This window comes from Pseudomonas sp. CGJS7 (assembly GCF_036961695.1).
This window is the reverse complement of record NZ_JBAMDI010000085.1, coordinates 1-48,758: the sequence shown is the minus strand read 5'-3', so window position 1 is coordinate 48,758 and position 48,758 is coordinate 1. Positions and strand designations below refer to the sequence as shown.

The 48,758-nt window shown below is 63.3% G+C and carries 50 protein-coding genes; 28 read left to right on the top strand and 22 right to left on the bottom strand.

Annotated elements, in window-relative coordinates; translation table 11 throughout:
• Positions 1-44 precede the first annotated feature (44 nt).
• A complete protein-coding gene (locus V7787_RS35745) occupies positions 45-953 on the top strand; it encodes an alpha/beta hydrolase family protein (RefSeq protein WP_104887061.1) in 909 nt (302 codons plus the stop codon).
• A gap of 44 nt (positions 954-997) precedes the next feature.
• On the opposite strand, the gene V7787_RS35740 is transcribed toward V7787_RS35745, so the two are convergent.
• From V7787_RS35740 to V7787_RS35725, 4 genes are read right to left on the bottom strand one after another with little or no spacing between them, the layout of a single operon-like run.
• A complete protein-coding gene (locus tag V7787_RS35740) occupies positions 998-1,339 on the bottom strand; it encodes a HopJ type III effector protein (protein WP_014592347.1) in 342 nt (113 codons plus the stop codon).
• Positions 1,332-1,628, bottom strand: a complete 297-nt coding sequence (locus V7787_RS35735) for a DUF1244 domain-containing protein (protein WP_158666133.1) — start codon at positions 1,626-1,628, stop codon at positions 1,332-1,334. The genes V7787_RS35740 and V7787_RS35735 overlap by 8 nt, the downstream gene beginning before the upstream one ends.
• A gap of 9 nt (positions 1,629-1,637) precedes the next feature.
• A complete protein-coding gene (folM, locus tag V7787_RS35730) occupies positions 1,638-2,375 on the bottom strand; it encodes a dihydromonapterin reductase (RefSeq protein ID WP_010955293.1) in 738 nt (245 codons plus the stop codon).
• A 33-nt stretch (positions 2,376-2,408) separates the two neighbouring features.
• Positions 2,409-2,969, bottom strand: a complete 561-nt coding sequence (locus V7787_RS35725; protein WP_336092116.1) for an antibiotic biosynthesis monooxygenase — start codon at positions 2,967-2,969, stop codon at positions 2,409-2,411.
• 219 nt (positions 2,970-3,188) lie between these two features.
• Between V7787_RS35725 and V7787_RS35720 the strand changes: the two genes are divergently transcribed.
• The gene (locus V7787_RS35720; protein WP_041167076.1) at positions 3,189-4,124 is read left to right on the top strand and encodes a MerR family transcriptional regulator; all 936 of its coding nucleotides are present in this window, start codon (positions 3,189-3,191) and stop codon (positions 4,122-4,124) included.
• Here the strand turns inward: V7787_RS35720 and V7787_RS35715 are convergent.
• Together V7787_RS35715 and V7787_RS35710 are read right to left on the bottom strand one after the other, a co-directional pair.
• Positions 4,109-4,726 carry a hypothetical protein gene (locus V7787_RS35715; RefSeq protein WP_064491632.1) on the bottom strand — a complete coding sequence of 206 codons (618 nt, stop codon included), beginning with the start codon at positions 4,724-4,726 and terminating at the stop codon, positions 4,109-4,111. The genes V7787_RS35720 and V7787_RS35715 overlap by 16 nt on opposite strands.
• Positions 4,727-4,785: 59 nt before the next feature.
• Entirely contained in the window at positions 4,786-5,214 is a 429-nt protein-coding gene (locus tag V7787_RS35710; protein ID WP_014592344.1) for a PAS sensor domain-containing protein, read from the bottom strand.
• Between the two features lie 115 nt (positions 5,215-5,329).
• On the opposite strand from V7787_RS35710, the gene V7787_RS35705 reads away from it, so the two are divergent.
• On the top strand, positions 5,330-5,785 hold the full coding sequence (locus V7787_RS35705) for a flavodoxin (protein ID WP_064491630.1): 456 nt from the start codon (positions 5,330-5,332) through the stop codon (positions 5,783-5,785).
• A 21-nt stretch (positions 5,786-5,806) separates the two neighbouring features.
• Here V7787_RS35705 and V7787_RS35700 read toward each other — a convergent pair whose 3' ends face one another.
• The gene (locus V7787_RS35700) at positions 5,807-6,688 is read right to left on the bottom strand and encodes a LysR family transcriptional regulator (protein WP_336092114.1); all 882 of its coding nucleotides are present in this window, start codon (positions 6,686-6,688) and stop codon (positions 5,807-5,809) included.
• 97 nt (positions 6,689-6,785) lie between these two features.
• On the opposite strand from V7787_RS35700, the gene V7787_RS35695 reads away from it, so the two are divergent.
• From V7787_RS35695 to V7787_RS35680, 4 genes are all read left to right on the top strand, one after another.
• Positions 6,786-7,172, top strand: coding sequence for a CidA/LrgA family protein (locus V7787_RS35695; protein WP_020192814.1), 387 nt, complete (start codon positions 6,786-6,788; stop codon positions 7,170-7,172).
• Entirely contained in the window at positions 7,162-7,848 is a 687-nt protein-coding gene (locus V7787_RS35690) for an LrgB family protein (protein ID WP_010955287.1), read from the top strand. Before V7787_RS35695 ends, V7787_RS35690 begins: the two co-directional genes overlap by 11 nt.
• Positions 7,849-8,024: 176 nt before the next feature.
• Positions 8,025-8,930, top strand: a complete 906-nt coding sequence (locus V7787_RS35685; RefSeq protein WP_020192813.1) for an alpha/beta fold hydrolase — start codon at positions 8,025-8,027, stop codon at positions 8,928-8,930.
• Between the two features lie 333 nt (positions 8,931-9,263).
• Positions 9,264-12,488: a hypothetical protein gene (locus tag V7787_RS35680; RefSeq protein ID WP_336092112.1), complete on the top strand. Its 3,225-nt coding sequence runs from the start codon at positions 9,264-9,266 to the stop codon at positions 12,486-12,488.
• Here V7787_RS35680 and V7787_RS35675 read toward each other — a convergent pair.
• On the bottom strand, positions 12,419-13,252 hold the full coding sequence (locus V7787_RS35675) for an IclR family transcriptional regulator (RefSeq protein WP_336092109.1): 834 nt from the start codon (positions 13,250-13,252) through the stop codon (positions 12,419-12,421). The genes V7787_RS35680 and V7787_RS35675 overlap by 70 nt on opposite strands.
• A 112-nt stretch (positions 13,253-13,364) precedes the next feature.
• Here V7787_RS35675 and hmgA point away from each other — a divergent pair, with 112 nt between their 5' ends.
• The 3 genes from hmgA to maiA are packed head-to-tail and all read left to right on the top strand — an operon-like array spanning position 13,365 to position 16,607.
• Positions 13,365-14,666 carry a homogentisate 1,2-dioxygenase gene (gene hmgA, locus V7787_RS35670; RefSeq protein ID WP_019436969.1) on the top strand — a complete coding sequence of 434 codons (1,302 nt, stop codon included), beginning with the start codon at positions 13,365-13,367 and terminating at the stop codon, positions 14,664-14,666.
• Between the two features lie 3 nt (positions 14,667-14,669).
• Positions 14,670-15,962, top strand: a complete 1,293-nt coding sequence (gene fahA, locus V7787_RS35665) for a fumarylacetoacetase (protein ID WP_336092106.1) — start codon at positions 14,670-14,672, stop codon at positions 15,960-15,962.
• Positions 15,963-15,974: 12 nt separating this feature from the next.
• Complete coding sequence (maiA, locus tag V7787_RS35660; RefSeq protein ID WP_019436967.1) at positions 15,975-16,607, top strand: maleylacetoacetate isomerase; 633 nt, start codon at positions 15,975-15,977, stop codon at positions 16,605-16,607.
• Here the strand turns inward: maiA and V7787_RS35655 are convergent.
• Positions 16,601-17,407 (bottom strand): SirB1 family protein, encoded by an 807-nt coding sequence (locus V7787_RS35655; protein WP_064491624.1) that lies wholly within the window; start codon positions 17,405-17,407, stop codon positions 16,601-16,603. The two genes, maiA and V7787_RS35655, sit on opposite strands and share 7 nt — an antisense overlap.
• 124 nt (positions 17,408-17,531) lie before the next feature.
• Between V7787_RS35655 and V7787_RS35650 the strand changes: the two genes are divergently transcribed.
• Positions 17,532-18,551 (top strand): Leu/Phe/Val dehydrogenase, encoded by a 1,020-nt coding sequence (locus V7787_RS35650; protein ID WP_020191462.1) that lies wholly within the window; start codon positions 17,532-17,534, stop codon positions 18,549-18,551.
• Between the two features lie 58 nt (positions 18,552-18,609).
• On the opposite strand, the gene V7787_RS35645 is transcribed toward V7787_RS35650, so the two are convergent.
• The 3 genes from V7787_RS35645 to V7787_RS35635 all read right to left on the bottom strand — a co-directional run bounded on the left by V7787_RS35645 (position 18,610) and on the right by V7787_RS35635 (position 19,830).
• Complete coding sequence (locus V7787_RS35645) at positions 18,610-18,873, bottom strand: YebG family protein (protein ID WP_003251679.1); 264 nt, start codon at positions 18,871-18,873, stop codon at positions 18,610-18,612.
• Between the two features lie 296 nt (positions 18,874-19,169).
• Positions 19,170-19,433 (bottom strand): DUF3077 domain-containing protein, encoded by a 264-nt coding sequence (locus tag V7787_RS35640; RefSeq protein ID WP_003251681.1) that lies wholly within the window; start codon positions 19,431-19,433, stop codon positions 19,170-19,172.
• A 154-nt stretch (positions 19,434-19,587) separates the two neighbouring features.
• Positions 19,588-19,830: a hypothetical protein gene (locus V7787_RS35635; RefSeq protein ID WP_064491623.1), complete on the bottom strand. Its 243-nt coding sequence runs from the start codon at positions 19,828-19,830 to the stop codon at positions 19,588-19,590.
• 448 nt (positions 19,831-20,278) lie between these two features.
• Here V7787_RS35635 and V7787_RS35630 point away from each other — a divergent pair, with 448 nt between their 5' ends.
• Complete coding sequence (locus tag V7787_RS35630; RefSeq protein WP_003251685.1) at positions 20,279-20,749, top strand: phosphate-starvation-inducible protein PsiE; 471 nt, start codon at positions 20,279-20,281, stop codon at positions 20,747-20,749.
• Positions 20,750-20,863: 114 nt separating this feature from the next.
• Entirely contained in the window at positions 20,864-21,160 is a 297-nt protein-coding gene (locus tag V7787_RS35625) for a hypothetical protein (RefSeq protein ID WP_064491622.1), read from the top strand.
• 1 nt (position 21,161) lies between these two features.
• On the opposite strand, the gene V7787_RS35620 is transcribed toward V7787_RS35625, so the two are convergent.
• The 5 genes from V7787_RS35620 to V7787_RS35600 all read right to left on the bottom strand — a co-directional run bounded on the left by V7787_RS35620 (position 21,162) and on the right by V7787_RS35600 (position 25,964).
• Positions 21,162-21,464, bottom strand: a complete 303-nt coding sequence (locus V7787_RS35620) for a DUF3509 domain-containing protein (protein WP_198748424.1) — start codon at positions 21,462-21,464, stop codon at positions 21,162-21,164.
• Positions 21,465-21,584: 120 nt separating this feature from the next.
• A complete protein-coding gene (locus tag V7787_RS35615; protein ID WP_014592331.1) occupies positions 21,585-21,932 on the bottom strand; it encodes an HPF/RaiA family ribosome-associated protein in 348 nt (115 codons plus the stop codon).
• Between the two features lie 177 nt (positions 21,933-22,109).
• Positions 22,110-24,434 (bottom strand): TonB-dependent Fe(3+) dicitrate receptor FecA, encoded by a 2,325-nt coding sequence (gene fecA, locus V7787_RS35610; RefSeq protein WP_064491621.1) that lies wholly within the window; start codon positions 24,432-24,434, stop codon positions 22,110-22,112.
• Positions 24,435-24,528: 94 nt separating this feature from the next.
• Positions 24,529-25,455 carry a FecR domain-containing protein gene (locus V7787_RS35605; RefSeq protein ID WP_064491620.1) on the bottom strand — a complete coding sequence of 309 codons (927 nt, stop codon included), beginning with the start codon at positions 25,453-25,455 and terminating at the stop codon, positions 24,529-24,531.
• Positions 25,452-25,964 (bottom strand): sigma-70 family RNA polymerase sigma factor, encoded by a 513-nt coding sequence (locus V7787_RS35600; protein WP_064491619.1) that lies wholly within the window; start codon positions 25,962-25,964, stop codon positions 25,452-25,454. The genes V7787_RS35605 and V7787_RS35600 overlap by 4 nt, the downstream gene beginning before the upstream one ends.
• A gap of 139 nt (positions 25,965-26,103) precedes the next feature.
• Between V7787_RS35600 and V7787_RS35595 the strand changes: the two genes are divergently transcribed.
• From V7787_RS35595 to V7787_RS35570, 6 genes are all read left to right on the top strand, one after another.
• A complete protein-coding gene (locus tag V7787_RS35595) occupies positions 26,104-26,409 on the top strand; it encodes a DUF3649 domain-containing protein (RefSeq protein WP_020191458.1) in 306 nt (101 codons plus the stop codon).
• Complete coding sequence (locus tag V7787_RS35590; protein WP_064491617.1) at positions 26,406-27,983, top strand: PepSY-associated TM helix domain-containing protein; 1,578 nt, start codon at positions 26,406-26,408, stop codon at positions 27,981-27,983. The genes V7787_RS35595 and V7787_RS35590 overlap by 4 nt, the downstream gene beginning before the upstream one ends.
• Entirely contained in the window at positions 27,983-28,309 is a 327-nt protein-coding gene (locus V7787_RS35585; RefSeq protein WP_104887064.1) for a DUF3325 domain-containing protein, read from the top strand. Before V7787_RS35590 ends, V7787_RS35585 begins: the two co-directional genes overlap by 1 nt.
• Positions 28,310-28,314: 5 nt before the next feature.
• Positions 28,315-28,890 carry an RNA polymerase sigma factor gene (locus V7787_RS35580; RefSeq protein ID WP_104887864.1) on the top strand — a complete coding sequence of 192 codons (576 nt, stop codon included), beginning with the start codon at positions 28,315-28,317 and terminating at the stop codon, positions 28,888-28,890.
• On the top strand, positions 28,887-29,867 hold the full coding sequence (locus tag V7787_RS35575) for a FecR family protein (RefSeq protein WP_104887065.1): 981 nt from the start codon (positions 28,887-28,889) through the stop codon (positions 29,865-29,867). Before V7787_RS35580 ends, V7787_RS35575 begins: the two co-directional genes overlap by 4 nt.
• 199 nt (positions 29,868-30,066) lie before the next feature.
• Complete coding sequence (locus V7787_RS35570) at positions 30,067-32,457, top strand: TonB-dependent siderophore receptor (RefSeq protein WP_336092089.1); 2,391 nt, start codon at positions 30,067-30,069, stop codon at positions 32,455-32,457.
• A 29-nt stretch (positions 32,458-32,486) separates the two neighbouring features.
• On the opposite strand, the gene V7787_RS35565 is transcribed toward V7787_RS35570, so the two are convergent.
• Entirely contained in the window at positions 32,487-33,362 is an 876-nt protein-coding gene (locus V7787_RS35565) for a helix-turn-helix domain-containing protein (RefSeq protein WP_104887067.1), read from the bottom strand.
• A gap of 185 nt (positions 33,363-33,547) precedes the next feature.
• On the opposite strand from V7787_RS35565, the gene V7787_RS35560 reads away from it, so the two are divergent.
• On the top strand, positions 33,548-34,450 hold the full coding sequence (locus V7787_RS35560; RefSeq protein ID WP_064491613.1) for a DMT family transporter: 903 nt from the start codon (positions 33,548-33,550) through the stop codon (positions 34,448-34,450).
• Between the two features lie 309 nt (positions 34,451-34,759).
• On the opposite strand, the gene V7787_RS35555 is transcribed toward V7787_RS35560, so the two are convergent.
• Both V7787_RS35555 and V7787_RS35550 read right to left on the bottom strand, forming a co-directional pair.
• Positions 34,760-35,734, bottom strand: coding sequence for a 2-hydroxyacid dehydrogenase (locus V7787_RS35555; protein WP_003251708.1), 975 nt, complete (start codon positions 35,732-35,734; stop codon positions 34,760-34,762).
• Between the two features lie 173 nt (positions 35,735-35,907).
• Complete coding sequence (locus V7787_RS35550) at positions 35,908-36,855, bottom strand: LysR family transcriptional regulator (protein WP_003251712.1); 948 nt, start codon at positions 36,853-36,855, stop codon at positions 35,908-35,910.
• Between the two features lie 191 nt (positions 36,856-37,046).
• Here V7787_RS35550 and V7787_RS35545 point away from each other — a divergent pair, with 191 nt between their 5' ends.
• Genes V7787_RS35545 through V7787_RS35530 form a run of 4 tightly spaced genes read left to right on the top strand, consistent with a single transcriptional unit; the run spans position 37,047 to position 41,811 of the window.
• Positions 37,047-38,576 (top strand): efflux transporter outer membrane subunit, encoded by a 1,530-nt coding sequence (locus tag V7787_RS35545; RefSeq protein ID WP_143999636.1) that lies wholly within the window; start codon positions 37,047-37,049, stop codon positions 38,574-38,576.
• Positions 38,573-40,750 carry an FUSC family protein gene (locus V7787_RS35540; RefSeq protein ID WP_003251716.1) on the top strand — a complete coding sequence of 726 codons (2,178 nt, stop codon included), beginning with the start codon at positions 38,573-38,575 and terminating at the stop codon, positions 40,748-40,750. Before V7787_RS35545 ends, V7787_RS35540 begins: the two co-directional genes overlap by 4 nt.
• A complete protein-coding gene (locus tag V7787_RS35535) occupies positions 40,740-40,940 on the top strand; it encodes a DUF1656 domain-containing protein (RefSeq protein ID WP_003251718.1) in 201 nt (66 codons plus the stop codon). Before V7787_RS35540 ends, V7787_RS35535 begins: the two co-directional genes overlap by 11 nt.
• A 10-nt stretch (positions 40,941-40,950) precedes the next feature.
• Complete coding sequence (locus V7787_RS35530) at positions 40,951-41,811, top strand: efflux RND transporter periplasmic adaptor subunit (protein ID WP_004575355.1); 861 nt, start codon at positions 40,951-40,953, stop codon at positions 41,809-41,811.
• Between the two features lie 71 nt (positions 41,812-41,882).
• On the opposite strand, the gene V7787_RS35525 is transcribed toward V7787_RS35530, so the two are convergent.
• Complete coding sequence (locus V7787_RS35525; protein ID WP_336092082.1) at positions 41,883-42,335, bottom strand: universal stress protein; 453 nt, start codon at positions 42,333-42,335, stop codon at positions 41,883-41,885.
• A 218-nt stretch (positions 42,336-42,553) separates the two neighbouring features.
• On the opposite strand from V7787_RS35525, the gene V7787_RS35520 reads away from it, so the two are divergent.
• The 4 genes from V7787_RS35520 (at position 42,554) to V7787_RS35505 (ending at position 47,678) form a co-directional block, all read left to right on the top strand.
• Complete coding sequence (locus tag V7787_RS35520; protein WP_019752517.1) at positions 42,554-43,459, top strand: LysR family transcriptional regulator; 906 nt, start codon at positions 42,554-42,556, stop codon at positions 43,457-43,459.
• A 136-nt stretch (positions 43,460-43,595) separates the two neighbouring features.
• Positions 43,596-45,137 carry an MFS transporter gene (locus V7787_RS35515; RefSeq protein WP_336092080.1) on the top strand — a complete coding sequence of 514 codons (1,542 nt, stop codon included), beginning with the start codon at positions 43,596-43,598 and terminating at the stop codon, positions 45,135-45,137.
• 28 nt (positions 45,138-45,165) lie between these two features.
• A complete protein-coding gene (locus V7787_RS35510) occupies positions 45,166-46,227 on the top strand; it encodes an HlyD family secretion protein (RefSeq protein WP_049587435.1) in 1,062 nt (353 codons plus the stop codon).
• Positions 46,224-47,678 carry an efflux transporter outer membrane subunit gene (locus V7787_RS35505; protein WP_336092078.1) on the top strand — a complete coding sequence of 485 codons (1,455 nt, stop codon included), beginning with the start codon at positions 46,224-46,226 and terminating at the stop codon, positions 47,676-47,678. The genes V7787_RS35510 and V7787_RS35505 overlap by 4 nt, the downstream gene beginning before the upstream one ends.
• 234 nt (positions 47,679-47,912) lie before the next feature.
• Here the strand turns inward: V7787_RS35505 and V7787_RS35500 are convergent, their stop codons facing one another.
• Entirely contained in the window at positions 47,913-48,725 is an 813-nt protein-coding gene (locus tag V7787_RS35500) for an SDR family oxidoreductase (RefSeq protein WP_064490712.1), read from the bottom strand.
• Positions 48,726-48,758: the final 33 nt, after the last annotated feature.

The window sequence follows — 48,758 nt, the reverse complement described above, 5'->3', positions numbered from 1 at the left end:
CAAAATATTTGCTAGTTTTGGCGCACAACGACAGGGAATGCGCCATGAGTAGCCTCACCCAACCTGCTACCCCGTTTCGCCACCCCGCGGCCGACGGCTACCGCCTCGGCGGCTTCTGCTGGCGCCACGCCCAACCTGACCCCCAGCGCCCGCTGGTGATCATCAACGCTGCCACTTCGGTACGCTGCCGCTATTACGCCCGCTTTGCCGACTACCTGTTCGCCCACGGCTGCGATGTGCTGACCTACGACTACCGTGGCATCGGCGAATCCCGGCCGGCGTCGCTGCGTGGTTTCCAGGCCTCCTGGAGCGACTGGGGCCGGCTGGATTTCGAAGCCATGCTGGCGCATGCGGCAGCGCATTTTCCAGGTCAGCCGGTGGACGTGGTGGGGCACAGTTTCGGCGGTTGTGCAGTAGGCCTGGCACCGTCGGCTGGCCAGATCCGTCGGGTCGTGATGGTTGGCGCGCAGTTCGCCTACTGGCGCGACTACGCGGCCAACCAGCGCTGGCAGCTGTTCGGCAAGTGGCATGTGGTCATGCCGCTGCTGACCCGGGTATTCGGCTATTTTCCCGGCAAGCGCCTGGGTTGGCTGGAAGACACGCCGTCCGGCGTGGTGCACGACTGGAGCACGCGTACCCCACGTTATGAGCACCGCCCCAGCGGGCGGGCGTTGGCGGCGCTACCGTTCGCCCAGGTGCGTGCGACGACGCTGGCCATCAGTCTGACGGACGACCCTTTCGGGACCGTGGCGGCGACCGAGCGTTTGTTGGGTTATCTACAGGGGGCCGAGCGAAAGCACCTGCGCATTGCACCTGTGGATATCTCGGCCGAGGAAATTGGCCATTTCGCGTTTTTCCATGACCGGTTTCGCGAAAGCCTGTGGCCGGTGGCCTTGCAGTGGTTGCGGCAGGGGAGGCTGGAAGGCGGGGGGCCTGGCACCATCATGGATTGAGGGTGGGCGCGGGATCGTGGGGCCGCAAAGCGGCCCCGGCAATCTCAAGCCTTGCGCGCAAGCGGTTGCGCAGCAAACTTCACACCCGCCAGACCGTGTTTGATCAGTGCACGGATGTTGCCATGGTCGCTGCCCTCAGGCGTGGCCAGCACATCACGGTAGTGTTCGCCGAAGGCCAGCAGTGCTTCCTGGTCGCTCAGCCCTTCAAGCAAGGCCAGGCCCAGGGTTTTGCACGAACCTTCGTTCTGCCCTGCCGCATTCTCTACGCCGCCGTTGTTGAAGGCCTGCGGCTGGTAGCTGTAGTTGTCGGCAATGAACGCCAAGGTATCGGCAAATACATGTTGGCCGCTGGCCAGGCTTGCGCGCAGGGTATTCAGGTCAGTCACGAGGTTTTCCTTTTTCGAACGCCGCTTGTTGTTCGGCGCTGGCTTCTTTCTGGTATTGGGCTTTCCACTCGGCGTAGGGCATGCCGTACACCGCTTCGCGGGCATCATCCAGGCTCAGGTCCAGCTGACGCTCGTCAGCGGCGGCCTTGTACCACTTGGACAGGCAGTTGCGGCAGAAACCGGACAGGTTCATCAGGTCGATGTTCTGTACATCGGTGCGCTTTTGCAGGTGTTCGATCAGGCGCCGGAACGCGGCGGCCTCGAGCTCGAGCTGTTGCTGTGGGGTCATGGTCTTCTCTCAAGTCATGCGGTTCTTCAGGTGGCGGCCACCGTTGATGACCACCTGGCTGCCGGTGCTGTACTGGCTGGCGAGCAGATACTTGACGGTCTCGATCAGCGGGCCGGCGCCGGGTTCGAACTCCAGCAGGGCCTTTTTCAGGGTTTGCTGGCGGTAGGCGTCGTCACCCCCTTCCTTGAGGATCAGCAGCCCGGGCAGGATACCGTTCACACGCACCTTGGGCGCATATTTTTCGGCGAATGACAGCACCATGTTCTGCAGCGCGGCCTTGGTGGCGGCGTAGCCGATGTGGCTTTTACTGCCGCGCGAGGAGGTTTCGTCGCAGATGTGGATGATGTCGGCCTTTTCCACCTTGGCCAGCAGGTCGCCCAGGGCCAGGTTGAGGTGGTAGGGCGCTTCGACGTGCAGGCGGAACATGGTCTCGAGGTTGTCGAGGCCGTCGTCGAGCCATAGCGAGGCGTTGTGGATGATGGCGCGCAGTCCGTCGTAACGATCGTGCAGGTGATCGATCAGCGCCTGGCGGTCGCCCGCCTGGCACAGGTCGGCCTGAAACTGCACGATGTTGGGGTGGGCTGCCTGCGGCTGGATGCTGCGGCTGGCACTGACCACCGTATGGCCGGCCTGTGCCAGTTCGAGGGCCAGGGCCAGCCCGACGCGCTGGCTGGCTCCGGTAACGAGAATGGGGCTGTTCATGTTCGGGGTGGTCAACTTGTCTGTCCTTTGGTTGCCACCCAGCATACCCGAACTGTTTCCCTGTTGTATGGCCTGGCCTCAGCGGCTGCGCAAGGCGCCGGCAGTGGCCGGGGAGGCATGCAGCCAACTGGCTAGCAGGCAGGTGGTCAGCGGGATGAACAGGTACACCATGACCGGCGTCAGGGCCAGGGTGCTGAGCAGTACCCGGGGCACGAGGTCGAGTGCCGTCAACCAATGGCCGAACAGCAGGTTGAAGGCCAGCGAAACTGGGAAAAACGCCAGCCAGATGGCCACGGCCTGCTTCCAGCGTGGCGGTTTCCGCACCGTGTTGGTGCCGAACCAGTCGTCGATACCGCTAACGCGCGCCTCTTTGGGGCGTTCGAACAGACCGTTGCCGCGTTGTAACCATGCGCGGCGAGAGGCGGAGTGCTCCCAGGCATGCAGCGTCGGCTCGTCGCTGAAGCGGAAGATGATCTGAAATTCGTCGCCATCCCGGGGCGGGGCAAGGATGCCCGAGCCGAGGTAGCCAGGGAAGTCGGTGGCCAGCTGTTCGCCTTCGTGCAGCCAGGCCAGCAGGTCCTGGTAGCGGCCATGGGCGGCGCGGCGCGACACCATGAGGGTGACGGGTGGGGTAGACATTGTGTATCTCCTGGCAACGGGGCTGGCGGGTAGCTGGCCCTTTGGCTGTGTGGCCCGGGGTGGTGGGCGACGCAGTCGTGCATGCAAGAATCGGGCACGCATTATCGCGAAGTTGCGTTCCTCGGCAACTATCAGCTGGCAAACGGTGGGTCCAACAGACCGACACGGTCGTAGTAAGCTATGTGCACAGTTTTTACGCACTCAGGGTACTTCGTGCAGATGAACGAGCAGGGACGTAAACCGGTGATCGATGCGAGTTTCGAGCAGCAGGAGCTGTTTCCGATTCGTGAAGTGTCACGCTTGACCGGTGTCAACGCCGTGACCCTTCGCGCCTGGGAACGCCGTTATGGGCTGATCCAGCCCATCCGTACCGACAGTGGCCACCGCCTGTATTCCCTGGCTGATATCGATGAAATCCGCCGTATCCTCGGTTGGCTGGAGCGCGGCGTGGCGGTCAGCAAGGTGGGCAGCATTCTCGCTCGCGACAATGCGCTCTCCGGGCAGGCTGGCGGCGCGGTGGACGCCTGCCTGCGCTGGCAAAACCAGATTCGCCTGGCGGTACAACACTTCGATGTGGCGAGCCTGAATCGCCTCTATGACGAGGTGTTCGCGGCCAGCACCCTGGACCAGGTTTTCGCCGATGTGTTCATGCCGGTTTGGCATGACATGGTCGTTCGGCAAGGCGGCTATGGGCAGGCCAGCGAATGGCTGTTCTATGACCAGTTCCTGCGCGGTCGGGTTTTCGCCCGCTTGCAGCTGGCCCGTGTGCCGTGTAGCCGCACCGTGCTCTTGGCGCCATTGCCGGGGCAGTGCCATGAGCTTGAGTTGCTGGTAACCAGCCTGATACTGGGCAGCGACGAAACACGCGTGATCCCACTGGCTAACGGGCAGCCGCTGCAAGAGCTTGCGCTGGTCTGCGAACGGCTGAAGCCGGACGCCCTGGTGCTGTTTTCCCATCAGTCCCCCACAGCAGAACTCGCCCGGCACTTCAAGCGCCTGGCATCGATGCTGGAATGCCCATTGTTACTGGCCGGTGAAGCGGCGGAAGCGGTACAGGACAGCCTGGCTGGCAGCCCTGTAGCCTGCCTGGGCGCGCAGGGCAGTGTGATGCGTCAGCGCTTGCGGCAGTTTCTGGCCCGTCAGCTCGATACTTGAGTGTGCAGTTCGGGGTGGGCGTGGCGGTGGGCCTGGAGGATGTAGTCGCGCAGGCGTTCGATTTCTTCGGCTGGGCTTTGGCCGAGGTCGTAGGCAGCCAGGTCCGTGCCGATGCGCCGGCCCAACACACCATGCAGTTCGATCGGGGTGATGCCGCCCGGGGCGAAGCGCAGCTCGAAGCGGGCGGGGGCTGTTGGCAAATCACGGACTTCCAGCAGCACGCCTTTGAAGGAAATCTCGCGCACCCACAGGCCACTTGCCTCGTCATGGGCATCGAGCAGTGCGCTCGGCTGGTCCAGCGACAAGCGCCATGGGCGCAGCATGGGGCCGTCTTCGTAGATTTCCGGTGATCCCAGCTGCAGGTGCAGGGCGTGGAACTCGTCCTCTACCAGCTGCAGGGGAAAACTGATCTGCTGGTTGTTGAACTGGGCCTGCAAGGTCACCTGCTCGTTAGCCACCAACCGGGTGAGCAAGCTTTGTATGCGGCGGTCGCCATTGACCAGCAGGCTCGACATGGTGTCAGCCAGGTTAAGTTGCGGCGAATGCTGCATGTTCTGTATGAAATCCAGCTCGTCCTGGGTCAGGAGCGCGTCTGCTTGCATGATCGAACTCGGTGGTGGCGATTTCTTCAACGGAATTGACCGTGCGTGGCGGACTTGGTTCAGGCGCGTTCGTCGGGTTTCGGACGAGCGCGCAGTTCTGCCAGCTCCCGTTCCAGTTCGACCTGGCGGCTGACGTCCTTCTGGATGCCGATGAAGTAGGTGCGCTGGTCGAAGTCGCTCTTTACCGGCGTGATCGACAGCTCGTTCCAGAAGGCGCTGCCATCCTTGCGATAGTTGCGCAGTACCTCGCGGCATGGGCGGCCTTCGGCCATGGCCTTGCGGATGCGTGCGCGGCCAAGCTGGTCACGGTCGTCACCCTGCAGGAACCGGCAATCCTGGTAGAGAATCTCGTCACGGCTGTAGCCAGTGAGGCATTCGAAAGCGGCGTTCACGTAAATCAGGATGGTGTCGTCGCCTTCCTTTTCGGCAACCACGATGCCGTCATTGGACGCATCGACCATCGATTGCAGCAATTGCGCGTTGATCATGTCCGGGCCATTGGTAAAGAAAAACGGAAGATGGCGACGTGGGTAACGGCGGCCTTTTGCCAGCGTTGAATGCTAGTATCCTACGTTTTCACTCAGTTTCGGAATCCTCTACCCGATGAAAGTCGCCATTATTTCCGGCTCGGTCTATGGCACCGCCGAAGAAGTCGCCCGTCATGCTGAATCGCTGCTCAAGGCGGCGGGGTTCGAGGCCTGGCATGCTGCGCGTGCCACCCTTCAGGATCTTCAGGGCTTTGCCCCCGACGCCTTGCTGGCCGTGACCTCTACCACCGGCATGGGTGAGCTGCCGGACAACCTCATGCCGCTGTACAGCACCCTTCGCGACACACTGCCCGCGGCCTGGCGCGGCCTGCCTGGCGCGGTGATCGCCTTGGGCGACTCCAGTTACGGCGATACCTATTGCGGGGGTGGCGAGCAGATGCGTGAGCTGTTCGCCGAACTGGGCGTGCGCGAAGTGCAGCCAATGCTGCGCCTGGATGCGAGCGAGACGGTGACCCCGGAAGCGGATGCCGAGCCTTGGCTGGCTGAGTTGGTGAGCGCACTGAACGCCTGACCCGGCACCTGTGCAGGCGTGTTAGCCGTGGGGCTCGCGCAACAAGGCCAACCACGCCTGCGCCGCCCGTGACAGGTAGGCGCCGCGCCGCCAGATAAACGCGATATCCCAACGCAAATCCTCCTGCGCATGCAACGGCACACGCACCACCCCGGGGCGCTCCAGCGCTTTTGCCACCACCCGGGGCAGCATCACCACGCCCTGGCCCGCCGCCACCAGCGCCGCCAAAAAATCCGCCTGGCCGCTGCGCCCGCCTTCCTTGGGGGTGAAGCCCTGCTGCTGGCACGCCTTCAGCAGCCGGTCGTTGAGCACGAAACTGCGCTGGTACAGCAGGAACGGTGTATCGGCCAGTTGCCCCAGGCCCACGGCGTCCAGGCCCGCCAGGGCATGGCCAGCCGGCAGCAAGGCATCCAGCGGTTCGTTGCAGAAGGGCTGGTAGTCGAATGCCTCGTCGGTGGGCGTCAAACAGCCGCCCAGTTCCAGTTCGCCACTTCTGACGGCCTGTTCGACGCTGCGGCTGCCGCCTTCGAGCAGCTGGATGGCGATGTTCGGATGGCGTCGCCGGTACTCGGCGAACAAGCCGGCGAACAACGTGTCGCTGCCAAGCATCGGCAAGCCCAGGCGTAGTTCGCCACGCTCCATCTGGCTGAGATCGTCCAGCTCGTTGAGCAGCGCCTGGCGCTGGCGCAGCAGGGCTTCGCCACGCTCCAGCACGATGCGCCCGGCAGCTGTCAGGTGCAGGTGCGACGCCTGGCGCTCCAGCAGCGGCTGGCCCACATCTTGCTCAAGCTGGGCCACCTGCTTGCTCACGGCCGACTGGCTGATGTGCAGGGTCTGTGCCGCCTGGGTAAAACCGCCACGGTACACCACTTCGATGAAGCTGCGCAGTTGTTTGAATTCCATGCTTCGAATTCCATTTTGGAATGGCGAGCAGTCTAACAATTCGCTTCTGGCCTAGGCAGCCAAATCCTAAAATGAGGGCCTGTCGAGGAACCCCGCCATGAAACCTGCATTATTGAAAAAAGCCCTGCGCCTGCTTGTCGAGCTGGCGGTTCTCTGTGCGCTGTTCCTGCTTGGTGGTCAGATTGCCAGTTGGCTGGGCTGGCCGATCCCCGGTGGTGTGATGGGCCTGGCACTGCTGTTGATACTGTTCGCTTCGGGTGTGCTCAAACCGGCCATGCTGCAATTGGGGGCCGGCTGGCTGATGGCTGAGATGCTGCTGTTCTTCATCCCGGCGCTGATGAGCCTGCTCGACTATGGCGCATTGATCCGTGAAGAGGGCTGGCGCATCTTGCTGGTGATCGCCGTGAGCACGCTGATGGTGATGATAGTGACCGCCATGACTGTTGAGATGGTGTGCCGCTGGAGGCTGCGCCGTGAGCCTTGAACCCATGCCGCTGTTCTGGTTGGCCTTGACCTTGCTGGCTTACCTGGGCAGCCGTTGGTTGTATCGGCGTAGCCAGCGCTACCTGCTGTCGCCGTTGATCCTGGTGCCGGTGTTGCTGCTGGCTGTGGCCGTGCCGCTGCATACGGCCTATGCCGAGTATGCGCGCAACACCCACTGGTTGATGGGCGTGCTCGGCCCGGTGACTGTCGCCTTCGCGGTGCCGATCTGGCAGCAGCGGGCCATGCTGGCGCGCCATTGGCCGGCCCTGATGGTGGGCATGGTAGCCGGCAGCAGTGCCTCGATCGCCAGCTCCTGGGGGCTGGCGCACCTGTTGGCGCTGGACAGCGCAACCAGCCTGTCGCTGGTGCCGCGCTCGATCACCACGCCATTTGCCATGCCCCTGGCCCATGACCTGGGTGGGGTGCCAGAACTGACCGCGGTGTTCGTGATGTTCACCGGCGTGCTCGGTGCCATGTTCGGCGGTGTGCTGTTGCGTTGGCTGCCGCTGCGTACGCCGTTGGCACGGGGGGCGCTGTTCGGTGTTGGCGCGCATGGTGCCGGGGTCAGCCGGGCGCAGGAAGTGGGCCGTGAGGAAGGCTCGGTGGCCGGCCTGGTGATGGTCCTGACCGGGCTGCTCAACCTGTTCGCGGCGCCGTTGTTGGCCTTGCTGCTCTGACCGTTCGTGCCACTGACTCGCTCAGTCATCAAGCTGGCTGGCAACGCAAGTTCCAGCCAATGGGCTGCTGGCTAGACTTTGCCTCGACATAGAGAGCACATGTAAGTGCCGAGGTGACATGCAATGACCGCAGCCTTGCCCTATTCCGCCAATACCACTACACCGGGACCCAACTGATGCCTATGGCCGAGATTCCATTGTGCGTCTGGCGTACCCGGGCACAGAGTTTCATGTTCCGGGGCCAGAGCATCCGCTACTGGACCGCAGGGCAAGGAGAGCCTCTGCTTCTGTTACACGGTTTCCCCACCGCCAGTTGGGACTGGCACTACCTGTGGGGCCCTCTGAGCCAACGTTTCCGGGTGATCGCTTGCGACATGCTCGGCTTTGGTGATTCGGACAAGCCTGTCGATCACACTTACAGCCTGATGGAGCAGGCAGACTTGCAGCAGGCATTGCTTGCCCATCTGCAGGTCGCGCAGCCCGTGCACCTGCTGGCCCACGACTACGGCGGCAGCGTGGCTCAGGAACTGCTGGCGCGACACCATGAGCAGCGTGCCGACATCGCCAGTTGCGTGTTTCTCAACAGCGGGCTGTTCCCCGAAAGCTGCCGCATGCTACTGATCCAGAAGCTGCTGCTCAGCCGGTTTGGCTGGCTGGTCGGGCGCTCGTTCGGGCGTGACGACCTGGTGCGTAATGTGATGCAGGTGTATGGCCCTTGCACCCATCCCAGTGAAAGCGCGCTGGATGATTTCTGGAGCCTGATCGCTGCCAACCGGGGCACGCGCATCCTGCATAAGCTGGTGGGCTACATGCCGGAGCGCAGGTTGCACCGCGAACGCTGGGTCGGGGCGATGCAACGTAAAGGCGTGCCGCTGCGCTTGATCAATGGCGTGGTCGACCCGCTTTCCGGCGCGCACATGCTTGAGCGCTACCGGCAACTGGTGCCGGAGCCGGACACCGTGCAGTTACTGGGCATTGGCCATTACCCGCATACTGAAGCGCCGGTGCAGGTGCTGCGCCACTACCTGGCCTTTCGTGAGCAGCCGCTGAGCTTCTACCCGCCAAAAGTGGCGTGGTCATGACGAGGCTTCAGCGCCGGCCACCTGGCAGCCAGGGTGCATGTTCAGACGCCAAAAAAAAGGCCGCTGCAAGCCGCAGCGGCCAATCGAGACGTCAGATCAAGGAGCTTCAAAATCTACGTCGGTGAACCTGGCAGGCTTGAAAGGCGGGGGGGAGAGCCCTTCAAGCCGGCCAGTGAGTCAAGAATAAGCGCTTGATCCGTCAGGAAAAATAGCTTCTGTCGACATTCACCGTTACGTATCAGGCAACAGTGCCAAGTGCGGGGTAAGCTTCCCAGCGCTATTGCCTTTATCATCCGTTCACTCTGCTGCTTCGGTAATTTTGGAGCACAGTTCATGTCTTTCGATTTCAATCTCGGCAGCCCTGATTTCGGTGAAGGGTGCACAGGTGCACGCTCTGTGAAAGAACAGGTGAAGGCCATGATGGCTCACGCCCAGGAGCTGCAACAACTGATGGCTACGGTTGCGCAACTGGCCAGCCTGATCCCGGAGGCTCATCGGCAACAGTTCACCGAGCAGAAGCGTTTACCGTTGGCGGTTGTCGAGTCGCTCGTGCCGCAAAGGCAGGCGGTGCTTGACCAGTGGTGGGAGCAACAGTCCAGATTAAGTTTGAAACCACTTACCCTGGCGTCCCGTTTGATCCAGCTGATGTTTGCCGAAACGCGCCTCAAGGCCCTTACGTTCAAGGCCTGGGAAGCCGGTATCGAGGCCCTCGAACAGGACGGGGACGCAAACAAGCATGAGGTGTACCTGGTTGCCGGAGATTTGCGTTTTCGTTTGCCGGGTGTCGTCGCCAGCCGTCATGACCTCGAACAGAACCCGGACGCACCTGCGGATTTTCTGATTTACAGCCTGGCCAGCGGTTGCTGGTTCGACACTGAACGCGCGCGCGCAGCCAGCGCACTCGCCCCTGCCTTTGCTGAAGGCAGCCCGTTGCGTTGGCTGTTGTCTTCGCAAGAGCGAGCGGCGTTGTCTACGGAGGGTTTGACACTCGATTTCGTGCCGCTGCAGGTGCCACTTCACAGGTATTTCATCCGTGATCTGCAGGCTATCCAGCTTAAGGCCACCCAGCGCAGCCTGAGGATCAAGGTCGATGACGCCCGGCGTCTGGCCCAGCTCGACAGTGCGGCTCGGCTTGAGCCTCTGGTGGCTGCGCTGCAGAAACGTGCGACGCGGCATGTGCGAGCGTACCGCACCAGCCTGCTGCCCGAATGGCGGCGGTTCATGCAGGGCGAGGAACTGCAAGCCTATCGACAACTGGAAGATGACCTGCAGGTGAAGGAGCAGCGTTGCACCGAGCGTCTGGCGCAATGGCGCGACCTGCGCAGCTTCGCCAAGAAACAGGTCAAGCAAGCCCTTGGCCTGGATATCGACCCCGAGCAGGTACGACTGCGTGTCAGTCACGTCGATGACCCTGAGCAGGCGATGAAACACACCCTGCTCGATTGGGCGCTGAGTGGTGGCTACAGCGGGGGCCAGCTCAAGGTCGAAGTCCTGGGTGAGCGGCACCGTTCATTGTTGGGGAGTACCTCTATCCAGAGCATGATCGAAAAACTGGATTTGCGCGTGAACTACGTCAAGCAGATCCGTACGCTCTATGACGACACTCTGACCATGGCCGCACTGTGTGAGGTGCTTGATGCACGCCTGGCGCTGGCCAATCAGGCCGCTCGTCATCAGGGTTTTCACCCGGCGGCGTTCGATCTGTTGCACCACGCACGCCTGGGGAAAATGCAGGCCAATGTCATCAGCGCCGGTCTGGTTTGCCTCGATGGTGCGCAAACGCCCTTGAAGGACCTGCTGTGCCTGGTGCAGGGCGATCAGTACTTGCTCTACGCCCCTGGTGCACCAGGAGGCGATTTTCATCTTTTCGACTCACTCGAAAAAATGGCGCTCGAAATCGGTAGCTGGACCTTGTGGCCGGTAGGCAGTGAGTACCTGCTGGGGCAATGCTCGCGGGCCCAGCATGATTCGCTCAAACGCCATTTGCGCAAGGTCGAGATGCTGCCCACCGACTGGTCCATGCACAGCGTGACACTCGCGCCGATCACGTCGAAGCAGTGGCCGGATGTGCTCAAAGCTCTGGCCAAGCGCAAGATCCTTGCCCTGATCGAGGATCAACAGGCCACCACGCCAAGCTGGTTCATCAAGGCCAGTCGCACCGAGCAGCAGGCACTGGTTGATATCGACCAACTGCTCAAGCTGGCGCAGGCCAGGTATCAGTCGCTGATGAATATGCCGAGCTTTCGCACCTTCGCCCATCGACAGGTGACGGAAAAGATCAATTCATACCCGGGCAATCGCGGCGGCCCAATCAACCCGGATCAGGTATTGATAGCGCTGGAAGAGGATGCTTTTCGCACACTGACGCAGACCGTCATCAAAGGGTACCCCACGTATTACAATTTTTCCGGTTTTGCCCGCATCACCTCGGCTATCGGCCAGGATATCTCGCACCTGAGCCCGGCGCTGCTGGGGAGCTACATCCGTGCTGCCGACCTGGGCAACAAGTACATCGAAGAAGTGAAAGCCCAGTTACTTGACCGCTCCAGGCCGGAATATGAAAGGCTCAGGCAGTGTTATCGCACGCTCTTTGCTTTGAAGATCAGGCGTGCCGTGCTCAGCGAGAAACTTCAGGGCAGTTTGTCGCGCCGCCATGCGCAGTGGCTGGAGTCGGTGATCGACAGCTTTTCGGGGACCTCGATCGACGCGGCGTGCAACCTTTATCCGTTGTGGATGGACGATTGCCCTGTTCAAGGTGCCTACCTGCTGAAGCATGCTCGTGACCGCGAGCTTGAGCCCTTGGTCTATCTGCCAGAAATCGAGCAAGGCCCCACGCTGCGGACCCTCAGCGAGCTGGCAAGGACTTGGCGTGAGCACGACTTGGCAGGTTATTGCCAAGACCGCGTACCGTTATCGAGCCAGTCGCGCTTGAACGCATTGATCGAAGAGCAACTGCGCGCCGGCGATGGCATTGGGATGGTGCTGGAAGCCGTTGCCCGAGGCAGGGGCGTGCGGCCGCCGATAGGGGAGACCGGGCGTATCGGGGATCCTGTCCAGGACCTGGAGAAACGTATCAGGCGGATGATCAACGAAGCCGCTGAAGACAGCGCCGACGCTGCCGAGCGTATTTCGGCCGTGGTGGTGGAGTGGGGGATCGTACTGGCCGGCATCCTCACCGTGCCGTTTCCGCCGGCGGCTATGGCCGTTGGGCTGTTCTGTGCGGCCAGGTCCTTTGTCACCGGGGCCATCGCGTGGAGCGATGGCGACCGTTCCGCCGCCTTGCTGTCGTTCGCGGCGGGGGTTGCAGGAACGGTGGCTTCCACGGGGGTCTTGGTGCGGCTGTTCGGTGCCGCACAGAAATACATCACCGTGCTTTCCCGGGCAGAGGTGTCTCAGCCCACGGCATTCTCGCGTGTGATCGGGCGGCTATGCGATGACTACGGCGATCTGGTGAGTGAGGTGGCGCCCGCCCTTTATGACGGCTTCTCTCAGGAACTGCTCTGGCTCGTCGAGGAGGAAACGCTAGACGTCGAAGCGCAGTGTGGGTTGCCCGCGTAACCCATGCGCCAGCTCACGGTTCGTGCGGCCGTGAGCAGGCGCTGCGCCGCCGGCCCATGTTCATCGGCATGGAAGATCGACGTCGGCCCGACCACGGTCATCACCGCGGCGATCTGCCCCATGGCGTTGAATACCGGCGCCGACAGCGCATCCACCCCCGGCATCAGCAGGCCATGCACATGGTGCAGGCCCTGTTCGCGGATGCCGGCCAGCAGTGTGTGGTAGTCACTGGCGGTTTGTTGCAATGCGGCCAGTTCCCTGTCGCGCAGTTCCTGGGTTTCTCGCTCGGGCAGGTAGGCGGCGAATACCAGCCCGGTGGACGAGCTGAGCAACGGCAGCACCGAACCGATCTGGGTCACCACGGTGACCGCGCGCACGGCAGGTTCGATGCTTACCACCGTGGCCCCCTGGTTACCCCACACGGCGATGAAGCAGCTTTCGTTGAGTTCATCTCGCAACTGCGACAACGGCATTGCCGCCACCTTGAGCACATCGATGCTGCCCAACGCCGCCAGCCCCACCCGTAATGCCTCACGCCCCAGCCCGTAATGGTTGGTGGCCGCATCCTGTTCGGCAAAACCACTTGCGATCAGCGCCTGCAGGTAGCGATGCACTTTGCTCGCAGGCATCTGCACGTGCTCGGCCAGGCGTGATAGTGACGTCGAGGGTGAGAGTTCAGCGAGGGCCTTGAGGATATCGGTGCCGACTTCCGCCGAGCGGACCTTCTGCTTGCCGGTGTCGGTGGAGGCGTTGGCTTTGGCCATGGGAGGGGAGGTTCCGGGTTTATCGTGTCGCCTTTATAGCTTGACGCCTTGAACGGAGCAAATTACGTTATTCGTAATCTGATTACGATAAAAACAAAACCCGGAGGCATCGATGAACCGCGACACGTCGCCCGACCTTCACTACCTGAGCGGCTTCGGCAACGAATTCGCCAGCGAAGCATTGCCCGGGGCGCTGCCTGTCGGGCAGAACTCCCCGCAGAAGGCCCCGTATGGCCTGTATGCCGAGCTGCTGTCGGGCACGGCGTTCACCATGACCCGCAGCGAGCTGCGCCGTACCTGGCTGTACCGCATTCGCCCTTCTGCCTTGCACCCACGCTTCGAGCGCCTGGCGCGCCAGCCGCTCGGCGGGCCACTGGGTGGCATCAACCCCAACCGCCTGCGCTGGAGCCCGCAGCCGATTCCTGCTGAACCGACCGATTTCATCGAAGGTTGGCTGCCCATGGTCGCCAACGCCGCAGCGGAAAAACCGGCTGGCGTGAGCATCTACATCTACCGTGCCAACCGGTCCATGGAACGGGTGTTCTTCAACGCTGACGGTGAGCTACTGCTGGTGCCGGAACAGGGTCGCCTGCGTATCGCCACCGAACTGGGCGTGATGGAGGTCGAACCGCTGGAAATTGCGGTGATCCCACGTGGCATGAAGTTCCGCGTCGAACTGCTCGACGGCCAGGCCCGTGGCTACATCGCGGAAAACCACGGTGCGCCGCTGCGTCTGCCGGACCTGGGCCCGATCGGCAGCAACGGCCTGGCCAACCCCCGCGACTTCCTCACGCCCGTGGCCCACTACGAAGAAGCCGAAGGCCCGGTGCAACTGGTACAGAAGTTCCTGGGGGAACACTGGGCCTGCGAGCTGCAGCACTCGCCACTGGACGTTGTGGCCTGGCATGGCAGCAACGTGCCGTACAAGTATGACCTGCGCCGCTTCAACACCATCGGCACGGTCAGCTTCGACCACCCGGACCCCTCGATTTTCACCGTGCTCACCTCGCCAACCAGCGTGCATGGCATGGCCAACATGGACTTCGTGATTTTCCCGCCACGCTGGATGGTGGCCGAGAACACCTTCCGTCCGCCATGGTTCCACCGCAACCTGATGAACGAGTTCATGGGCCTGATCAATGGCGCCTACGACGCCAAGGCCGAGGGCTTCCTGCCGGGTGGTGCCTCGTTGCACGGGGTGATGAGTGCCCATGGCCCCGACGCCGAAACCTGTGAAAAGGCCATTGCCGCTGACCTGGCGCCACACAAGATCGACAACACCATGGCCTTCATGTTCGAGACCAGCCAAGTGTTGCGCCCGAGCCTGCAAGCCCTTGAATGCCCGCAACTGCAGGCCGACTACGATAGTTGCTGGGCGACTTTGCCGAGCACCTTCAACCCGAACCGGAGATAACCCATGAACCACTCTGCCAATGCCCGTAGCTGGGTCGAGCACGCCAACGGGCACAGCGACTTCCCCCTGCAGAACCTGCCATTAGGCATCTTCAGCCGGCCGGGTGAAGCCAGGCGCTGTGGCGTGGCCATCGGCGACGCGATCCTCGACCTGGAGGCGGTGCTGGCCGCCGGGCTGTTCGACGGGGCGTCCAAGGCCGCCGTTGAAGCCACCCGCGGCGGGGCTCTGAACGCATTCTTCGCTTTGGGCCGCAACGCCCGCGTAGCCCTGCGCGAGCGTTTGCAGGTGCTGCTGGGCGAGCACAGCGAACACCAGGCAGCCCTGAAGCCGGCGCTGCTCCCGGCCAGCGACTGCCAACTGCACGTGCCAGCGCAGATCGGTGACTACACCGATTTCTACGTTGGTATCGAGCATGCGAAGAACGTGGGCAAACTGTTCCGCCCCGACAACCCACTGCTGCCCAACTACAAGTACGTGCCGATCGGTTATCACGGCCGCGCCTCCACCATCCGCCCGTCCGGCACCGACGTGCGTCGGCCCAAGGGTCAGACCCTGCCGGCCGGGCACACCGAGCCGAGCTTCGGCCCTTGCGCTCGTCTGGACTACGAACTGGAACTGGGTATCTGGATTGGCCAGGGCAATGACATGGGCCAGGCAATTCCGGTAGGCGATGCCGCCGAGCACGTAGCCGGCCTGTGCCTGCTCAACGATTGGTCGGCGCGCGATATCCAGGCCTGGGAATACCAGCCACTGGGGCCGTTCCTGTCCAAGAGCTTCATCACCACCATTTCGCCCTGGGTGGTCACCGCCGAAGCGTTGGAACCGTTCCGCTGCGCCCAGCCGGAGCGCCCGGAGGGCGACCCGCAGCCACTGTCGTACCTGCTGGACAAGCGCGACCAGGCCAGCGGTGCATTTGATATCGAACTCGAAGTGCTGCTGCTGACCGAGCGCATGCGTGAGCAGGGCATTGCCCCGCACCGCCTGACTCTGAGCAACACCCGCAGCATGTACTGGACCGTGGCACAGCTGGTGGCGCACCACAGCGTCAACGGCTGCCAGCTGCAGCCGGGTGACCTGTTCGGTTCGGGCACGCTGTCGGGCGCCACGCCGGGATCGTTCGGTAGCCTGCTGGAGATCACCGAAGGCGGCAAACTGCCGGTCGAGCTGGCCAGCGGCGAGGTGCGCAAATTCCTTGAAGACGGCGACGAAATCATCCTGCGTGCCCGCTGCACACGTGACGGCGTGGCCAGCATCGGTTTCGGTGAGTGCCGCGGCACGGTCATCGCAGCCAACTGAGGAGGCAGGGGTATGGAGCTGTACACCTATTACCGTTCCACCTCGTCCTACCGGGTGCGCATTGCCCTGGCACTGAAGGGGCTGGCTTACCAGTCCCTGCCGGTCAACCTGCTGCAGGGTGAGCAGCGTGGCGAGGGCTATGTAGCCGTCAACCCGCAGGGCCGCGTACCGGCCTTGCGCACCGACGGTGGTGAGGTGCTGGTGCAGTCGCCGGCGATCATCGAGTACCTGGAAGAGGTTTATCCACAGCCTGCGTTGCTGCCGGCCACAGCCGAGGCACGGGCCAAGGTACGTGGGGTGGCGGCCATCATTGGTTGCGACATTCATCCGCTGCACAACGTCAGTGTGCTCAACCGGCTGCGCCAGGCCGGTCAGGATGAGGGGCAGGTCAACCAGTGGATCGGCCACTGGATCAGCCAAGGGCTCGCGGCAGTGGAGCAACTGATTGGCGATCACGGTTTCTGCTTTGGCGACACGCCTGGGCTGGCGGATGTGTACCTGATCCCGCAGTTGTACGCGGCCGAACGCTTCAACATCGACCTCGCCAGCTTCCCGCGCATCCTGCGGGTTGCCGCACTGGCGGCCGCGCACCCGGCGTTCGCCAAGGCCCATCCCGCCCAGCAGCCGGACAGCCCGGCTCAGTGAAGTGAACGGTTCGCCGCCGGAAGCTTGCCGATTCGCTCGGACAGCTTCAGGCGCTGGACCGGGTCTTCCGTCAGCAGCAATGCATGCTCCAGGTCGAAGCGCTCGGCCTGTGGGCAATCCAGATGATGGTAGAGCGAGGCGCGAGTCATGTAGTCGCTCACCTGCACCGGGCCCAACTGCATGATCCGCTCTGCATCGATCAACGCCGCCAGGTGGTTGTCGTTACTGATGTGCAGTTGGCGCAGGTTGCGTGACAGGCGTTGCAGTATCTGCAGCGGGCTGGCGCTGCGCAGGTGCTCGGCTGTCAGCGCCAGGTGCGGGCCGAACTGGCGCGCCAGCAATTCGCGGCAGTCGCTGGGATACAGGCGCCGGCCGCCACAGGGATCGAGCAGGTGGTCGGCACCCGGCACGCGCAGCAGGAAATGGCCAGGGAAGCCCACACCCTCCAGCGGTATGGACAGGCGTCTGGCCAGTTCCAAAGCGAGGATGGCCAGGGTCAGTGGTTGGCCGCGGCGGCGCTGCAGTACCTTGTCCATCATCGCCGCATGGGGGCGCAAGGGGTGATATTCATCCTGCTGAAAGCCCAGCGCATTCAGCTGGCGCAGCAGTGGCTGGGCCAGTTCGCTTAGGGGAAGCATCGGCAGGTTGGCGCTTATCTCGCGCTGCAGGTCGTGCAGCGCAGCAAGGCTGGCCGCGGGCTCGACACCAGGGTCGTGCTCGGCGGCAATCCACAATGCGGCTTCCAGCAGGTCGACAGGCTCGCGTTCCAGGCAGGCCAGGCAGGCTTGACGTGGCTTCATGGGGCATCTCCACACACGTTTGAGTATTAGCCGTGGCGCGGGGTTTCGTCCAGTGGTCCGGCGGCGGCGTCAACGCTGATGCCGTGCCTATACTGGAAGGAGCACCTCTTAGGGGAGCCGGTCGATGTTCGCGCTGATGCAAAGCACCCGTACCCAGTCACTGCACCTGTTCAATGACCCGTCTACGGGCCTGAAAGCCGTTGTGGCAATCCACAGTGAGCATTTGGGCCCGGCCATGGGGGGATGCCGCTATCTACCTTACGCCGATGACGAAAGCGCCATGACCGACGCTATTCGCCTGGCCCAGGGCATGAGCTACAAGGCAGCACTGGCCGGCTTGCCGATGGGGGGCGGCAAGGCGGTGATCATGCGCAACCCGCATGTGGAAAACCGCGCCGCGCTGTTCGAGGCCTTTGGCCGCTTCATCGATACCTTCCATGGCCGCTTCATTATCGCCGTGGACAGTGGCACCTCGACCTTGGACATGGACTGCATTGCCCACAGCACTCCCTACGTGACCAGCACCACTGCGTCGGGCGACCCATCGCCACATGCGGCGATGGGGGTGTTCGCGGGCATACGTGCCACAACCTCGTTCCGGCTGGGCAGCGATGACCTGAGAGGCTTGCGGGTAGCGGTGCAGGGGTTGGGCAATGTCGGTTATGCACTTGCGGAGCAATTGCATGCGGTGGGCGCGGAGCTGCTGGTCAGCGACCTGGACCCGGGGCGGGTGCGGCTGGCGATGGAGCAGTTCGATGCCAAACCGGTGACCAACGATGCGTTGATCAGTACCCCTTGCGATATCTTTGCACCCTGCGGCGTGGGCCCGGTACTGAACGGGCAGAGCGTGATGCAACTGCGTTGTGCGGCAGTGGCGGGGGCGGCCAACAACCAGCTGACTACCTTGCAGGTGGCAGACCAGCTGGAGTCGCGCGGCATATTGTATGCACCTGACTACGTGATCAATGCCGGTGGGCTGATCTATGTGGCACTCACCCACCGTGGCGAAGACCAGCGCACCATTACTGCGCACCTGGCGCGGATCCCTTCACGGCTGACCGAAGTGTTTGGCCATGCGCAGGCGGAGAAGCGTTCGCCGGCAAGGGTGGCGCAGATGTTGGCGGAGCGGTTGTTGTATGGCTGAAGGTTGATGATGGCGTGGTGGGCCACTTCGCGGGTAAACCCGCACACCTCCGGCGATATCACTCGGCAGCAGTACCCTCAAGCAATTCAGCCAACGCATCCGGCTGGCTTTTGAACGCCCGGGCGAACACATCGCGGTTCTTCGCCATGTAGATACCGGCTTCCTCGACCTGCTGCTCGGTCAGCGACGGAACCGCCTTGTGCAGCACTTCGGCCAGGCGCTCGGCCAGTTCGAGCATTTTGTCGTGACGGTCTGCTTCGGCCTTATCCATGAACAAGCGCTCCGGGTCGCGGCTGCTGCGGTACACCACTTCGACGGCCATTCATCACCTCTATGCCTTTTTGCTGGTTGCTTTGCGATTTACTGTATCTATATACAGTAATGGCAATGCTGGTTGGTTCGCAAGCAGAAATTGTAGCGTGGTACAGACCGAGCGCTGCGGGTGCGCCTTTGCCAGGAACAATGTATGACCGGGGGATATTGGCCAGCAGGTCCGGCCTATTCGCGGGTAAACCCGCTCCTACAATGGTACGCCGCGCGGGCGGGGCTCGATTTCACAGGCGCTGAAACTGCTGCGGCAAACACATAGAGGCCTTCATCCAACCTGAAGCGAAATCCTCATTGCTTCATGCCCAGCTCGGCATCATCCATCAGCGCCTTGGCCATGGCACTCAGATAATGGGCGGCCCAGATCATCATGGGCTTCTCCTCCATCAGGCCAGTAATGGTCAATTCACGCACATAGCCCATCAATTCCGACGACTGCTCGCGGGCGTCCCTGCAGGGGATGCCGGGCTCGATGCGGAACAGTGGATGGGTGCTGTTTTCGCCTTGATAGAAAGTGGTCTTGCCGACGGTGAATTGGGTGTCTTCTGTTGTCATTGTTCAATTCCCTGAAGTTTCTCGAGTGCCTGGCCGACCCTTTCGCGGGCATGCCCGCTCCCACAGGTACAGTGCAAGTCTTGAAGACTATGGTGATCCTGTGGGAGCGGGCGAGCCCGCGAAGAGGCCGGCCCTCCCGGCGCATTAACCAGCCTTAGTGCGAAGTCCTGGGCTCAGCGGGCATCTGCACCTGAACCAGTGCCGACTCAAGCAGAGCCCGCAGCGCCTCCAGCTCATGCATCGAGGTCATCATCAGGATCGAAACCGGTGATTTGGGCTGAAGCAGCAACGCCTGATGCACCACGGTGGCTGCGCACAACGCGTAGTCGGTGGCCTGGATCAGGGTGTCTTCGAGGGAATGGGGGTAATGGGGTGGATCGGGAACTACTTTCAGCATGGTGAAGGCCTGTTCAAAGTTGGGGCCACCACCTCCTGCTGTCAAACAATGAGGCGGCAGCTGTACATGGGTTGACAGACCGGTGAACAGAACCAAAAGCCGGCGCACACGAGGTGCCCCATGACAGCTGCCATAAAGGCAAAGCCATGTGGTTAGTTCAGGGCGGCCTGTCAAAGCCGGTCGCTGATTGGCAGCGACGACCCCAGACTAGTGCGCATGCCCGAACGCCACAATGGCAGGGAGTATCTTTGGGAAATGCCCTACAAGGAAGGGGTTAAATCTGATTCTTCCCCAAGCACGGCGTGCTTTTTTGCAATGCGCCACGCCTCAAGGTGCCTTGCGGCAATCGGTCGCCTTCCAAGACAGGGGCTTGGCCCTTTAACTGCATGGCACAAGCGTCACATCAGCGACGCATCATCCTTAAAGACGTATCGGGGAATGGAACATCGTGAACATCAAATGGGCAGAAAAACTGCGCAAGGGCCTGCACGGCTCGGCCGACTCGCTAGGCAACCTGTGTGTCGAGGCGTTCCATTACCTGGCGCTGTTCGGCATTGGCGCCATCACCGCCTACGCGGCAGTAGTGACGTTCCTGGACATGCTGGGCAAGGGCGGGATCAGTGTCGATGACATCCTGCTGTTGTTCATCTACCTGGAGCTGGGGGCGATGGTGGGGATCTACTTCAAGACCAACCACATGCCGATCCGCTTCCTGCTGTACGTGGCAATCACCGCGCTCACTCGCCTGCTGATCGGCGATGTTTCGCATCACAAGGCACCGGATGAAGGGCTGCTGTACCTGTGCGGCGGCATCCTGCTGCTGGCGTTCTCGATCCTGGTGGTGCGCTACGCTTCGTACCGCTACCCCTCGACCAAGGTGCTGGACGCCAACGGCAAGGCAGTGGAGGAGGGTAAGTAAAGGGGCTACTTACCCAGTGCCAAGGCCTGCGGTGCAGGTTGTTGAATCCTGGCTGGCGCTCGGGAAAGAATCGCGACATTGGGTTGCGGTCATTGGGCGCCAAAGGAGACAGCAATGAGTGTGACCACCGAACAAGTACATGCCCATCTCAAGACTGCGCTGAAGCTCGACCCCGATGCTGTGCATGTCACCGAAGTTGCCGATATGATCGGACTGGACGTGATACGTAGCCGCACGCTGCTCGAAGAGTCGCTGCACTGGTTGAAACAGAATCAGGAACCGACCTACGACCAAGGCCTGTTCGGCCTGTTCGATAAACCCAGTACCTTCGACCCGGCGCATCGGGTAGCTGGTTTGCGCCTGCCCGACCTGGAGCGTGAAATCGGGCGGATGCTGGGGAGGTTGGGCTGAGTCAGTTGGTCATGCTTACTGCCGCGAACGGTCGGGCGTTTGTGTTCGGTTCGCGGCTCAGTGCTGCCAACACCTGCAAAGGGTTCTGCCCCAACTCGATGGCCAAGCCCAAGCGGATGCTGTCGATCACCCGCTGCAGGCGCACCGGGTCGTTGCGTTGGGCCGGGGTGATGAGGCGCTTGGCGACCACGCCGGCGTCGTCGGACAGGGTCAGCATGATGCTGCCGTCGAGGTTCGCAATGCTCAGGTTCACCCGATATTCGGGGGCGAATGCAGCACTGATTCGTTCGAATGGGTTGTTCATGGTCTTGCTTCTGCGGTGAGTGATGCAGAGGTTGACCGGGACGTTCGCACGTTGGTTCAGCGCCATTGATCGGCACAAACGAAAACGCCCGGCTCAAGGCCGGGCGTTTTGCATTGCCGATCAGGCGTCCGGGTCACTCAGTTCCAAGGCGCCGCGCTTGCTGCGCAGCTTGCCGTAGAAGTGCTCCAGCGCGTGATTGAGCTTGGTGGCGGCACCGTCGACTGCCTGGTCCAGCGAACTGGCGGTGTGGGTCACGGAAATCGGTTGGTGGCCTTTCGGGCGAGCCTCCATCTGGCAGCGTTTGTCATGCGGTCCGGGCTTGACGCCGTTCTCGTCGCGCAGGTGAACCTCGATGCGGGTGAGGTCTTCTTCGTAACGTTCCAGCGAGTTCTGCAGTGTGCTGCGGACCCACTGGTCGAGCCGGGCGTTACCGTCGAAATCGTTGCTGCTGTTGACCTGGATTTGCATGATTCAATCCTTATTCAGCTTGCTCGCATGGAGACGCGCCTAGGCCCTTGAGACCCTTGGAATTTCTGCGCCTCTTGACTCTAAGGTCAGGCAACTGCGGAATGAATTCAAGCCCTTTTTGAAAATAAATTTCTTGTTGCAAAAGGGGGCTACAAAGCGGCCCCCATTTGCTACCGGTCAGAATTCCACCGACGTCTGCACATACAAGGTACGTGGTTCACCCACATACTTGCCCTTGTTGTTGTCATCGTAAGAACGTGTGTAGTACTCGCGGTTGAACAGGTTCTTCACCCCAACTGCCACCTTGAGGTTCGACAACTGCGGGCCAAAGTCGTACCCGGCACGGGTGCTGACCAGCATGTAGCCCGGAATGCGCCCGGTGCTTCCATCGGCGCTTTCGGTGCTGGTGTTGGCGTTGTCGGCGTACTGGCTGCTCTGGAAGCTGCCGTCCAGGTTCAGCTGCCAAGGGCCCTCGGTGTAGCCCACGCCCAGGTTGCCCTTGTGGCGCGACGAGAACGGTACCTGGTTGCCTTTGTTCGGCCCGTCCTCACGGATGGTGGCGTCGACGAACGCATAGCTGGCGTGCACGTCGAAGCCGGCCAAGGCCGGGCTCAGGCCGTCCAGCGCATAGCGGACGCTGGTCTCGATACCCTGGTGGCGGGTTTCACCACGGGCGATCACCGAGTCGTTGGTCTGGTTGCTTTCATACTGGTTGTCGAAGTTGATCAGGAACGCGCCGATCTCGGCCTGCAAGTCGCCGTTGTCGTAACGGGTACCCACTTCCCAGGTGCGCGCTTTTTCCGGTTTCACTTCGCCACTGCTGACCCGGTTGGGCATCTGGCTGTACTGCACGCTGCCGAACGAGCCTTCGGTGTTGGCGTACAGGTTCCAGCTGTCGGTCAGGTGGTACATCACGTTCAGGGCTGGCAGTGCAGTGTTGTAGCTGCCCTGGTAGCGCTGGCCGTTGAGCTTGTTGCTCTGCTCGGAGTCGATCATCTCGTAGCGCACGCCCGGGGTGATGGTCCAGCGGCCGATGTCGATGCGGTCATCCAGGTAGATGGCATGGGCTTCGGTGCTGCCACGGGTGTCGCGGTCGTTGCGGCTGGCGGTGGTGGGCAGGCTGCCGTTCACCGGCTCGCGGAAGCGCAGTTCGTGGCCGGCTTCGTTGACGTAGCGGTAGCCGATGCCCAGCTCGTGCCAGCTGTCACCCAGGGCCACGCCCTGCGAGAAGCGGGTTTCGATGCCACGCACCCAGTACTCGCGTGGCGACAGCGAGACGAAGCTGCCTTGGTCCAGGTAGCCGCTGCGCAGGGTCTTGGTGAAGAAGCTGTTGACGCTGAACTGGCGGTCATCCTGCTTGTAGTCGTAGCCGAAGTTGAACAGGGTGCGGCGGCCCCAGAACTTGTCTTTCAGGCGCGTGGACTGGTACGGGTCGGCATCGAAATCGGCGGTGCTCAGGCCGCCGGGCATGTCGGCCTCGCCCTCGTAGTACTGGGCCATGGCGTGCAGGCTGTTGGCTTCGTCCAGTTGCAGCTTGCCCTTGAGGATCAGGTCGTCGATCTGCGTGTCGCTGTGTTCGCGCCAGTCACCCCCGCGGGTGCCGGAGTACAACAGGGCGCCGCCCAGGCCGTTGTCGTTGGTGCCACCGACCAGCAGGTTGGCGCTGTTCTTGAAACCGTCGTGGCTCGAAGACGGGCTGATCTGGTTTTGCATGGCGGCCTTGAACGTGGCCTGTTCAGGGATCGCCCGGGTGACGAAGTTGACGATGCCGCCGACGTTCTGCGGGCCGTAGCGCACCGCGCCGCCACCGCGCACTACGTCCACGGCGTCCATGTTGCCCATGCTCAGCGGGGCCAGCGACAGCTGCGGCTGGCCGTACGGCGCGAAGGGCACCGGGATGCCATCCATCAGCACGGTCGAGCGCGATGCCAGGCGCGGGTTGAGGCCGCGGATGCCGAAGTTCAGCGCCAGGTCATGGCTGCCGGTACCGTTGTTGTCGGGGGCGTTGACCCCGGGGATGCGGTTGAGCACTTCGCGGGCGGTGGTAGCACCGTTGCGTTCGAATTCCTCACGGCGCACTACGTCGCGGGCGCCGGGGTGCTCGAATACGTTGTCCTGCTGCGCCTCGGCCAGCCAGTCGCCGACCACGGTGGAGGCGCCTAGCTCGACTGCTGCGCCGGCAGCTGGGGCTGTGATGGGTTGCAGGCTGAACGCGTTGTCGGTTTCCTGGCGTGCTTGCAGGCCGCTGCCGCGCAGCAGGGCGTCCAGCCCCTGGCGCGTGTCGTACTGGCCGTCCAGGCCTTGAGTGCTCATGCCCTGGGTCAGTTGCGAGCCGAACGAGATCAGTGCACCGCTTTCACGGCCGAACTGGTTGAGGGCGTCTTCAAGAGAACCGGCGGCGATGTGGTAGCTGCGGGTTTCGGCCTGGGCGGCGGGCATGGCCAGGCCGAGGGTGGTGGTGAGCAGCAGGGCGTGAACGAACGGGCTGGGGCGCAACGGCATGGGTGGTGTCCTGAGAGAGGGCTTCTGCCATGTCTGTCACGCGAGGTCGGGAAAATGGCTCATTCGATGTGAAAGTATTTCGCCTTTGCTGGCGCTAACTGATTTTGGGCTCGACCGTCACCCAGTAGCGGGTGAACTGCTTCACACGCACCGGCAACGCCACTTCCAGCATTTGCAGGATGCGCTCACTGTCATCCAGCGGATACGACCCGGAAATGCGCAAGTCGGCAACCTGCTCGCTGCACCCCAACTGCCCATGGCGATAGCGCCCGAGTTCGGCAAGGAAGTCTGCCAGGCGCATCTGCGAGGCCACCAGCATGCCGTCGACCCAGGCGCCGACATTGCGGTCGAGTGCCGACACCGAGCGCCAGGCGCCGGTGAAGCGTGCCTGTTGCCCGGCCATGAGCGGCTGCCCATGTGCGCTGGCCCCGCCTTCGAACACCGACACCAGGCTATACCCGTCGAACTGGCGTACGTTGAAGCGCCCGCTGTCCAGGTACAACACACCCTCACCAGTACGTAGCTGCAGCGGCCGTGCTTCGCTGGCCACTTGCAGTGCCAGTTCGCCCTCGAACAGTTGCACCCACCGCTGCTGCCCGTCGAAACGCACATCGGCGGCGCTGCGGGTGTTGAGTTGCAGCACGCTGCCGTCGCCAAGTTGCATGCGTCGGCGCTGACCGACCGGGCTGCGGTAGTCGGCCATCATCCCGGGAAGGGGGTTGTGCTGTTGCAGGCCAAGCCCCGTGGCGCTGGCCACACCGACCAGCAGCAAGGCCTTGAGCGCCCGACGCCGGGCTGAAGATTGCGGGGCTTGCAGCGTTGCGTGCACCACCGGCGAGGACACCCCACGCAAGCGTTGGTTGACCTGTTGGATATGCGCCCAGGCCCGCTGATGCTCCAGGTCGGCCTGCAACCAGTGGTCGAACGCCAGCTGTTGCGCCTGGCCGAAGTCATCACCTTGCGACTCGATCAACCAATGCACGGCCTGTTCCGCCACCAGCGGGGAAAACGAGGCGTTCACAGCGCGAAGTAGCAGCGCATGGCTGCCTTGTTCAGGTAGCGCTTGACCGTGGCCAGCGAAATGCCCAGTTCGCGGGCGATTTCGCCTTGGCCCAGGCCGTCGACCTGGGCCAGCAGGAAGGCGCGTTTGACCAACGGTGGAAGGCCGTCCAGCAAGTGGTCGAGCGCTAGCAATGTCTCGAAGATGATCGCCTTCTGTTCCTCGCACGGCGCGACCTCTTCCGGTACCTGTGCGAGCGCTTGCAGGTAGGCACGCTCCAGTTCCTGGCGGCGGAAGTGGTTACACAATACGCGTTTGGCTACGGTGGCAAGAAACGCACGCGGCTCCACCAACTGGGGCCCCTCGCGCGCCTGGAGCAGGCGCATGTAGGTGTCCTGGGCCAGATCGGCGGCGCTGTGCGGGCAGCCCAGACGGCGACGCAACCAGCCGGTGAGCCAGTTGTGGTGTTCGTGGTAAAGGCCTTCGACCGTCGATGTAAGCGCGCTGGTCACCGTGATACTCCGGCGCATGACAGCGCAACTGGTAGTAAGAATTGTTCGCATTGTATGGGTGGCCGTCTGTTTCGGCAATCGTCACCTGTCAGCAGGCTTTGCTTATGAGAATTGAAATCATTAGTATTGCAACCCCGAAAACGCCCGGACCTTCGCCATGACGCGCAAAACCGCCGGCCTCCCGCTCAGTTACCGGCTGGGCGTTGCCTCACGCAGCCTGGCCGCGCTGCTGGGCGGCTACTTGCTGGCGTCGATGGCCAGTGTCTGTATTGCCTTGGTGGCGCCGTTGCCCAAGGTCGATGCCACGCTCACCGGCCTGCTGCTGTCGTTCGTCTTCTACCTGCTGGCGTTCATCTGGTGTTTCGCCTGCCGCAGCGCCTGGCGTGCCTGGTTGGGCGTATTGGCGCCAAGCCTGCTGCTGGGCGTGATCAGCGGCGTTGCCTACTGGATGAAAAACCCATGAAAGAAGGCTTCCGCCAGGCCATGGCCTGGCTGCACACCTGGACCGGCCTGATCTTCGGCTGGCTGTTGTTCGCCATCTTCCTTACCGGCACGCTGTCGTACTTCAAGGAAGAAATCACTCATTGGTCGCAACCTGAAGTGCGCAGCCATGCCCTGGACCCGATCAATAGCCTGGCTGTGGCTCAACGTTACCTGCAGGACAATGCAGGGCATTCGAGTACCTGGTTCATTCGCATGCCGAACGAACGGGAGGCCGCCTTGAGTGTGGGGTACCGCGACCCCAGTGGCGGCCCGCGTGGCTTCGTCAGGAAAACCCTCGATACCCAGACCGGCCAGCCGGTGGAAGCACGTGACAGCCGCGGTGGTGAGTTCTTCTACCGCTTTCACTTCCAGCTTCAGATGCCTTATCCGGTTGGCCGTTGGCTCTCGACGTTCTGCGCTTTCATCATGCTGCTGGGGTTGGTCACCGGCATCATTACCCACAAGAAGATCTTCAAAGAGTTCTTCACCTTTCGCCCTGGCAAGGGGCAGCGTTCCTGGCTGGACGGGCACAACGCCATCGGCGTGCTGGTGCTGCCGTTTCACCTGATGATCAGCTACAGCAGCCTGGTGCTGTTCATGTACATGGTGATGCCGGCAGGCATCATGGCCAGCTACGGCAATGACACCGACAAGTACTTCAACGACCTGTTTGGCCGCAACGATGCGCCCAAGGCGGCCCAGGTGGCCACACCGCTGGTAGCGCTGCCGAGCCTGTACGCCAAGGTGCAGGAGCTGCAGCCGGGGGCGCGTGTCGGCAACATCCAGGTGCAGAACCCGGGCGACAGCAATGCCCGCGTCACCTTCACCCAATCGGCAGCCGACCACGTGGCTTATCGGCGTAGCGCCAACTGGACATTCGATGGGGCCAGTGGTGCGCTGTTGAGCCAGGGCAAGCCAGAGAGCGGGGTAATGATGACCGCCTTCAGTTTCGCCGGCCTGCACATGGGTAACTTTGCCGGGCCTTGGCTGCGCTGGCTGTACTTCTTCTTTGGCGTGGCCGGTACTGCGGTGATTGGTACCGGGTTGGTGATGTGGTTGGGCAAGCGCCAGCTCAAGCACGCCAAGAGCGGAGCTGTGCCAGGTGAGCTGCGCCTGGTCGAAGTGCTCAATATGGCCAGCATGAGCGGCTTGTTGCTGGCGGTGGCGAGCTTCTTCTGGGCCAACCGCCTTGTGCCCATGGCTGTCGAAGGCCGGGCCGACTGGGAGGTGAATGCTTTCTTCATCGCCTGGGGCCTGTCGCTGGTGCACGCCGTGCTGCGTAGCGGGCGCAAGGCCTGGGGCGAGCAACTGGCGCTGGGGGCGCTGGCCTTCGCCCTGCTGCCGTTGCTCAATGGCCTGACGACTGACCGGGGCTTGAACCATTCGGTACTGGAGGGCGACTGGGCCATGGCCGGCTTCGATCTGACAGCCCTGGGGACCGGCCTGTTTCTGGCCTGGCTGGCTCGCAAGATGCTGGCCAGCTCCACGCCCGTAGCCAAGCGCGCCGCGCGTGCGACAAAAAAGCCGAGCATTGAAACGGTGGGGGCGAGCTGATGCTGGGTAACGCACTGATCGCCTTTGCAGGCTTCGTTGCCCTGTGCCTGGCGATGGAAAAGCATTTCAGCGACTTGCTCGGGCGCAAGCCGCGCCCGCGCCACTTGCACCTGTTGCGTTTTGCAGGTTGGCTGCTGCTGATACTGTCGCTGGTGCTCAGCGTGCACCAGCGTGGCTGGGCCCTCGGCCTGGTGGAGTGGACCGCGGTGCTGATGGCCGGGGTAACACTGTGGGTGTTCGGCCTGCCGTACCAGCCTCGTCTGCTGCTGGGCCTGGCCGCCGCCAGCGTGGTGCTGGGCCCGATGCTCGCCGTGTTTGCCGTGTGACCCCCGTGAGCGAGCCAGGGGATATCATCGAGCCTCACGCTGACAGCGCAGGCGCACGTGCACGTTTCGTCCAGGTGTTCCAGGCCCAGCGTGCGCGTATGGAGGCGTTGGTAAACCGTCGGGTCGGCTGCCGCGCCACCGCTTCGGACCTGGTCCAGGAGTTGTTCCTGCGTTTCTGGCGTCGCCCCGAGGTCAAGGTCGAGGCGCTGGACACTTACCTGCTGCGTTGCGCGGGCAACCTGGCCATAGACCACCTGCGCAGCGAAAGTAGCCGCGAACGCGTGGCCGAAGCCGCTGTGCCGGTGAGCGAGGCGAGCCTGGCCCAGGCCCCTGAGCAGGCCGTGGAGGTTGACCACGACTTGCAGCGTATCGAGGCCACCTTGCGTGCCTTGCCCGAGCGCACCCGGCAGATCTTCCTGCTCAACCGCATTCACGGCTGCAAGTACAGCGAAATCGCCAAAGTCATGCAGCTGTCACAGAGCGCCGTGGAAAAGCATATGATGCGCGCCCTCGAAGCGTGCAAGGCGAGTGTTGCCGAGCCCGCGTCCACCCCACGCCGGCCAGGGAGCGCCCGTCGATGAGCCGTTTACCGCCGATCACCGAAGCGCAGTTTCAGGCTGCCCTGCAATGGTTCAACCGGATCAACGAGCAACCCGGGCAAGCCGAAGGCGCGGCATTCAAGCGCTGGTTGCTGGCCGACCCCGCACACCGCGCAGCCTACGACCAGGCCCAGGTACTTTGGCAGAAAAGCGCCGCCCCGGCGGCGCGGCTGGCGGACGAAGAACAGGACGCCCTGCAGCGCTACCTCGATGCCATGGCCAGACCACCGGCGCGTGGCGGCTGGCGGCGGGCGGCAGGGCTGGCGATGGCAGCCTGCCTGGTGCTGGCCGTGGGCGTCGCGGGTGGTTGGCACCCGGGGTACTGGTTGCAGGACCTGCAGGCGGACTACCGCAGTGCCGGGCAGATTCGCCAGGTGACCTTGGCCGACCAGTCGCAGGTGACGCTTGATGCAGGTAGCGCCATTGCGGTCGATTTCGCCCAGGGTGAGCGCCGTGTGCGGTTGCTGCATGGCGCGGCGTTCTTCGAGGTTACCCATACCGGTGAGCCGTTCCTGGTGGAAGCTGCCGGCGGCGAAGTGCGGGTGCTCGGCACCCAGTTCGAGGTGCGTGAGCAAGGCGAGGGTGCCCAGGTGACGGTGCGCAGTGGGCGTGTGGGCGTCAGCCCCGCGCAGGGCACTGTGGCGCGAGAACTGACTGCCAACCAGCAGGTGACCTACCGCGCAGGCAGGGTAGGCGACACCCTGGCGGTGGACAGTGACAACCGTCTGGCCTGGCGCCAGGGGTGGCTGAACTATTACCAGGTGCCGCTGGCGCAGGTGATCGATGACCTTGGGCGTTATTACCCGGGGCGTATCCTGTTGCTCGATAGTGACCTGGGGCAGCGCAAGGTCAGCGGCAGCTTCCCGGTGGCCGAGCCGCTGCTGGCGCTGGATTCGCTGGGCAAGGTGATGGGTTTTTCAAGGCAGACCGTATTGGGGCGTTTGACCCTGGTTCGGTAGTTGCCTGTGCCGGCCTCTTCGCGGGTAAACCCGCACCTACACCGTTGCGCGCCCCCCTGTAGGAGCGGGTTCACCCGCGAAGAGGCCGGCACAGCAAAAAATATTTCCAGGCACAGGTGAGGTAACAGCACGTGGCATCCGTGTAATGAGTGAAAGTGCGATTCATTCGCAGTAATCACCCTCTCACAGGTCAGCGTCCATGAAGTTCTCCCCGCGTTGCGTCCCTCTCTGGTTCGGCCTTGCTGCGCTCCCGGCCTTCGCTGTCGCCCCCCTGGCAACCGCGGCCGAGCAGTTGCAGGCCTATGCCTTCGCCCAGCCGGCCCAACCCTTGGCCCAGGCCCTGAACGCCTTCAGCCGCACCACTGGCCAGAGCGTGGTCTACACCCTCGAGCTGCCGGGCGTGCAAGCGCCGGCGCTGAATGGTCGGTTCAGCGCCGAGCAGGCGCTGCAACAACTGCTGGGCAACGCTGGGCTGGCCTGGCGCCGCGTCGACGCACGTACTCTGACCCTCGAACCTGCAGACACCTCCGGGGCCCTCAGCCTGCAGGCCACCACCGTGACCTCGCAACTGGACGACTACAGCTACCAGCCCCCGGCCAGCGCTTCGATCATGCGCGGGCAGGGCCCGAACCAGGACATCCCCCAGGCAATCAACGTGGTACCGGCCCAGGTCATCCGCGACCAGGCCCCGCGCAACCTCGATGATGCCCTGGCCAACGTCAGCGGCATTACCCAGGGCAACAACTTCGGCGGCACATCCGACACGGTGATGAAACGTGGCTTCGGCGACAACCGCGACGGTTCGATCATGCGCGATGGCATGCCCGTGGTGCAGGGCCGCAACCTCAACGCCAGCACCGAGCGGGTCGAAGTGCTCAAGGGCCCTGCCTCGCTGCTGTACGGTATCCAGGACCCGGGTGGGGTCATCAACGTGGTCAGCAAGCGTCCGCAGTTGCAGCAGTACAACGCCCTGACCGTGCGCGGCTCGACCTATGGCAGCGGCAAGAACGGCAGCGGTGGCGGGCTCGACAGCACGGGCGCACTGGGTGACAGCAACTTCGCCTACCGCCTGATCGTCGACCACGAAGACGAGGACTACTGGCGCAACTACGGCGTGCACCGCGAATCGCTGGTGGCGCCGTCGCTGGCCTGGCTGGGCGAAGACACCCAGGTGGTGCTGGCCTACGAGCACCGTGAATTTCTCTATCCGTTCGACCGTGGCACCGCTTTCGGCAACAACGGCCACCCGCTGAACATCCCTGCCACGCGCCGCCTGGACGAGCCGTTCAACGACATGGAAGGGCGCTCCGACCTGTATCGTCTGGAAGTCGACCATCAGCTGGCCGATGACTGGAAGCTGCACTTCGGCTACAGCTTCAATCGTGAGACCTACGATGCCAGCCAGGTTCGCGTGACCGGCGTCAACGAAACCCAAGGCACGCTGACACGCAGCATCGACGGCACCCACAACGCCATGAGCCGTGACCAGTTCGTGACCCTGAGCCTCAATGGCAATGTCGAGCTGGCGGGGATGCAGCATGACCTGCTGTTCGGCATCGACCATGAAGACCGCAAGATCTTTCGCGGTGACCTGATTCGCCAGACACCACAGTCCACGTTCAGTTATCTGGACCCGGTCTACGGACAGGAAGTGGAGGGCACCAACGTACGAGCCAGCGACAGCGATCAGACCGACAAGCTGCGCACCGATGCGCTGTTCGTGCAGGACGCGCTGCACCTCGATGAGCACTGGATCCTTGTTGCAGGTGCGCGTTTCCAGCAGTACGACCAGTACGCTGGCCGCGGTCGCCCGTTCAAGGCCAATACCGACATCAGTGGCCAGGCCTGGGTACCCCACGCCGGTATCGTTTACAAAGTCGACGACCAGCTCTCGTTCTATGGCAGCTACAGCGAGTCGTTCAAGCCCAACTCGACCATCGCGCCGCTGACCGGCAATGTCGTGCTCGACTCCTCGGTGGCGCCTGAGGAGGGCAAGGCGTGGGAGCTGGGCGCCAAGCTCGACATGCCAGGCCGCATCACAGGCACCCTGGCATTGTTCGATATCACCAAGCGCAATGTACTGGTCTCGAACTTTGACGCCGTCACAAGCGAGACGGTCTACAGCAATGCGGGTGAGGTCAGTTCACGCGGTGTGGAACTCGACGTAACCGGCCAGCTCAGCGAGCGCTGGAGCCTGATCGGCAGCTATGCTCTGACCGATGCCAAGGTCACCAAGGACCCTGATCTTGAGGGCAATCGCCTGCAGAACGTGGCCCGGCACAGCGGCTCGCTGTCGGCGGTGTATGACTTTGGCAGCCTGTTCGGGGGGGACCGGCTGCGCTTCGGTGCCGGCGCCCGTTATGTGGGCGAGCGTTCGGGTAACGCGACCAACACCTTCGACCTGCCGAGCTATACCGTTGCCGATGCGTTTGCCACTTATGAAACCAAACTCGACGAACACAACGTGCGCCTGCAACTGAACGTGAAGAACCTGTTCGACAAGGTGTATTACAGCTCGGCGGTGAACCAGTACTTTGTGGCGATTGGCGATGCGCGGCAGGTCAGTTTGTCGAGCACCTTCGAGTTCTAGGTAAAGGGGGCCGCAGAGCGGGCGCTTTTTCAGGTGAAAAAGGCCTTGCGGTATTCGCCAGGTGTGGCCCCCAGAGCTTGGCGAAACCGGTTGCTGAAATGGCTGGCACTGGCAAACCCGCACAACAAGGCAATCTCCCCCAGCGGTAACACGCCCAGCCGCAACAGCTGGCATGCCCGGTGCAGCCGCCGGGCCAGCAGATACTGGTGCGGCGGGAGCCCGAAACTGGCGCGGAACATGCGCGCAAAGTGGTATTCGGACAGATTGCAGCGCAGCGCCAGCTCGTCCAGGGTGATGGGCTGGTCCAGGTGTGCCTCGATGTAGTCGACCAGCTGTCGGCGCAGGTTTGGCGCCAGCCCGCCTTTGAGGCGCAGGCCTTGGCGCAACCCGACCTGGCTGAGCAGCGCATGGTCAACGATCTCGTGCGCCAGGCTGCTGGCCAGCAGGCGCTCGCCGGGCTCGTCCCAGTCCAGCTGGATCAATTGACGAAAGCGGGCAGCCTGCTGCGGGTCGTCCAGAAAGGTCGCTTCCTGCAGTTGCAGCTCGCGCGGTTCCCGGTCGAGCAGGCGCACACAGCCCAGGGCGAACTGCGCCTCGCTGACATACAGGTGTGCCAGGCGGATCGCGCCATTGACGACCCAGTTCGATTCCTGCCCGGCCGGCATCACGCACAGCTTGTCGGGCGCACCTTTGTCGGCCGGGCGCTGGCGGCGGAAGGTGCCGGTGCCGTCGGCGATGTAGCACGACAGGGTGTGATGGCTAGGCGCCTGGTAGTCGCGCGCATCGTCACGGTTGCTCCACAAGGCCGCCGCCAGTCCGTCGCCCAGGTGCGCGCTCAGCTCCAGCCTGGCGTTGGGCGAGGCATGCATGGCGTTGAACACTTGCAACTGGGTGAGTGGCGTCATTGGCGGGTCCTCTTGCCTGCCATCCTACTGCGCCCTGGATCGAGTGACAGCTACCGGCGCAAGAAAAGCGCAAGTTCGTGCAAGCAGGCAGAGGCTGATCGAAAGAACACTGGTGATCCCTGTAGGAGCGGGTTTACCCGCGAAGCGCCGGGCACAGATTTCCAAAGGCCCAAGGAACCGCCACCATGAACCTGTCACTCTACCTGCTCACCGTCCTGATCTGGGGCACCACCTGGATCGCCCTGAAACTCCAGCTAGGCGTGGTTGCGATCCCGGTTTCGATCGTCTACCGCTTCGCCCTGGCCGGCCTGATCCTGTTTGCTTTCCTGTTGATTACCCGCCGGCTGCAACCCATGAACCGCCGTGGCCACCAGATCTGCCTGGCCCAGGGCCTGTGCCTGTTCTGCGTCAACTTTATCTGCTTCCTCAGCGCCAGCCAGTGGATCGCCAGCGGCCTGATCGCGGTGGTGTTCTCCACTGCCACACTGTGGAACGCGCTTAACGCCCGCATTTTCTTCGGGCAGAGAATCGCCAGCAATGTGCTTGGCGGTGGAGCCTTGGGCCTGCTTGGCCTGGGCCTGCTGTTCTGGCCGGAGCTGTCGCATCACGCAGCCAGCCGCGAAACCCTGTACGGCCTTGGCTTGGCCCTGTTGGGCACGCTGTGCTTCTCGGCCGGCAACATGCTGTCGAGCATGCAACAGAAGGCCGGGCTCAAGCCGATGACGACCAATGCCTGGGGCATGGTCTATGGGGCGGTGATGCTGGCGGTGTTCTGTGTGGTCAGTGGCGTGCCGTTCAGCATGGAGTGGAATGCGCGCTATATCGGATCGTTGCTGTACCTGGTGGTGCCGGGGTCTGTGATTGCGTTTACTGCCTACCTGACCTTGGTCGGGCGCATGGGGCCGGAGCGGGCAGCTTACTGCACGGTGCTGTTCCCGCTGGTGGCGTTGAATGTGTCGGCGGTGGCCGAGGGTTATCAGTGGACGGCGCCGGCCTTGCTCGGCTTGGTGGCGGTAATGGCGGGGAATGTGCTGGTGTTTCGCAAGCCCCGGGCCAGGGGGGCTGAGGGTGTTGTGGTCGCCAAATAGGTGATGGGTTGCCTGGGCCGGCCCTTTCGCGGGTAAACCCGCTCCTACAGGGCAGTGCACACCCGTTGTAGGAGCGGGTTTACCCGCGAAGAGGCCAGCACAGGCATTCCAAATCGTAGGGGCGGGTTTCCCCGCGAAGAGGCCACCACAGGCACCCCAAATCGTAGGAGCGGGTTTACCCGCGAAGGGGCCAGCACAGGCACTCCAAATTGTAGGAGCGGGTTTACCCGCGAAGAGGCCAGCACAGGCACTCCAAATGGTAGGAGCGGATTTACCCGCGAAGGGGCCAGCACAGGCACTCCAAAACGGTCAGCCCTTCCACACCTGCGGGTTCACCAGGTCCCGCGGCCGCTCGCCCAGCAGCGCCGCACGCAGGTTGTCGATCGCCCGGTTGGCCATGGCCTCACGGGTTTCGGCAGTAGCCGAGCCAATGTGCGGCAAGGTCAGCGCATTGGGCAGCTTGAACAGCGGCGAGTCGCTCAGCGGTTCTTTCTCGTACACATCCAGGCCTGCGCCGCGAATGGTGCCCGCCTGCAGTGCCTCGATCAGCGCCGCCTCATCCACCACCGGCCCACGGGCAATGTTGATCAGGAACGCACTCGGCTTCATCAGCTTCAGCTCGCGGCTGCTGATCAACTTGCGGGTGGCATCGGACAACGGCACCACGATGACCACGAAGTCGGCTTCGGCCAGCAACTGATCCAGGCTGCGGAACTGCGCGCCCAGCTCCTGCTCCAGCGCGGTCTTGCGGCTGTTGCCGCTGTACAGGATCGGCATGTTGAAGCCGAAGCGGCCACGGCGTGCCACAGCTGCACCAATGTTGCCCATGCCGACGATGCCCAGGGTCTTGCCATGCACATCGCTGCCGAAGTGGGCCGGGCCCACGGTGGCCTGCCAGTTGCCGGCCTTGGTCCAGGCATCCAGCTCGGCGGTGCGGCGGGCGCAGCCCATGATCAGTGAAAAGCCCAGGTCGGCGGTGCTTTCGGTCAGCACGTCGGGGGTGTTGGTCAGGGCGATGCCGCGCTCGTTGAAGTAGTCGAGGTCGTAGTTGTCATAGCCGACCGACACGCTGGACACCACCTCCAGCCTGGCCGCGCCTTCAAGCTGCGCCCGGCCGAGCTTGCGGCCAACGCCGATCAGACCATGGGCTTCAGGCAGGGCTTCGTTGAACTGGGCGTTGATGTCGCCGAGCTTGGGGTTGGGCAGAATCACGTTGAAGTCTTGCTGCAGGCGCTCGGCCATGGCCGGGGTGATACGGCTGAAGGCCAGGACGGTCTTTTTCATCGGGCAACTTCTCTGCTAGGCGGGGTGGGGCTGTGCCGGCCTCTTCGCGGGCAAGCCCGCGCCTACAGGGGCGCGGTGCCTTGCAGGAACGGGCTTGCCCGCGAAAGGGGCGGAACAGGCGAAATCAATGGTTAGCAACCTACCATTGTCCGCCCCCGCATTGCAGCAGCTTTTTAGTTGGCGATCAGCACCTGATGGGTTTTCAGGTCTGCCTCATGCGCGGCAAGAATCTCTGGCAGCGAGTTGCGCAGGTACTCGACCCAGGTCTTGATCTTGGCATCCAGATACTGCCGCGATGGATAGATGGCATACAGGTTCAGCTCCTGCAGGCGATATTCGGGCAGCACCCGTACCAGGCTACCGTCCCGCAGGCCCTCGATAGCCGAATAGATCGGCAGCACGCCTACGCCCATGCCACTGCGAATCGCAGTCTTCATGGCATCGGCGGTGTTCACCATGAACGGCGAACTGGTGATGTTGACCATCTCTTGGCCTTCCGGGCCATCGAACAGCCATTTCTCCAGCGGTATCACCGGGCTGACCATGCGCAGGCAGGCGTGCTTGAGCAGGTCGGCAGGCTTGTGCGCCACGCCATGCTGGGCGATGTAGGCGGGCGAGGCACAGACAATGCTGTAGGTGATGCCCAGGCGCTGCGAAACGAACCCCGAGTCGGGCAGTTCGGTGGCCAGCACGATGGAGACGTCATAACCCTCGTCGAGCAGGTCGGGCACGCGGTTGGCCATGGTCAAATCGAAGGTCACGTCCGGGTGCGTTTCGCGGTAGCGGGCGATGGCATCGACCACGAAGTGCTGGCCGACCCCGGTCATCGAATGCACCTTCAACTGCCCGGCCGGGCGCGCATGGGCGTCGCTGGCTTCGGCCTCGGCTTCTTCGACGTAGGTAAGAATCTGTTCGCAACGCATCAGGTAGCGCTTGCCGGCTTCGGTCAGCGCAATGCGGCGGGTGGTACGGTTGAGCAGCCTTGTTTGCAGATGGGCTTCCAGGTTGGAGACCGCCCGCGACACGTTCGCGGTGGTCGTATCCAGTTGCGCCGCAGCGGCAGTGAAGCTGCCGAGTTGGGCTACGCAACTGAAAGCACGCATGTTTTGCAGGGTGTCCATGGGTCACTCTCGAGGTAGAGGACAAAATTGTGTCACGAAGTAACTTGGAAAAGAGAAAAAGTTGCCTTCGACCAAAGGCGGATTATCGCTGTTTTGGTAACAAAGATTCGCAGGAATCTGTGCTTATCGCCAGTGCTGCCGCCCCCTAGAATTGCCCGGCCCCTTCACCTCTTCCTCGGGAAATCGCAGCTGTGCCGCGTCGCATCATCAGAACGCTCAAGGCGTTCAGTGCCTGTGCCCTTGCCCTCACCTTGAGCGGCTGTATCGGAACCTGGGGCATTGCCCCGCAAAGCAAGACGCTGCAAGCCAATACCTTGACCACCGACGCGGCCATTCGCGAAGCCGCGACCGACGCTCACTGGCCCGACCAGCAGTGGTGGCACGCCTATGGTGACCCACAGCTGGACCGCTGGGTTACCCTGGCCTTGGCCGGTAGCCCAAGCCTGGCCATGGCCGCTGCGCGGGTGCGCGAAGCCAAGGCCATGGCCGGTGTGGTCGAGTCGGCGGAAAAGCTCCAGGCCAACGGCCAGGCAACGCTCAAGCGTCACAACTGGCCTGAAGACCAGTTTTATGGCCCCGGCGCGTTGTCGGGTGCCAACACCTGGGACAACAACGCCGCCATCGGTTTCAGCTACGCCCTTGACCTGTGGGGGCGCGAGCGCAATGCCAGCGAGCAGGCCGTGGACCAGGCGCACATGAGCGTGGCCGAAGCCCGTCAGGCGCAGCTGGAACTGCAGAACAATGTGGTGCGTGCCTACATCCAGCTGAGCCTGCATTTTGCCCAGCGCGATATCGTCAAGGCCGAACTGGAACAGCAGGAGCAGATCCTGGCCCTGGCCAAGCGTCGCCTGGATGCCGGTATCGGCACCCATTTCGAAGTCAGCCAGGCCGAAGCGCCGCTGCCGGAAACCCACCGTCAGCTCGACAGCCTCGACGAAGAAATTGCCCTGACCCGCAACCAGCTGGCCGCACTGGCCGGCAAGGGCCCGGGGGAAGGCGCGCAGTTGCAGCGCCCGGCCCTGGCCTTGGCCGCGCCGCTGAAACTGCCTTCGAACCTGCCCGCCGAACTGGTTGGCCAGCGGCCTGATGTGGTTGCCAGCCGCTGGCAGGTGGCTGCCCAGGCGCGTGGCATCGACGTCGCTCACGCCGGCTTCTTCCCCAACGTCGACCTGGTCGGCAGCCTGGGCTTCATGGCCACCGGCGGTGGCCCGCTGGAATTCCTGACCGGGCGCAAGTTCAACTACAACGTCGGCCCGGCCATCAGCTTGCCGATCTTTGACGGTGGGCGCCTGCGCTCAGAACTGGGCGTGGCCTCGGCGGGGTATGACGTGGCGGTGGCCCGCTACAACCAGACCGTGGTTGGTGCACTGAAGAACATCTCCGACCAGTTGATCCGCCGCGAGTCGATGAAAGAACAGTCGCACTTCGCCGCCGAATCGGTTGCTGCCGCGCAGAAAACCTACGACATCGCCATGGTCGCGTTCCAGCGCGGCCTTACCGACTACCTGAACGTACTCAACGCGCAGACCTTGCTGTTCCGCCAGCAGCAGGTGCAGCAGCAGGTGCAGGCCGCCCGCCTGATCGCCCATGCCGAGCTGGTCACCGCCCTGGGTGGTGGCCTGCAGGCTGGTCAGGATGCGCCGAAAGAGGAACGCCAGGCAGCCCCGAAGACCCCGGCCACCCTGGCCATTTTCGACAAGAAGCCGGATAACGCCGAATGAGCACTTCCAGTTTGCCCGTGCGCTGGCTGCAAAGCCTGGAATGGCGCCGGGGCTTCTTTGCCTGGGCGCGCACCGACGGCGTGACCTGGGTGTACATCTTCAAGGTGCTGGCCGCTGCGTTCATCACCTTGTGGTTGGCCATGCGCCTGGAGCTGCCGCAACCGCGTACAGCGATGATCACTGTTTTCATCGTCATGCAGCCGCAAAGCGGGCATGTGTTCGCGAAAAGCTTCTATCGGGTGCTCGGCACCCTGGCGGGTTCGGCGATGATGGTGGCGCTGATCGCCATCTTCCCGCAGAACACCGAGCTGTTTCTGCCCAGCCTGGCCCTGTGGGTGGGCCTGTGCTCAGCCGGTGCCATGCGCTACCGCACCTTCCGCGCCTATGGTTTCGTGCTGGCTGGCTACACCGCAGCGATGATCGGCCTGCCGGTGCTGCAACACCCCGACCAGGCGTTCATGGCAGCGGTATGGCGGGCGCTGGAAATCGCCCTGGGTATTCTGGTGTCGACCTTCGTCAGTGCCGCGATCCTGCCGCAGTCGGCCAGTGCCGCAATGCGCAACGCCCTGTACCAGCGCTTTGGCGTGTTTGCCGGGGTGGTGGTCGAGGCCCTGCGTGGCGACAGTCAAAAGGACCGCTTCGAGAGCAGCAACGTGCGCTTCGTGGCAGAGGCAGTGGGCCTCGAGAGCCTGCGCAACGTCACCGCTTTCGAAGACCCGCACATGCGCCGTCGCAGTGGCCGGCTGGTGCGCATGAACAGCGAGTTCATGGCCATCACCACCCGCTTCAATGCCTTGCACCGCTTGCTGGAGCGCCTGCGTGCCCGTGGCCCGCTGCAGATTGTCAGTGCCATCGAACCGGGCCTGAACACCCTGGTGGAGTTGCTGCAGCCCTATGTGGGCCGGGCGTTGACTGACGCCGATGCGCTGCGCCTGACCCTGGAGCTGGCCGCCTACAAGGAAGGCCTGCAGGCCCAGGTGCGGGGGCTGCGGGCTGAGTACCTGGCAACGGACCCCAGCGAGTCCGACCTGCTCGATTTTCATACCGCGTTCGAGCTGCTGTACCGCTTCGTCGACGAGATGTTGAGCTACGCCGAAACCCATGCCTCGCTGGCCGCCCACAAGCACGAGCGCGAGCAGTGGGACGAGCCCTACGTGGCGCAGACCAGCTGGCTGGTATCGCTGGCCGCCGGTGTGCGCGCCTCGGCAGTGCTGTTGCTGCTGGGCAGTTACTGGCTGCTCAGCGATTGGCCCAGTGGTGCCATGATGACCCTGATCGCCACGGTCACTGTATGCCTTTCGGCAGCGTCACCCAACCCCAAGCGCATGTCGTTCCAGATGGCTTGCGGCACGGCCATCGGCGCTTTTGTCGGCTTCTTCGAAACCTTCTTCGTGTTCCCCTGGATCGACGGTTTCCCGCTGCTGTGCATGGTGCTGGCGCCCGTGTTCGTGCTGGGCGCGTTTCTTTCGTCGCGCCCTGCCTACGCCGGTTATGGCATCGGCCTGCTGGTGTTCTTCGCGATTGGTTCGGTGCCGAACAACCTCACCGTTTATGACCCGTACACCTTCATCAACGACTACATCGGCATGGTGATCGGCATGTTCGTCTGTGCCGCCGCCGGGGCGATCATCCTGCCGCCCAACAGCCGCTGGCTGTGGAGCCGCCTGGAGCAGGCGTTGCGCGAGCAGGTGCTGTTCGCGATCAGCGGCCGCCTGCGCGGTCTGGGCTCGGCCTTCGAAAGCCGCACCCGCGACCTGCTGCACCAGGCCTATGGCCTGGCGGCCGGCAAGCCGCAGGTGCAAAGCCAGCTGATGGGCTGGATGTTCACCGTGCTGGAGATCGGCCACGCCGTCATCGAGCTGCGCAAGGAGCAAGCCCGCGCCCCGGTGCACCCGGCCTATGCCGAGTCGCAGCCCTGGCGCCAGGCAATCCGTGTCATGGGCCGTGCGCTGACCCGGCTGTTCCTGCAGCCCAGCGCCAGCAACCACGAGCGCGCACTGGTGGCAGTGGACCACGCCATCGCCCGCGTGCAGGCCACCGACGAGCCATTCGCCCGGCACTTCGACACCTCGGTGCTGCGCCGCGTGCAAAGCTACCTGCACTTCATCCGTACTTCCCTGCTGGACCCACAGTCGCCACTGGCACCGGCGAAAGGACTGCACCATGCCCCGTGAGATCGCCTTCCATGGCGTGTACATGCCCACCATGACCTTGATGTTCCTGTTTGCCCTGGGCCTGGCCTGGGGCCTGGACCGGTTCATTGCCAGCCATGATGGCTACCGCTTCTTCTGGCACCCGGCGTTGCTGCGCCTGAGCCTGTTCGTCTGCTTGTTCGGCGCCATGGCGCTGTCTGTCTACTGGTGAGAATCCTTCGATGAAAAAGTTCTTCAGCCTGATCGCCACCCTGCTGGTGCTGGTCGCTGCCGTGGCCATCGGTCGCCAGTTGTGGCTGCACTACATGACCACGCCATGGACCCGTGATGGCCGTGTGCGTGCCGACATCATCAACGTTGCTGCCGACGTGCCCGGCTACGTGGTGGATGTACCGGTCAAGGACAACCAGCGGGTGAAGAAGGGCGACTTGCTGATCCAGATCGACCCTGAGCACTACCAGTTGGCAGTCGACCAGGCCAAGGCACTGGTCGCCTCGCGCAAGGCCACCTGGGAAATGCGCAAGGTCAATGCCAAGCGCCGTGCCGACATGGACAACCTGGTGATCTCCAAGGAAAACCGCGACGACGCCAGCAACATCGCCAATTCCGCCCAAGCCGATTATCAACAAGCCCTTGCCGAGTTGGCCGCAGCCGAGCTGAACCTCAAGCGTACGCATATCGTGGCGACGGTTGACGGCTATGTGACCAACCTGAATATCCACAAGGGCGATTATGCGCGTACCGGTGAAGCGGTGATGGCGGTGGTCGACGAGCACTCGTTCTGGGTTTACGGCTTCTTCGAGGAGACCAAGCTGCCGCATGTGAAGGTGGGTGATCAGGCCGAATTGCAGATGATGAGCGGCGAGCGTCTCAAGGGGCATGTGGAGAGCATCGCCCGCGGCATCTACGACCGTGACAACCCACAGAGCCGCGAGCTGATCGCCGACGTGAATCCGACCTTCAACTGGGTGCGGCTGGCGCAGCGGGTGCCGGTGCGCATTCACATCGATGAAGTGCCGGAAGGGTTTTTGCTGGCGGCGGGGACGACCTGTACGGTGGTGGTGAAGCCGAGTTCGCCTTGAGAGGCAGGTCGCCAGACTGATCGAGCGCCGCTCGCGTGGTGCTCGATCTTACAGGCGGCACATCGCTCCAATCATGCACTCGCCGCCCCCACCAACACCGGCACTTCGACCCGATCAATCACCTTCGCGCTGATCGACGGGTCGAGTAACCGCCCCAGCCGCGACAGGTGGCGGTGGCCCATGATGATCAGCTCGCAGTTCAATTCCTGCGCCTTGGCCACAATCGCTTCAACCGGCAGCCCGGCCACCATGCAGCCCTGGCTGGCGAAGCCGGCTTGCTGCAGTTCGCGCACGGCCTTGGCTACGGCGTGGTCGGCATGCTGCTGTTCCATGCAGGCGGCGGGGTATTCTTCCAGTTCCTCGGCGGTGTAGGGCGCGGGTTGCTCGTGCACCGCGAAGGTCGAATCGATGGCCAGCAGCACGTGCAGTTCGTGCTCGCCCGGGCGGCAGTAGCGGCGGGCGAGGGCAAGCAGGGCGGCAGATGCGGGGGAGGCGTCGATGGCGATCAGGACGGGGCTGGGCATGCAGAATCCTTGATGTATTTGGGGGGGCTGGGGCGGCCTCTTCGCGTAGACCAACGTAGGAGCGGGTTTACCCGCGAAAGGGCCAAACCTGCCATGCATCATTCTTGACCCAACCCTTCCCCTGAATAAATGGCCCACCACGCACAAGCGCATTGCGTCCGGTGCAATCCATCTACCTGATACCATCGCATTCCCTACAGCTGTAACGGAAAACGGCCATGCAACTTCCGGACATGAACCTGCTTGTCGCCCTCGATGCCTTGCTCGACGAGGGCAGCGTGGTTGGCGCGGCGCAACGCATGAACCTGAGCCCGGCAGCCATGAGCCGAACCCTGGGGCGTATCCGCGAAGCGCTGGGCGACCCGATCCTGGTGCGCGCCGGCCGTGGCCTGGTGCCGACGCCACGTGCGCTGGCCCTGCGCGAGCAGGTGCATGGCCTGGTGGAGCAGGCCGGGCAGGTATTTCGCAGTCGCGACGATGTCGACCTGGTGAACCTGGACCGTGCCTTCAACATCCGCACCAATGACCTGTTCATCGCCCTGTATGGCGCTCAGTTGTTGCGCATGATGCTGGCCCAGGCACCGCATACGGTGCTGCGTTTTGTGCCGGAGGGCAGCGGCGACGATGATGCGGTGCTGCGCAATGGGCAAATCGACCTGATCATCAGTTCAGCCATTGATCTGGGCCCCGAAATCAAGGCTCAGAGCCTGTTCAACACCTACTTCGTGGGCTTGGCGCGTGAAGGGCACCCGGTTTTCGATGACGAGATCACCCCTGAGCGCTTCGCCGCCTACCCGCACATCAGCGTGTCACGCCGTGGCCGTGCCAATGGGCCTATCGACGTGGCGCTGGCCAATTACAAGGTGGAGCGCCGGGTAGCGCTGATCACGACGAGTTTTCACTCCGCGATGTTTTCGCTGCCGGACTCGGACCTGATCTTGCCGATACCCGCCAATATCCTGAACAGTGTGAACCGGCTGAAACTGCCATTGCGGTCCTTCGAGATCCCTGTGCCACTGGAAAAGGTCAACGTCATGCAGGCATGGCACCCGCGGTTCGATAACGACCCGGCCCATCGCTGGCTGCGGCAGACGTTGAAGGCGTGCGGCAGGATGGACCCTTGAGGCGTGGGGCACGTGCGCATCCGCTGCCCGATTGCGTTTGACGCAATATAAAACTGCCAACAAGTCAGTTTTCGTAAGCATTCGACCTTTTTAGACTTGCTCCAGTCGCAAATTTTGTTGCCGGAGATGTCTGCCCATGAGTTCCCTGTCCGTCCCGTCTGCCGCCATGGCCGCCGCCCCTGCGCCGGCTGCGCCCGCGCAGGCTGCGTTCGGCCTGCAGGTAGTGGTCGGGTTGTTCGGTGTATTGCTGGCTGTGCTGTGCGCCGGCCTCAACGAGTCGGTAACCAAGATTTCCCTGGCCGATATCCGCGGCGCCATGGGCATCGGCGCCGATGAAGGTGCCTGGTTGCTGGCGGTATACAGCGCCGCTTCGGTCTCGGCCATGGCCTTTGCGCCGTGGCTGGCCACGACCTTCTCGCTGCGCCGCTTCACCATGAGCGCAATTGGTCTGTTCGCCGTGCTTGGCCTGCTGCAACCGTTCGCCCCCAACCTGCACAGCCTGATGTTGCTGCGCGTACTGCAGGGCTTTGCCGCTGGCGCGTTGCCGCCGATGTTGATGAGCGTGGCCCTGCGCTTTTTGCCGCCAGGTATCAAGGTCTATGGCTTGGCTTGCTACGCCCTGACCGCCACCTTTGGCCCCAACCTCGGCACGCCGCTGGCGGGGCTGTGGACCGAATACGTCGGTTGGCAATGGGCGTTCTGGCAGATCATCCTGCCCTCGCTGCTGGCCATGGTCTGCGTAGGCTGGGGGCTGCCGCAGGACCCGCTGCGCCTGGAGCGTTTCAAACAGTTCGACTGGCGGGGCGTACTGCTGGGCCTGCCCGCCATCAGTTGCACTGTGCTGGGCCTTTCGCTGGGCGACCGCTGGGGTTGGTTCGACTCGCCGCTGATCTGCTGGCTGCTGGGCGGTGGCCTGCTGTTGCTGGTGTTGTTCATGTACAACGAGTGGTCCGAGCCGTTGCCGTTTTTCCAGTTGCGCTTGTTGCAGCGGCGCAACTTGAGTTTCGCCCTGGTGACCCTGGCCGGCGTGCTGATCGTGCTCTCGGGTGTGGGCAGCATCCCGTCGGCCTACCTTGCGCAGATCCAGGGCTACCGCCCAGCGCAGACCAGCCCGTTGATGATGCTGGTGGCCATGCCGCAACTGATCGCCCTGCCGCTGACGGCGGCACTGTGCAACATCCGGGCAGTGGACTGCCGCTGGGTGCTGGGCATTGGCCTGGCGCTGCTGGCGGTGTCCTGTGTTGGCAGCAGCCTGCTGACCAGCGAGTGGATCCGTGGCGACTTCTACCCGTTCTACCTGCTGCAGGTGTTCGGCCAGCCGATGGCAGTGCTGCCGCTGCTGATGCTGTCCACCAATGGCATGACCCCGCAGGAAGGCCCGTTCGCCTCCAGCTGGTTCAACACCGTCAAGGGCCTGGCCGCCGTCATCGCCGGTGGCCTGCTGGATGTTCTTGGCACCCTGCGCCGGCATTTCCATTCCAATCACCTGGTGGACAGCCTGGGCAACGCCCCGCTGGTCGACGGCAACGCCGCTGGCCTGGCCAAGCGCATTCACGACCAGGCGCAGGTATTGACCTCGGCTGACCTCTATCTGGTGCTGGCCTGTATCGCCGTGGCCCTGATCTGCCTGATTCCTTTCGTGCCTACCCGGGTCTATCCGCCGCGTGCGGTGGCTTGAACCCTGGATGATTTCGAGAACCATTGAAATGACCAACAACCGCAAAACCCTTTTCATCGGCTCGGTGCTGGCCGTGGCCGTCCTGGCCGGCATCGTCGGCCCCTGGATGTTTGGCAGCGATCACCGCCAGAGCACCAATGACGCCTATGTGACCGCCGACTACACCGTGGTCGCGCCCAAAGTCGCCGGTTTCATCAAGCAAGTGCTGGTGGAAGACAATCAGCAGGTCACAGCTGGCCAGTTGCTGGCGACCATCGACGCGCGTGACTACCAGGCCGCGCTGGATGCTGCGCAGGCGCAGTTACTGGTAGCCCAGGCACAAAGCGCCGATGCCCGCGCCACGCTTGAACGCCAGGACGCGCTGATTGCCCAGGCAGAAGCGGCAGTGAAGGCGGCCCAGGCTGAGGTGGCGTTCGCCGACCATGAAGTCAACCGCTACAGCCGCCTTGCCGAGCAGGGCGCGGGTACCGTGCAGAACGCCCAGCAGGCGCGCAGCGCTGTCGATCAAGCCCGTGCTCGCCTGGCCAACGCTCAAGCTGCGCGGGTGGCGGCGCGCAAGCAGGTGGACATCCTCACGGCTCAAGTGGCCAGCGCCGATGGCCAGCTCAAGCGTGCCGAAGCAGGCCTGGAAAAGGCCCAGCTCGATCTGTCCTACACCCGCATCACCGCGCCGGTGGACGGTATGGTCGGCGAACGCGCCCTGCGCGTGGGGGCCTACGTCAACCCGGGCGCTCGCCTGCTGTCGGTGGTGCCGTTGCAGCAGGCCTATGTGGTCGGCAACTTCCAGGAAACCCAGCTGACCCACGTACAGCCGGGCCAGCCGGTGCGCATCAGCGTCGACACCTTCTCCGGCGAAACCCTGCAAGGCCATGTGCAGAGCATTGCCCCGGCTACCGGCGTCACCTTCGCCGCAGTCAAGCCAGACAACGCCACCGGCAACTTCACCAAGGTGGTGCAGCGCATTCCGGTCAAGATCGTTCTCGATGATGGCCAGCCACTGCTCACCCGCTTGCGTGTGGGCATGTCGGTCGAAGCCACCATCGACACGCGTGGCGACAAGCTGGACGGCAAAGAGGTAAGCGCGCGATGAAACCGGGATTACGCTTGAGCCCGTTGCTACTGGCTGTGCTGCTGACCGGTTGCACCCTGGGCCCGGATTTCCTGCGCCCAGATAGCCAGGCCCCGCAGCAGTGGGCGCCGTTGCAAGGCGAGGCAGCGGCCAGCCAGCCGCAGGCCGAACCGCTTGAACTGCGCTGGTGGGAAACGTTCCACGATGCCCGCCTGAGCGCGTTGATCCAGCGCGTTGCCGAACGCAACCTCGACCTGCAGATGGCCAGCGCGCGGCTGCTGCAAAGCCGTGCCCTGCGCAGTACCTTGGCTGCCGACGAAGTACCGTCGGTGGACGTGAACGCCGGTTACAGCCGCGCTCGTAACAGCGCCGATGGCTTGAGCGATCCGTCCGGCAAGGCCGGGAAAGAAGCCTTCAACCTCTGGCAGGGCGACCTGGTGGCCGGTTGGGAACTGGACCTGTGGGGCCGTGTGCGGCGTCAGGTCGAGGCTGCCGATGCCACGGTCGAAGTGGCCGAGAATGACCGCCGCGGTGTGCTGCTGGCACTGCTTTCGGAAACCGCCGGCAATTACATCCAGCTGCGTGCCGTGCAGCACACCCTCGATGTGACGCAGGATAACCTCAGGGTCGCCCGGCACAGCCTGAAGCTGTCCCAGGACCGCCAGGCCGAAGGCGTTGCCACGCGCTTGGACGTGGCCCAGGCCAGCGCCCAGGTCGCTTCTATCGAAGCGCGCCTGCCAAGCCTGGAAGCGCGGCGTGATGACCTGATCAATGCCCTCAGCCTGCTCGCTGCCGAGCCGCCGCGCAGCCTCCAGGCCGAATTGCTGCCAGGCGGCGAGCTGCCTGCGCCGCAGCAGAAGTTTGCCATCGGCTTGCCGTCCGAACTGGCCGAGCGCCGCCCGGACATCCGCCAGGCCGAGGCCCGCCTGCATGCCGCCACTGCCAGCATTGGCGTGGCCAAGGCGGATTTCTACCCGAGTATCCGCCTGTCGGGCAGTGTCGGCTTCCAGGCCCTGCAGCTGTCGGATTTCGGTGGCTGGGATTCGCGCCGGTTTGCCTTCGGTCCACAGATGTCGCTGCCGATTTTCGAAGGTGGCCGGCTCAAGGGCACCTTGGAGCTGCGCGAGGCGCAACAGCAGGAAGCTGCGCTGAACTATCGCAAGGTGGTGCTGGGGGCCTGGCATGAAATCGACGATGTGCTACGCCTGTACAACGCCAGTCAGTTGCGCCGTGATCACCTTGCCGAGGCCGTGCGGCAAAACCGTATCGCCCTGGAAACCGCCCAGCGCCAGTATGTGGAAGGGGCGGTGGACTTTCTCAATGTGCTGACGGTGCAAGGCGCGCTGCTGGCCAGCGAGGAGCAATGGATCGACAGCTCGGCCGCGGTGTCGCAGGCGCTGGTGGGGCTGTACAAGGCGCTGGGTGGAGGCTGGCAGGCGTTTGATGAGCCGCCGCCGAATGCTCACGGTTAGAGAGGACGCGCAGTATCTGGAGGGCGGGGTACTGCGGTCCATGGCATGATGCTTTACAGCCTGTACTGGCCTCTTCGCGGGTAAACCCGCTCCTACAGCGGCCTGTGTCCAACCACCGATGCGTGTGTGTAGGAGCGGGTTTACCCGCGAATACGGTAGCGGCGGCAACGGTGAACGGCGGGTGGAAATTGGCCAGCAGGCCCGGCCCTTTCGCGGGTACAGGCAGGCGATCACTCAGAGCGGGCGCAGCAGGCCAAAGCGCTTGCGCAGTGCCCAGTCCAGCAACCGCCGCGGCAGCAACCGTGCCATCAGCGGCAAGGTTGTACTGCCATTCCCCAAACGTACCACCGCGGGCACCGAAGACTTGCCGACGGCTGCCAGCACGCCTTGGGCAAATACCGCCGCCGACGTTGGCTTGTCCTGCGATGCCCGCGCCCGTGCCTGCACATGCTCACGCAAAGGCCACCACGCCGAGTCTGCCGCCAGCACCTGTTCGGCCTGGCGCTGGGCATTGCTGGCGAACTGCGAGGCAATTGCGCCCGGCTGTACTTCCATTACCCGTACACCGAACGGTGCCAGTTCCAGGCGCAAGGCATCGCTCAGGGCATGCACAGCCGCCTTCGAGGCGCAGTACGCGCCAGCGAATGGCGTGACCAGTACGCCCGATACACTGCCGATATTCACCACCAGGCCGCGTGAGCGGCGTAGCAGCGGGAACAGCGCCCGGGTAACGCCGACCACGGCGAAGACGTTGGTTTCGAATTGCTGGCGCAGGGCGTCGACGCCACCATCGAGCAGTGGGCCCATGGCGCCGTAGCCGGCGTTGTTGATCAGGATATCGAGGGTCTCAAGTTCCTCTGCCAGGCGGGCCAGCGCCTTGCCATCGTTTACATCCAGCTGCCGGGCCGTGTAGCCGGCGGCACTCAGCTGCTCGACATCCTCAGGCTTGCGGGCGGTGGCCCAGACATGGTGGCCCGCATCGCGGAAGGCGTCGGCCAGGGCGCGGCCGATGCCGCTGGAACAACCGGTGATCAGGACGGTGGGCATGGTTGGGGCCTGTTGTCATGGAGGATTGGTTGT

What these genes read in the sequence shown, in the direction of transcription:
- V7787_RS35745 (WP_104887061.1), top strand. Translation starts at nt 45, where the DNA reads ATGAGTAGCCTCACCCAACCTGCTACCCCGTTTCGCCACCCCGCGGCC.
- V7787_RS35735 (WP_158666133.1), bottom strand. Translation starts at nt 1,628, where the DNA reads ATGACCCCACAGCAACAGCTCGAGCTCGAGGCCGCCGCGTTCCGGCGC.
- folM (WP_010955293.1), bottom strand. Translation starts at nt 2,375, where the DNA reads ATGCTGGGTGGCAACCAAAGGACAGACAAGTTGACCACCCCGAACATG.
- V7787_RS35725 (WP_336092116.1), bottom strand. Translation starts at nt 2,969, where the DNA reads ATGTCTACCCCACCCGTCACCCTCATGGTGTCGCGCCGCGCCGCCCAT.
- V7787_RS35720 (WP_041167076.1), top strand. Translation starts at nt 3,189, where the DNA reads ATGAACGAGCAGGGACGTAAACCGGTGATCGATGCGAGTTTCGAGCAG.
- V7787_RS35715 (WP_064491632.1), bottom strand. Translation starts at nt 4,726, where the DNA reads ATGCAAGCAGACGCGCTCCTGACCCAGGACGAGCTGGATTTCATACAG.
- V7787_RS35710 (WP_014592344.1), bottom strand. Translation starts at nt 5,214, where the DNA reads ATGATCAACGCGCAATTGCTGCAATCGATGGTCGATGCGTCCAATGAC.
- V7787_RS35705 (WP_064491630.1), top strand. Translation starts at nt 5,330, where the DNA reads ATGAAAGTCGCCATTATTTCCGGCTCGGTCTATGGCACCGCCGAAGAA.
- V7787_RS35700 (WP_336092114.1), bottom strand. Translation starts at nt 6,688, where the DNA reads ATGGAATTCAAACAACTGCGCAGCTTCATCGAAGTGGTGTACCGTGGC.
- V7787_RS35695 (WP_020192814.1), top strand. Translation starts at nt 6,786, where the DNA reads ATGAAACCTGCATTATTGAAAAAAGCCCTGCGCCTGCTTGTCGAGCTG.
- V7787_RS35685 (WP_020192813.1), top strand. Translation starts at nt 8,025, where the DNA reads ATGCCTATGGCCGAGATTCCATTGTGCGTCTGGCGTACCCGGGCACAG.
- V7787_RS35680 (WP_336092112.1), top strand. Translation starts at nt 9,264, where the DNA reads ATGTCTTTCGATTTCAATCTCGGCAGCCCTGATTTCGGTGAAGGGTGC.
- V7787_RS35675 (WP_336092109.1), bottom strand. Translation starts at nt 13,252, where the DNA reads ATGGCCAAAGCCAACGCCTCCACCGACACCGGCAAGCAGAAGGTCCGC.
- hmgA (WP_019436969.1), top strand. Translation starts at nt 13,365, where the DNA reads ATGAACCGCGACACGTCGCCCGACCTTCACTACCTGAGCGGCTTCGGC.
- fahA (WP_336092106.1), top strand. Translation starts at nt 14,670, where the DNA reads ATGAACCACTCTGCCAATGCCCGTAGCTGGGTCGAGCACGCCAACGGG.
- maiA (WP_019436967.1), top strand. Translation starts at nt 15,975, where the DNA reads ATGGAGCTGTACACCTATTACCGTTCCACCTCGTCCTACCGGGTGCGC.
- V7787_RS35655 (WP_064491624.1), bottom strand. Translation starts at nt 17,407, where the DNA reads ATGAAGCCACGTCAAGCCTGCCTGGCCTGCCTGGAACGCGAGCCTGTC.
- V7787_RS35650 (WP_020191462.1), top strand. Translation starts at nt 17,532, where the DNA reads ATGTTCGCGCTGATGCAAAGCACCCGTACCCAGTCACTGCACCTGTTC.
- V7787_RS35645 (WP_003251679.1), bottom strand. Translation starts at nt 18,873, where the DNA reads ATGGCCGTCGAAGTGGTGTACCGCAGCAGCCGCGACCCGGAGCGCTTG.
- V7787_RS35640 (WP_003251681.1), bottom strand. Translation starts at nt 19,433, where the DNA reads ATGACAACAGAAGACACCCAATTCACCGTCGGCAAGACCACTTTCTAT.
- V7787_RS35635 (WP_064491623.1), bottom strand. Translation starts at nt 19,830, where the DNA reads ATGCTGAAAGTAGTTCCCGATCCACCCCATTACCCCCATTCCCTCGAA.
- V7787_RS35625 (WP_064491622.1), top strand. Translation starts at nt 20,864, where the DNA reads ATGAGTGTGACCACCGAACAAGTACATGCCCATCTCAAGACTGCGCTG.
- V7787_RS35620 (WP_198748424.1), bottom strand. Translation starts at nt 21,464, where the DNA reads ATGAACAACCCATTCGAACGAATCAGTGCTGCATTCGCCCCCGAATAT.
- V7787_RS35615 (WP_014592331.1), bottom strand. Translation starts at nt 21,932, where the DNA reads ATGCAAATCCAGGTCAACAGCAGCAACGATTTCGACGGTAACGCCCGG.
- fecA (WP_064491621.1), bottom strand. Translation starts at nt 24,434, where the DNA reads ATGCCGTTGCGCCCCAGCCCGTTCGTTCACGCCCTGCTGCTCACCACC.
- V7787_RS35600 (WP_064491619.1), bottom strand. Translation starts at nt 25,964, where the DNA reads ATGCGCCGGAGTATCACGGTGACCAGCGCGCTTACATCGACGGTCGAA.
- V7787_RS35595 (WP_020191458.1), top strand. Translation starts at nt 26,104, where the DNA reads ATGACGCGCAAAACCGCCGGCCTCCCGCTCAGTTACCGGCTGGGCGTT.
- V7787_RS35590 (WP_064491617.1), top strand. Translation starts at nt 26,406, where the DNA reads ATGAAAGAAGGCTTCCGCCAGGCCATGGCCTGGCTGCACACCTGGACC.
- V7787_RS35585 (WP_104887064.1), top strand. Translation starts at nt 27,983, where the DNA reads ATGCTGGGTAACGCACTGATCGCCTTTGCAGGCTTCGTTGCCCTGTGC.
- V7787_RS35575 (WP_104887065.1), top strand. Translation starts at nt 28,887, where the DNA reads ATGAGCCGTTTACCGCCGATCACCGAAGCGCAGTTTCAGGCTGCCCTG.
- V7787_RS35570 (WP_336092089.1), top strand. Translation starts at nt 30,067, where the DNA reads ATGAAGTTCTCCCCGCGTTGCGTCCCTCTCTGGTTCGGCCTTGCTGCG.
- V7787_RS35565 (WP_104887067.1), bottom strand. Translation starts at nt 33,362, where the DNA reads ATGACGCCACTCACCCAGTTGCAAGTGTTCAACGCCATGCATGCCTCG.
- V7787_RS35560 (WP_064491613.1), top strand. Translation starts at nt 33,548, where the DNA reads ATGAACCTGTCACTCTACCTGCTCACCGTCCTGATCTGGGGCACCACC.
- V7787_RS35555 (WP_003251708.1), bottom strand. Translation starts at nt 35,734, where the DNA reads ATGAAAAAGACCGTCCTGGCCTTCAGCCGTATCACCCCGGCCATGGCC.
- V7787_RS35550 (WP_003251712.1), bottom strand. Translation starts at nt 36,855, where the DNA reads ATGGACACCCTGCAAAACATGCGTGCTTTCAGTTGCGTAGCCCAACTC.
- V7787_RS35540 (WP_003251716.1), top strand. Translation starts at nt 38,573, where the DNA reads ATGAGCACTTCCAGTTTGCCCGTGCGCTGGCTGCAAAGCCTGGAATGG.
- V7787_RS35535 (WP_003251718.1), top strand. Translation starts at nt 40,740, where the DNA reads ATGCCCCGTGAGATCGCCTTCCATGGCGTGTACATGCCCACCATGACC.
- V7787_RS35530 (WP_004575355.1), top strand. Translation starts at nt 40,951, where the DNA reads ATGAAAAAGTTCTTCAGCCTGATCGCCACCCTGCTGGTGCTGGTCGCT.
- V7787_RS35525 (WP_336092082.1), bottom strand. Translation starts at nt 42,335, where the DNA reads ATGCCCAGCCCCGTCCTGATCGCCATCGACGCCTCCCCCGCATCTGCC.
- V7787_RS35520 (WP_019752517.1), top strand. Translation starts at nt 42,554, where the DNA reads ATGCAACTTCCGGACATGAACCTGCTTGTCGCCCTCGATGCCTTGCTC.
- V7787_RS35515 (WP_336092080.1), top strand. Translation starts at nt 43,596, where the DNA reads ATGAGTTCCCTGTCCGTCCCGTCTGCCGCCATGGCCGCCGCCCCTGCG.
- V7787_RS35510 (WP_049587435.1), top strand. Translation starts at nt 45,166, where the DNA reads ATGACCAACAACCGCAAAACCCTTTTCATCGGCTCGGTGCTGGCCGTG.
- V7787_RS35505 (WP_336092078.1), top strand. Translation starts at nt 46,224, where the DNA reads ATGAAACCGGGATTACGCTTGAGCCCGTTGCTACTGGCTGTGCTGCTG.
- V7787_RS35500 (WP_064490712.1), bottom strand. Translation starts at nt 48,725, where the DNA reads ATGCCCACCGTCCTGATCACCGGTTGTTCCAGCGGCATCGGCCGCGCC.